The 57,671-nt window shown below is 33.0% G+C and carries 42 protein-coding genes (2 of these 42 running past the window's edge); 19 read left to right on the forward strand and 23 right to left on the reverse strand.

All coding sequences use genetic code 11. The features are described from left to right. Nucleotides 1-15 carry the final stretch of a Rossmann-fold NAD(P)-binding domain-containing protein gene (locus NH26_RS11720; RefSeq protein ID WP_044224164.1) on the forward strand. 639 nt of this gene lie to the left of the window's left edge, so the window shows 15 of its 654 coding nt (coding positions 640-654); its start codon lies off the left edge, out of view; it ends in the stop codon at nucleotides 13-15. 68 nt (nucleotides 16-83) lie between these two features. After that, the gene (locus NH26_RS11725) at nucleotides 84-2,543 is read left to right on the forward strand and encodes a DUF6089 family protein (RefSeq protein ID WP_044224163.1); all 2,460 of its coding nucleotides are present in this window, start codon (nucleotides 84-86) and stop codon (nucleotides 2,541-2,543) included. 160 nt (nucleotides 2,544-2,703) lie between these two features. Here the strand turns inward: NH26_RS11725 and NH26_RS11730 are convergent, their stop codons facing one another. From NH26_RS11730 to NH26_RS11760, 7 genes are all read right to left on the reverse strand, one after another. Beyond that, on the reverse strand, nucleotides 2,704-3,768 hold the full coding sequence (locus tag NH26_RS11730; RefSeq protein ID WP_071397149.1) for a PCMD domain-containing protein: 1,065 nt from the start codon (nucleotides 3,766-3,768) through the stop codon (nucleotides 2,704-2,706). A 4-nt stretch (nucleotides 3,769-3,772) separates the two neighbouring features. Continuing rightward, on the reverse strand, nucleotides 3,773-4,489 hold the full coding sequence (locus NH26_RS11735) for an outer membrane beta-barrel protein (protein ID WP_044224159.1): 717 nt from the start codon (nucleotides 4,487-4,489) through the stop codon (nucleotides 3,773-3,775). A 104-nt stretch (nucleotides 4,490-4,593) separates the two neighbouring features. Next, on the reverse strand, nucleotides 4,594-5,421 hold the full coding sequence (locus tag NH26_RS11740; protein WP_044224157.1) for a DUF6048 family protein: 828 nt from the start codon (nucleotides 5,419-5,421) through the stop codon (nucleotides 4,594-4,596). Beyond that, entirely contained in the window at nucleotides 5,402-6,370 is a 969-nt protein-coding gene (locus NH26_RS11745) for a hypothetical protein (protein ID WP_139263026.1), read from the reverse strand. The genes NH26_RS11740 and NH26_RS11745 overlap by 20 nt, the downstream gene beginning before the upstream one ends. Nucleotides 6,371-6,641: 271 nt before the next feature. Beyond that, nucleotides 6,642-7,820 (reverse strand): acetyl-CoA C-acyltransferase, encoded by a 1,179-nt coding sequence (locus tag NH26_RS11750; RefSeq protein WP_044224153.1) that lies wholly within the window; start codon nucleotides 7,818-7,820, stop codon nucleotides 6,642-6,644. Nucleotides 7,821-7,858: 38 nt separating this feature from the next. Further along, nucleotides 7,859-10,267 (reverse strand): 3-hydroxyacyl-CoA dehydrogenase/enoyl-CoA hydratase family protein, encoded by a 2,409-nt coding sequence (locus NH26_RS11755; RefSeq protein ID WP_044224150.1) that lies wholly within the window; start codon nucleotides 10,265-10,267, stop codon nucleotides 7,859-7,861. A 66-nt stretch (nucleotides 10,268-10,333) separates the two neighbouring features. Continuing rightward, nucleotides 10,334-10,852, reverse strand: a complete 519-nt coding sequence (locus NH26_RS11760) for a MarR family winged helix-turn-helix transcriptional regulator (RefSeq protein WP_044224148.1) — start codon at nucleotides 10,850-10,852, stop codon at nucleotides 10,334-10,336. Nucleotides 10,853-11,125: 273 nt separating this feature from the next. Between NH26_RS11760 and NH26_RS11765 the strand changes: the two genes are divergently transcribed. From NH26_RS11765 to obgE, 4 genes are all read left to right on the forward strand, one after another. Next, nucleotides 11,126-12,904, forward strand: a complete 1,779-nt coding sequence (locus NH26_RS11765) for an ABC transporter ATP-binding protein (protein WP_044224146.1) — start codon at nucleotides 11,126-11,128, stop codon at nucleotides 12,902-12,904. Nucleotides 12,905-13,019: 115 nt separating this feature from the next. Beyond that, nucleotides 13,020-13,556 (forward strand): RNA polymerase sigma factor, encoded by a 537-nt coding sequence (locus NH26_RS11770; RefSeq protein ID WP_242427323.1) that lies wholly within the window; start codon nucleotides 13,020-13,022, stop codon nucleotides 13,554-13,556. A gap of 192 nt (nucleotides 13,557-13,748) precedes the next feature. Beyond that, the gene (locus tag NH26_RS11775; RefSeq protein WP_044224144.1) at nucleotides 13,749-14,321 is read left to right on the forward strand and encodes an adenylate kinase; all 573 of its coding nucleotides are present in this window, start codon (nucleotides 13,749-13,751) and stop codon (nucleotides 14,319-14,321) included. 226 nt (nucleotides 14,322-14,547) lie between these two features. Then, entirely contained in the window at nucleotides 14,548-15,654 is a 1,107-nt protein-coding gene (obgE, locus tag NH26_RS11780; RefSeq protein ID WP_044224142.1) for a GTPase ObgE, read from the forward strand. Between the two features lie 175 nt (nucleotides 15,655-15,829). Here obgE and NH26_RS11785 read toward each other — a convergent pair whose 3' ends face one another. Together NH26_RS11785 and NH26_RS11790 are read right to left on the reverse strand one after the other, a co-directional pair. Continuing rightward, nucleotides 15,830-16,309: a Dps family protein gene (locus tag NH26_RS11785; RefSeq protein ID WP_044224140.1), complete on the reverse strand. Its 480-nt coding sequence runs from the start codon at nucleotides 16,307-16,309 to the stop codon at nucleotides 15,830-15,832. A gap of 187 nt (nucleotides 16,310-16,496) precedes the next feature. Further along, the gene (locus NH26_RS11790) at nucleotides 16,497-18,569 is read right to left on the reverse strand and encodes a S9 family peptidase (RefSeq protein ID WP_044224138.1); all 2,073 of its coding nucleotides are present in this window, start codon (nucleotides 18,567-18,569) and stop codon (nucleotides 16,497-16,499) included. Between the two features lie 285 nt (nucleotides 18,570-18,854). Here NH26_RS11790 and NH26_RS11795 point away from each other — a divergent pair, with 285 nt between their 5' ends. From NH26_RS11795 to NH26_RS11805, 3 genes are all read left to right on the forward strand, one after another. After that, the gene (locus NH26_RS11795) at nucleotides 18,855-19,265 is read left to right on the forward strand and encodes a hypothetical protein (RefSeq protein WP_044224136.1); all 411 of its coding nucleotides are present in this window, start codon (nucleotides 18,855-18,857) and stop codon (nucleotides 19,263-19,265) included. Nucleotides 19,266-19,388: 123 nt separating this feature from the next. Further along, nucleotides 19,389-20,708, forward strand: coding sequence for a DUF2851 family protein (locus tag NH26_RS11800; RefSeq protein ID WP_044224134.1), 1,320 nt, complete (start codon nucleotides 19,389-19,391; stop codon nucleotides 20,706-20,708). Nucleotides 20,709-20,808: 100 nt separating this feature from the next. After that, nucleotides 20,809-21,099: an ArsR/SmtB family transcription factor gene (locus NH26_RS11805; RefSeq protein ID WP_044224132.1), complete on the forward strand. Its 291-nt coding sequence runs from the start codon at nucleotides 20,809-20,811 to the stop codon at nucleotides 21,097-21,099. A 3-nt stretch (nucleotides 21,100-21,102) separates the two neighbouring features. Here the strand turns inward: NH26_RS11805 and NH26_RS11810 are convergent, their stop codons facing one another. Further along, complete coding sequence (locus NH26_RS11810; protein WP_071397151.1) at nucleotides 21,103-22,596, reverse strand: BamA/TamA family outer membrane protein; 1,494 nt, start codon at nucleotides 22,594-22,596, stop codon at nucleotides 21,103-21,105. Between the two features lie 219 nt (nucleotides 22,597-22,815). Between NH26_RS11810 and NH26_RS11815 the strand changes: the two genes are divergently transcribed. From NH26_RS11815 to NH26_RS11830, 4 genes are all read left to right on the forward strand, one after another. Further along, the gene (locus tag NH26_RS11815) at nucleotides 22,816-24,855 is read left to right on the forward strand and encodes a PP2C family protein-serine/threonine phosphatase (protein ID WP_084812151.1); all 2,040 of its coding nucleotides are present in this window, start codon (nucleotides 22,816-22,818) and stop codon (nucleotides 24,853-24,855) included. A 94-nt stretch (nucleotides 24,856-24,949) separates the two neighbouring features. Beyond that, nucleotides 24,950-25,510: a DUF4199 domain-containing protein gene (locus NH26_RS11820; protein ID WP_044224127.1), complete on the forward strand. Its 561-nt coding sequence runs from the start codon at nucleotides 24,950-24,952 to the stop codon at nucleotides 25,508-25,510. Nucleotides 25,511-25,513: 3 nt separating this feature from the next. After that, nucleotides 25,514-26,197: a YggS family pyridoxal phosphate-dependent enzyme gene (locus NH26_RS11825; protein ID WP_044224124.1), complete on the forward strand. Its 684-nt coding sequence runs from the start codon at nucleotides 25,514-25,516 to the stop codon at nucleotides 26,195-26,197. 43 nt (nucleotides 26,198-26,240) lie between these two features. Further along, nucleotides 26,241-26,951 carry a Bax inhibitor-1/YccA family protein gene (locus tag NH26_RS11830; RefSeq protein ID WP_044224122.1) on the forward strand — a complete coding sequence of 237 codons (711 nt, stop codon included), beginning with the start codon at nucleotides 26,241-26,243 and terminating at the stop codon, nucleotides 26,949-26,951. A gap of 65 nt (nucleotides 26,952-27,016) precedes the next feature. On the opposite strand, the gene NH26_RS11835 is transcribed toward NH26_RS11830, so the two are convergent. Both NH26_RS11835 and NH26_RS11840 read right to left on the reverse strand, forming a co-directional pair. Next, nucleotides 27,017-28,057, reverse strand: a complete 1,041-nt coding sequence (locus tag NH26_RS11835; protein WP_044224120.1) for a hypothetical protein — start codon at nucleotides 28,055-28,057, stop codon at nucleotides 27,017-27,019. Nucleotides 28,058-28,142: 85 nt separating this feature from the next. After that, on the reverse strand, nucleotides 28,143-28,589 hold the full coding sequence (locus tag NH26_RS11840; protein WP_044224118.1) for a hypothetical protein: 447 nt from the start codon (nucleotides 28,587-28,589) through the stop codon (nucleotides 28,143-28,145). Between the two features lie 355 nt (nucleotides 28,590-28,944). On the opposite strand from NH26_RS11840, the gene pxpA reads away from it, so the two are divergent. From pxpA to NH26_RS11855, 3 genes are read left to right on the forward strand one after another with little or no spacing between them, the layout of a single operon-like run. After that, entirely contained in the window at nucleotides 28,945-29,688 is a 744-nt protein-coding gene (pxpA, locus tag NH26_RS11845) for a 5-oxoprolinase subunit PxpA (RefSeq protein WP_044224293.1), read from the forward strand. 60 nt (nucleotides 29,689-29,748) lie between these two features. Continuing rightward, a complete protein-coding gene (gene pxpB, locus NH26_RS11850; RefSeq protein WP_044224116.1) occupies nucleotides 29,749-30,420 on the forward strand; it encodes a 5-oxoprolinase subunit PxpB in 672 nt (223 codons plus the stop codon). Further along, entirely contained in the window at nucleotides 30,417-31,280 is an 864-nt protein-coding gene (locus tag NH26_RS11855; protein ID WP_044224114.1) for a 5-oxoprolinase subunit C family protein, read from the forward strand. The genes pxpB and NH26_RS11855 overlap by 4 nt, the downstream gene beginning before the upstream one ends. A 112-nt stretch (nucleotides 31,281-31,392) precedes the next feature. On the opposite strand, the gene NH26_RS11860 is transcribed toward NH26_RS11855, so the two are convergent. From NH26_RS11860 to pruA, 8 genes are all read right to left on the reverse strand, one after another. Then, a complete protein-coding gene (locus NH26_RS11860; RefSeq protein ID WP_071397230.1) occupies nucleotides 31,393-33,957 on the reverse strand; it encodes a glycoside hydrolase 5 family protein in 2,565 nt (854 codons plus the stop codon). Continuing rightward, nucleotides 33,950-35,164, reverse strand: a complete 1,215-nt coding sequence (locus NH26_RS11865; RefSeq protein WP_052432043.1) for a glycoside hydrolase family 53 protein — start codon at nucleotides 35,162-35,164, stop codon at nucleotides 33,950-33,952. The genes NH26_RS11860 and NH26_RS11865 overlap by 8 nt, the downstream gene beginning before the upstream one ends. A 98-nt stretch (nucleotides 35,165-35,262) precedes the next feature. Next, entirely contained in the window at nucleotides 35,263-36,339 is a 1,077-nt protein-coding gene (locus tag NH26_RS11870) for a SusE domain-containing protein (RefSeq protein WP_084812152.1), read from the reverse strand. A gap of 10 nt (nucleotides 36,340-36,349) precedes the next feature. Then, complete coding sequence (locus tag NH26_RS11875; RefSeq protein WP_044224110.1) at nucleotides 36,350-37,888, reverse strand: RagB/SusD family nutrient uptake outer membrane protein; 1,539 nt, start codon at nucleotides 37,886-37,888, stop codon at nucleotides 36,350-36,352. 11 nt (nucleotides 37,889-37,899) lie between these two features. Beyond that, a complete protein-coding gene (locus tag NH26_RS11880) occupies nucleotides 37,900-40,905 on the reverse strand; it encodes a SusC/RagA family TonB-linked outer membrane protein (RefSeq protein ID WP_044224109.1) in 3,006 nt (1,001 codons plus the stop codon). Nucleotides 40,906-41,099: 194 nt separating this feature from the next. Continuing rightward, nucleotides 41,100-43,547, reverse strand: a complete 2,448-nt coding sequence (locus tag NH26_RS11885; protein WP_084812271.1) for a glycoside hydrolase family 2 TIM barrel-domain containing protein — start codon at nucleotides 43,545-43,547, stop codon at nucleotides 41,100-41,102. Between the two features lie 110 nt (nucleotides 43,548-43,657). Beyond that, a complete protein-coding gene (locus NH26_RS11890; RefSeq protein ID WP_084812153.1) occupies nucleotides 43,658-47,659 on the reverse strand; it encodes a hybrid sensor histidine kinase/response regulator transcription factor in 4,002 nt (1,333 codons plus the stop codon). Nucleotides 47,660-47,842: 183 nt separating this feature from the next. After that, nucleotides 47,843-49,477, reverse strand: coding sequence for an L-glutamate gamma-semialdehyde dehydrogenase (gene pruA / locus NH26_RS11895; protein ID WP_044224106.1), 1,635 nt, complete (start codon nucleotides 49,475-49,477; stop codon nucleotides 47,843-47,845). A gap of 534 nt (nucleotides 49,478-50,011) precedes the next feature. On the opposite strand from pruA, the gene uvrA reads away from it, so the two are divergent. Both uvrA and NH26_RS11905 read left to right on the forward strand, forming a co-directional pair. Further along, nucleotides 50,012-52,867 (forward strand): excinuclease ABC subunit UvrA, encoded by a 2,856-nt coding sequence (gene uvrA, locus NH26_RS11900; protein ID WP_084812154.1) that lies wholly within the window; start codon nucleotides 50,012-50,014, stop codon nucleotides 52,865-52,867. Nucleotides 52,868-53,120: 253 nt separating this feature from the next. Next, nucleotides 53,121-53,480, forward strand: a complete 360-nt coding sequence (locus NH26_RS11905; RefSeq protein WP_044224103.1) for a DUF5684 domain-containing protein — start codon at nucleotides 53,121-53,123, stop codon at nucleotides 53,478-53,480. A gap of 75 nt (nucleotides 53,481-53,555) precedes the next feature. Here NH26_RS11905 and NH26_RS11910 read toward each other — a convergent pair whose 3' ends face one another. Next, nucleotides 53,556-54,095, reverse strand: coding sequence for a hypothetical protein (locus tag NH26_RS11910; RefSeq protein WP_044224102.1), 540 nt, complete (start codon nucleotides 54,093-54,095; stop codon nucleotides 53,556-53,558). A 158-nt stretch (nucleotides 54,096-54,253) separates the two neighbouring features. Next, complete coding sequence (locus NH26_RS11915) at nucleotides 54,254-54,862, reverse strand: OmpH family outer membrane protein (RefSeq protein ID WP_071397152.1); 609 nt, start codon at nucleotides 54,860-54,862, stop codon at nucleotides 54,254-54,256. Between the two features lie 232 nt (nucleotides 54,863-55,094). Between NH26_RS11915 and NH26_RS11920 the strand changes: the two genes are divergently transcribed. Next, complete coding sequence (locus tag NH26_RS11920) at nucleotides 55,095-57,140, forward strand: BatA domain-containing protein (RefSeq protein WP_084812155.1); 2,046 nt, start codon at nucleotides 55,095-55,097, stop codon at nucleotides 57,138-57,140. Nucleotides 57,141-57,315: 175 nt separating this feature from the next. Here the strand turns inward: NH26_RS11920 and NH26_RS11925 are convergent, their stop codons facing one another. Continuing rightward, on the reverse strand, nucleotides 57,316-57,671 hold the end of the coding sequence (locus NH26_RS11925) for a GAF domain-containing protein (protein ID WP_052432042.1). It continues 2,038 nt past the right edge of the window; only the last 356 of its 2,394 coding nucleotides appear in the window; its start codon lies beyond the right edge, outside the window; its stop codon occupies nucleotides 57,316-57,318.

Raw genomic sequence — 57,671 nt, forward strand, 5'->3', positions numbered from 1 at the left:
ACAATTGGAGAATAGTTTTTGTACTCTCATCTAATACTTCGTATCAAACTTCTTTATTCTATTATCACTTGAGATAATTTTTTATGAACTATTACACTAAAAGTCTTCTACTATTATTCTTATTTCTCTTCGGATTTCATTTTTCTTCTTTTGCTCAGAAAAATGGAAATTTTGCTCCTTCAACAGACAAACATTGGGCCTTGACCTTTTTTGGAGGTTGGGGAAACTATTTTGGTGATTTAACACCTTCTCGATCTCCTTTTTCATCTCAATGGAATATGAAAGGTGGAAGTTTTGGTAGTGCTTTAGAAAAAAGATTATCACATAGATTTTCTGTAAGAGCTGAAGGTAGTTGGACAAGAATAAGTGGTGATGATGCACAAACAGCTTCTGTTGGTACTTTTGAATACAATAGAAACCTTCACTTTAGAAATGATATTTTTCAATTATCAGGATTAGTACAATTTGATATTCTACCTCATTCAGGTCACTTCTCCCAAAGAAGGTTAGTTACTCCTTATATTTTAACTGGAGCTACATTGATGTTTCATAATCCAGAAGGAATGACTACTGAACCTTATGGAAACACATGGGTACATTTAAGACCATTAGGTACAGAGGGGCAAGGAAAGGAAAATACGAGACCTAGATATAGTACAACTGCTTTGGCCATTCCTTTCGGTATAGGCGCCAACTTTAAGATTAACGAAAGATTAGACCTTGGTGTTGAATGGACGGCCAGATTTACTTCTACAGATTATTTAGATGATGTAAGTAGAGCTTATGTTGGAGATGCGCATTTTGGAAATAATAAAGTGGCCGCGGCAATGGCAGATCGCTCAAGAGAAAGTGTTGCAGTATTGACAGGTGAACCAAGACAAGTACCCGATCAAAGGTTTGGACCTGGAGATAAAAGAGGAAGTAATAGCTCTAATGATGGATTCAATACTGTTCATTTTAGATTAAGATATATTCTTTCTAAAAATAAAGCTCCAAAAGATCTTTCATGGTTACATAAAAGCAACGAAACATATGTTCCAATTACCTACAGATCCAACCAAAGAACAAATAACACAGCGTCTACTACTAATAATTCTACGTTTGCAAAGTATAAAGATCGATACAGTATTCAGAATTTAGCAATTAATACAGAAGGATCAGAAAAATCTCCTAACTTCTATTACGGGGGATTAATTTATACTACTGATAGAAATGATAGGAAACATTTCAATAAAAAAAATAGAAAGTCTTACTACAATCTTTATTATGCTCCTTTACACGATCTGTATAGAAATGAGCAAACAAGACCTGTAAATATTGACACTACTGTTCTAAACAAATTTCATCATCATTCTGCATTTCAAATTAACCAAGAGCAAGTGATTGCTACAATGTATTCTGCCGATTTACCGAATACAAAAGTGGCCCAACATAAATTATTCTTGATGGATATTTTAGGTGAAAATGTTTGGAAAGAAAATAAAGAACTTCCTTTTAACAATGAACATTATTCAATTTCTGAACCTAGTATAAGTAATGATGGTAAAGTACTTTACTTTGTATCAGATATGGATGGTGGTTATGGAGGAACCGATATTTATATCAGTTACCTTTTTAAAGGACAATGGACCTATCCTATTAATGCAGGACCAGTTATTAATTCTAAAGGTGATGAAGTAAGTCCTTTTATTCATAAAGACGGTACACTTTATTTTGCCTCTGATGGTCATAATGGTATGGGTGGTTTAGATCTTTATGAGTGTATAATGAAAGATGGACACCCATTTGATATAGCTAACTTAGGTGAACCAATCAATTCTAAGTATGATGACTACGGATTGATTTTAAACCCAGTAAAAAGAGTAGGATATTTCACTTCCAATAGAATTGGGGGTAAAGGTGGTAACGACATCTATCAATTAAATGTAAAAGAAATTAATGTTTCTAGGTTACTGACTGACGACCATAAAAACCTTTTTGTGGTTGAGGAAATGAAATTAAAAGGTAAAGTGATTTCTAAGGACACTAGATCTCCATTACCTAAAATCATGGTCAGTTTAAAGAATAAAGAAACCAATGCATTGGTTACAAAAAGGACTGATAATAATGGTAGCTTTGAATTTGATATTTCAAATGAATCTAATTATGAAATATTCCCATCTGCCTTTGGTTATAAACGTATGAAAGCAACTGATATCTCTACAGTGGGAATTTTTGGGGAAGAACATATCGAGAAAACATTAGTGATAGAACCTCTAGAAAAGAAGGTTAAACTATATGGTAAAGTTACCAATAAAGAAAGTGGCGAAGTTCTTAGAAATATAGAATTAGTATTTATCTCTCCTAACGAAGAAGAAAACATCTATATTAAATCTGATGGTGAAGGTAACTATAAGCTAGAGATCAATAAAAACAAACGTTACTACTTCTTTGTTGAAGAAGATGGCTTTGAGAAAAAGAATTATGCTATTCCTGATTTATCAAAGTTCAGAACTGTAAAGTCTATGAAGTATAATATAAAACTAGCTCCGAAAAGTAAATAAAAAAAGGTTGACTCATCGAATTATGAGTCAACCTTTTTTTCATTAACCTTTAAGTACTAAAAAACGATACATTAAAAACAATCGTTATTATGAAACATAAATAAATATAGACATTATAAAAAATAGATATTTTACTTAGTACTTATCTTCTCTATGAATCTTAATAATTCAATTTGAAATCTTTAATTTTTAAAATACTACCTACACCTCCACTTACTAAATCTGCTCCTTCAGCACTTGATGCAAAAACGATAATAATATGAGTAGGTCTAACATTTGTTTCAGAGTAATATCCTACCTCTGGTAATTCTTCTTTACTCGGTGATGGCTGCATGTAAGATTCAAAAGAATCACTTTGACCAAATACCAATGGAACAGTGATTTCAGTCCATTCACTCAGTTCATCTGAACTCCTAGGTAACCAAGCTGTTCCTAAACGATATCTCTTTCCATCTTCCCTCACCTGTAATAGAACATAAACATCTTTTTGATCCATGATAGTCTGCCCATCTTTTTGATAAGATTGTGGTAAATACTGTATTGATACCGAAAAACTCACTGGTTTACTCGTAAATGGATAGCCAAAATCAATTTGTACATCTGTGAAACCACTTCCCTGAATATTTCCAACAAATAGTGATCCTGCTGCAAGAATACCTTTAATCGGTTCTTTAGTCTCTAATTTAGCATATTCAGCATTTTCTGCACTTGGTAAAGGAATTAACGTTCTTGGGTAAGTTGGAATATTTACCTCTGCAGCTCCTTTATCACCTGATCGCCAAGGAGACGATTCTAAACTATTTCCTGGTAAAAAATAGCTGCTATTACCACTCTCCTCCTCAAACCAAGTAGTAAAATCAGAAAATGGCACTTGGTTTTCGGCTTCTTTAATAGCCACTTTCCAAACTGTTTGTTCACCATTCTCTGCGGTAACAACATAATTCACAGTATCTAAAAAATTTTGAGATTCTCCAACACCAGGCTTAATGGTAGCTAGATTAGATGTTACAATTTTAGTTGGGGCTAAACTTGTACGATCTACAATAGTATCTAAAGGAACCAAAATTAAACGATTCAAAGAATCAATCTCAGATGTTCCTGATTGTTGTTCCAACTCAAAAGTTACTATTTCACCATTAGAAGATAACCCAAAATAGTCCCAATCAATACAAGAGGTAAACACAATACTAAAAGTGATTACCATTAAATAGTTTATTTTTTTCATAAGTCTAGAAATAATAAGCCACAGCTAGTTTAATTTGAAGTAAGTTTACTTTAAAGTTTAGATCAAAATCGGTTCTATTTGATTCTTCAGTATAATTTTTAACTGATTGAGAATGATCCATTTCTAAACCTAAAAGACCAACAGATGCTTCAAAAGCAAAATTATCAACGATGAAAGCAGCTAAACCTGGTTGAATTCCAATACCTAAAGTAATTCTATCTGTTTTCACTTTATCGATATCATCATTAGCTTCTGTTTGTTTTAAACCTGTTCCGAACCCAACTTGTAATGATGTTTGGTTGAATATGCTAAACCTCCTATTTTTTGATAAAGGAATATAATTTCGAATAAAAGGTGCAATGTAAAAACCTTGACTTACAGACTTTAAATGTGTCCTTACATTATTAGAGGTATATATTTCATTTTTTTGTCTACGGTCGTATGAAAATTCTACACCCACCATAAAAAAGTCTCGAATAAAATATCCCCCTTGGGTACCTATTTCAAAACTCCCATTATCCTGTGCATGTAACTGTCTAATAAATTGATCTTCTTCTGAAGCATTACTAGATGATACTTGTACAGTTAATGAAGTATACCATTGTCCTTTTTGTTCATTACTATTAAAATCTAGTAACCTTGGGTCTGGACCTGAATTTTCTTGTGCGAATAAAAATCCTCCACACAGAAATAGCAAGATTGAAAAAATACTTTTTGTCATAAGAGATTGAAGAGTAAGTGTTATTTAATTGATTTTATCTATTAATAAAATAGATATCACCAATTAAGCAATTTCAGAGATATAATTAAAAATAGTAATAAAAACTATCTTCTTCTAGGGCGTTCCTGAGTATAAAGTGGTAATAATGGAATTCTATATAAAAGACGATAATGAAAATTTAATCTAGATCGATCATCTTTATTAAAATACCATCCTGGAATATCGTTTTTGGTAATTGCTGTTGCAGGAAAATCTTTTTTGATATTATAGGCAAAACCAAAATCAGCTGTTAAACCTTTCCACAAGGCTAATTTTAGACTAACTACAAATTCAAACCAATCAACATTTACATTTTTTTCTGATAAGCTTTTTAAAGTAGCACCCTCTCCCCAATAACCATTTCCAGTACTATAATAATCTGCCGATTGATCAAAAGTAGAGTTTGCATATTTTAAACCAATAGACAAGCCACTATCTACAGATGCTTTTCTCATCAAATTATATTCTAATCCAAAACGATAAAAACTTCCTGTAGATTGATAATTAAACACATTCGTTTCTACACTACTTCGTGTGCGATCCATGTATCCATATTCAGCTGTTACATACCATTGATTTCTAATCATGACATCACCATAAAAGGTGTAAGCAGTCATGTCTTTTTCTGATAATGAACTTACCAAAGGACGTAAATCTGTCCCAAATCGAATTCCTGACACGACGAAATAGCCAGATCCTTTTGGTTCTCCTTTTTTATTTAAAGGCCAAGGTTCTACCGCTGTTGTGTCTTGTTCAGCATCCAAAGAATCCGCCATTGTTTCACCTTGTTCTATATCATCGTCAAGTGTTTGAGCATCGACAACCAGACTACACAAAAAAAGTGATAACAAAAGACTGAAAATTATTTTATATCTAGTTATATAACTTAACATTAGGGAAATTCGGATTTGTGTTTACTGTTTTTCTATCCACGGACATTTTTTGAAAGATTGAATCTTTTGTGAAAATAAAATCGTCGCCCTCAATATTATTACTTACTAAAGTTACTGAACCTGTTCCATTTGTAAAAATACAACCTGTTTCATCATCACTTATAACCGTAGAATTATTAAAGCGTACCTTTAATTCCTGTGTTATTGTATTAGGATCTGAATCATCTTCTCCAATCCTAAATTCAAAAATTGTTTCCGTATTTGATTCTAATGGAAGATAAATAGTACTAAATTTATCAGCATCAGTATATATTGGATCAGCATCTTTACCTTTTACATGAATTGAGGTAAACTGAAGCTCTCTTGGATTATTTGTTTGAAGATCGTAGAAAGTAACAATTAAATTTCTACTAACAGTCTTAGTATTTGCATCACAAATATCAATTAAAAATTGAATATTTTCATTTGCTGTATCTGCAGACACAGTACTACTTATAACCACTACTGAATCAAAAAGAGCACCTGTCGCTCCAGAATATGAAGGCTGTCCAGCTGCATTTGGATCTCTAGAGACTCCTAATCCAGTAAATTGTTCAAAAGCACCACAATCAGGGCCATTGACTTTAACTGTAGTAGAATAATCTATATAAGTGGTATCTGTAAGACCTGAGGTAATAAAAGAAAAACCTGTCTGACGTTCCGTTACTTTTAAAGGCAATAAAATCTTACCATTTGACATGGGTGATAATTCAGCACCACCGATCCCATTAATTGACTCAAAATCAATATTAACAGCCGATGTAGGGTTATTTTTATCATAAAAAGCACCTAATGCATATGATGATGGATTAGAATAGGCATCACAATCTCTACAAGAAGGTGTCACTAAAAAAATAAATAGAGGTAGAAATGACCAAACGTACCTCCGCAAATTGTTTTTAAAGTTCATAGAACAAAGTTAATCGTCATTTTTCAATAAAAAAGCATTTATTGAGGTTAAGATCATGATTAATTTAAAAAGATAGAAACATTTAGACTGTCTCTATTATTCTTATGACACTTAAATACCTCTTTAAGCCACTTCATTTTTAATATACTCAAGAAAATAATTCGGGTAAACCCTTTGGAACTTTTTCTTTGAGCGATCTTTTAAATAAAAAAAAGAGCATCCTTAAGAATGCCCTTTTCACAACTTTCAAATTATATATTATGCGAGTATATTATTTCAATAATTCATAAATACCTGCAACACCTTGACCACCACCTACACAAGCAGTGACCATACCGTACTTCTGATTACGGCGTCGCATTTCGTTAAATAATTGAACTGAGAGTTTTGCACCTGTACAACCTAGTGGATGCCCTAATGCAATCGCTCCGCCGTTAACATTGATGATATTAGGATCAATATCAATATTTTTGATAACTGCTAAAGATTGAGCGGCAAATGCTTCATTCAATTCAACTTGATCGATATCAGACGCTTTTAAACCTGCTTGAGCCAATGCTCTTGGAATTGCTTCTACAGGTCCGATACCCATTATTCTAGGATCTACCCCTGCCGATGCATATGACACCATTCTGGCAATAGGCTCCAATTTTAATTCTTTTACTAAACGTTCAGACATCACCATAACAAAAGCGGCTCCGTCCGAAGTTTGTGAAGAATTACCAGCGGTTACTTGTCCTCCTTGCTTAAAAGCAGGCTTTAAACGACCTAAACCAGCTGCATCAGAAACTCGAGGTCCTTCATCTGTATCGACTACAAACTCTCTTGTTTTCTTACGATCACCTTCCAAATACGTTTCTTTAACAGTGATTGGAACAATCTCGTCTTTAAACTTTCCTTCTTTAATTGCAGACAATGCTTTTTCATGAGATTTCACTGCAAATTCATCCGCTTCGTCACGGTCAATTCCGTATTCTCTTGCTACCTCTTCTGCAGTTAAACCCATATTTAGGTAGTATTGAGGGGTCTCAGTAGCTATTTTATAATTTAAGCCTGTCTTGTATCCCATCATTGGAACCATAGACATAGACTCAGTACCACCTGCAATAATACAATCAGCCATACCTGCTCTAATTTTTGCAGCAGCCATTGAAATAGTTTCAACACCCGAACCACAATAACGGTTTACAGTTACACCCGGTACCTTTAAATTATCAGGAGCAAAAGCCAACAATGAAATCATTCTTGCCATTTGCATTCCTTGTTCTGCTTCTGGAATTGCACAACCAACAATAAGGTCGTCAATTCTTGTAGGATCCAAAGCCGGAACACTTTGGACTAGATGTTGGATAACATCTGCTGCTAAATCGTCAGGACGTGTGAATCGAAATCCCCCTTTTTTCGCCTTGCCGATCGCTGTTCTATAACCTGCTACGATATAAGCTTCCATTTTTCTCTAATTAATGATCTGTGGTTAATTTTTGATGATTAGTTTCTAAGTGGTTTACCTTTAAAGATGATACTTTGGATACGCTCCAATGTTTTCTTTTCTCCTGATAAACTTAAGAATGCCTCACGCTCTAAGTCCAATAAGTATTGTTCAGAAACGTAAGTTGGTGATGATAAATCGCCACCATTAATCACATAATTTAGCTTTCTAGCAATCTTTGCGTCATGCTCTGAAGCCCAATTTGCATACTCCATTCCGGCAATACCTGCCTCGAATAAAGCCATACCACCACGACCTTGAACTTTAATATCTCTACGCTGATTTTTCTCTGCGTATCCTAAAGCTGAAAGTTCTAAGACCCTCGTTTTAGCATCCGCAATCACACGTTTACGGTTTAAAGTTATTCTTGATGCCTCATTCATGAAGCCCATGTTTCGCATTTCTTCAGCAGAAGTAGCCACTTTTGCTGTTGCGATGTTCATAAATGCATCTTGTAAACGGTTGTACTCAGGATCTCCTGATTTTAATTGGTCTGAAACTCGAAGAGCCAACTCTTTAGTACCGCCACCTGCTGGAATTAAACCTACACCAACTTCTACTAGACCCATATAGGTTTCAGCATGTGCTTGAACTGCATCACAATGCATTGATAATTCACAACCACCACCTAAAGCTAATCCTGATGTTGCTGCCACTACCGGAACTGAAGAATATCGAGCACGCATCATTGTTTTCTGGAACTGAGCAATCATTAGATTGATTTCATCGTATTCCTGATCACATGCAAACATGAATAGCATTGCTAGATTTGCTCCTGCAGAGAAATTGGCAGATTCGTTACCAATTACAACGCCTTTATACCCTTTTTCTTCTGCAATAGAAATTGCCGTATTTACTCCTTCTAAGTTTTCTTGCCCTAAAGCATTCATCTTAGTGTGGAATTCAAGGTTCAATACGCCATCGCCAATATCAAATAATGTTGCTCCAGCATTACTCCAAACTACATTTTCTCCTCTCAATGTTTCTAACATTACAAGAGACTCTGTACCAGGAACAACTTTGTAAGATTTCGATGGAATATCATAATACCAGCTCTGACGACCTTCATTTTTATAGAAAGAAGTATGTCCTGCCTCAAGCATTTCGTACACCCAATCAGCTGGTTTTTCACCTGCTGCTTCCATCTTTTCAGCCGTTTCTTTTACTCCAAGTAAATCCCATGTTTCAAAAGGACCTAACTCCCAAGCAAAACCTGCTGCTACTGCTTCATCTATTCTAAATAATTCGTCAGCAATTTCTGGAATTCTGTTAGTACAGTATCTGAAGATATCGTAGAATGTTTTTCTATAAAAATCACCTGCTTTATCTTCAAAATTTAAAAGAACAGGAATACGTTCTCTTACATTTTCAAGATCTTTTACTGCTTCTAATGCTTTGAATTTAGCCTTTGATTTAGGGCCATACTCAAACGTTTCAAGGTTTAACTCAAGGATAACTTTTTTACCGTTATCATCTTTTGTCTTTTTGTAATAACCTTGTTTAGTTTTATCACCAAACCACTGACGATCGTTTAGTTCACTAACTATTTTAGGAAGTACAAATCGATCTTTTGATTCATCATTTGGTAAACCTGCAAAAAGGTTATTCGATACCTTAACGGTAGTATCTAGACCAACCACATCCATAGTTCTGAATGTTGCTGATTTTGCTCTACCGATAATTGGACCTGTAAGTTTATCTACTTCACCTACTTTTAAGCCCATGTCTTGAATTGTGTGCATTCCAGACATGATCGCATAAACACCAATACGGTTGGCAATAAATGCTGCTGTATCCTTACACAGTACTGTTTCTTTACCCAAGTGTACATCACCATAATTCATCAAGAAATCTACTACTTCTTGATCAGTTGATGGACCTGGAATAACTTCCAATAGTCTTAAATAACGGGGAGGGTTAAAGAAGTGTGTACCACAGAAGTTCTTGACAAAATCTTCACTTCTGCCTTCACACATAAATTTCATCGGAATACCCGATGTATTAGATGTGATAAGGGTGCCCGGCTTTCTATATTTTTCTACTTCCTCAAATACTTTTTTCTTAATATCTAAGTTTTCGACAACTACTTCAATAGTCCAATCGCACGAAGCAATTTTAGACATATCGTCTGTAAAGTTACCCGTAGAAATTAATTTTTCTACTCCTTTTTTGTATACAGGAGCCGGTTTAGATTTTAATGCTGTTTTTAGGGCATCGTTTACAATTTTGTTACGAAAAGCTTTACTTTCCATTGTAAGCCCTTTGGCTGCTTCAGCCTCTGATAATTCTCTAGGTACGATGTCTAAAAGCAAGACCTCGACACCTACATTCGCAAAGTGACATGCGATACGTGACCCCATAACACCGGAGCCAAGTACTGCTACTTTCCTGATAGTTCTTTTCTTCATCGGTTTACCGATTTGTGTTGTTTATTTATGGATATTCAAAATTGAATCGAGATAGATAGTTGCAGATTATTTGTTCAATTTGTCTTCAGTGATACCAAATTCTTTTAATCGATCACGAATTTCCTCAAACATCTGCCTTTTAGGGTCTTTAATTACATCATTGATTTGTTCCATCACATGAAAAAAAACGCCTAATTCATCGGGGGAAACTTTTTCTTCTACTCTTCTCTGAAAGACTTTCACCGTCTGTTTTGACATTTCCCTTTTGGCTTGTCCAAATTCCGTCAATTTGATAATCACTTTTCGTTTATCATGTTGATCAGGAATTCTAACAATCAAACCTTTTTCCTCAAAGCTTTTCAACATTCTAGTTAAACTCCTTGCCTCCATCCCCATTAAAGGAGCAATTTTAGTGGCAGGCGTACCATCAATAGGGTCTATATTTAATAGTACAAATCCAATTGAGTGGGAAATATCATACGGTTGACCTAAAAGATTGTACATCTTTGATATTCCTAACCATGTTGCTTTGATACTTAAGTCAATTGACTGCTTCTTTCTCTCAGATCTACGCAATCCCTCCATGCTTTCATTTTACTTTTGTGATGTATTATTTGGTGTGTGTGTTTTCAAATATAGAAATAAATGGTATGCAAGCATAACATTTTAGAAAGAAATATTAAAACTTATTTAGAAATAATGCTTCTTATATAATTTTTTGAGGATTTTAAGTTTAAATTTCCTTTATCGTGACATCACTTTAACATCAACTTTAAACTATTTGGTTACATTTGTGTTTCGATATTTTGTGTGAACAATAATCCCACTTATCTTTCAAAAAAGATTTCTTAAAGAAGCATGAAGGAACTCGCTTTCTTAAATAAATATATCATTCGATACGGTTTTAGGTTGACCTTAGGGATCATCTTTATGATTGTGTCTAACATTTTTGCTATTGCTCCTGCTCAAGTAGTAAGGTATGCTCTAGATTTAGTAATTGATACTTTCAAAACTCAAGAATTATTAAAAGGAACCGCTCAACACAGTGTTTTTATTGATGATTTCTTTCAAACAGTTTTGTTGTATGGAGGTCTAATTGTATTGATGGCTCTTTTAAGAGGTGTTTTTCTTTTCTTAGTTCGTCAGACCATCATTGTGATGTCTCGTTTGATTGAATATGATTTGAAAAATGATATTTTCGAGCATTATCAAAAATTGACTTTAAGCTTTTACCGTAGAAATAATACTGGTGACTTAATGGCTAGGATCTCTGAAGATGTTAGTAAAGTGAGAATGTATTTGGGACCTGCAATTATGTATTCAATAAACATGGTGATCTCATTTATATTAACCATTGGGATCATGTTGAGTATTAATCCGACCTTAACTTTTTGGGCATTATTCCCTCTTCCTTTGCTTTCAATCAGTATTTACTTTGTTAACAATATCATCAATAAAAAATCTGAACTTATTCAGCAGCAATTGTCTTCTATGTCTACGTTTGTTCAAGAAGCATTTTCTGGAATTAGAGTCATTAAAGCTTTTGTTAGAGAAAAAGAATCCTTATCTCAGTTTGATGAAAATGCTACTGAATATCAGAATAGACAGTTAGAATTGGCCAAGGTCAACTCTATGTTTTATCCATTAATGCTTTTCCTCATTGGCTTATCAACTATACTAACGGTTTATGTTGGTGGCATTGAAGTAGAAAAAGGAACTATTACGCCTGGTGTTATTGCAGAGTTCATTATGTATGTGACTTTACTAACATGGCCCGTTACTTCTTTAGGATGGGTAACTAGTATTGTACAAAGAGCTGCTGCTTCTCAAAAAAGAATTAATGAGTTTTTAAATGAAGCGCCAGATATTGTTTCGACATCAAATGATAAAATTAATATCGAAGGTAATTTAAGATTTGATAAAGTTTCTTTGGTGTATCCTGACTCTGGTATTAAAGCATTGAATGAACTATCATTTGAAATTGAATCTGGGAAAACTTTAGCGATTTTGGGAACTACTGGCTCTGGAAAAAGTACAGTTGCCAACCTAATTTCTCGATTATACGATCCTACATCTGGCCAAATACTTATTGACGGAAAAGATCTTAAAGAATACAATTTACATGATATTCGATCTCAAATAAACATGGCCCCTCAGGATGTATTCTTGTTCTCTAATACATTAAGAAATAACATTGCCTTTGCTAAAACTGATGCTTCTGAAGAAGAGATCATTCAAGCAACAAAAGACGCTGGCCTTTATGAGAACATTCAACAAATGGAATTAGGCTTAGATACTCTCGTAGGAGAAAGAGGTATAACATTATCCGGAGGGCAAAAACAAAGAACTACAATTGCGAGAGCTATCTTAGGAAATCCAAAAGTATTGGTACTAGATGATAGTTTATCAGCTGTTGATACTAAAACTGAAAACCTTATTTTAAATAACCTTCAGAGAGTGATGCGTAATAAAACATCAATTATAATCTCTCACAGAGTTTCTTCTGCAAAATTAGCGGATAAAATTCTTGTCTTACATGAGGGTAAAATAGTAGAACAAGGTACTCATGATGAGTTAATTGAGATAAAAGGGCATTACAATACTTTATTTGATCAACAATCAAAAGGAAACGAATAATAAGTATAATCCCATAAAATTTTATAATTTAGTTACTGAAAGCATCTTACATAATAGCTACAATAGCTTAATTTTTATATTTTAAGCAACTTCTCTATTCATTTTACAACTAAAAGTGACGTCTAAAAACATAAAAGATTCCAAACACCCCAAAATAAATGAGCAAGATCTAAAAATACTTTTTGATCAATATTTCGAAAGTATTAAAAACTTCATTTATTATAAATTAGGCGATATCGATGCAGCAGAAGATATCGCACAAGAAGCCTATATTAAATTTTGGGAAGCTAGAGAAAAAGTTATTAAAGATACCGCTAAAACCTATCTTTATACTATTGCCAATAACCTTGCTATGAATTACATCAAACACAATAAAGTGGTGTTACAATTCGAGCAAAAACAAAATAAAAAAGACGGAGAAACTGAAACCAATCCTGAGTTTAAAATGGAATTGAATGAGTTTCAACATACTCTAGAGAAAACGATAAATCAGATTCCTGAAAAAAGTAAAGAGGTCTTTCTAATGAACAGAATGGAAGGCTTAACATATGCTGAGATTAGTGATCGATTAGACGTTAGTGTCAAAGCAATAGAAAAAAGAATGAGTAAAGCTCTGAGCATTTTAAGGAACAACCTCAAAATCAATATTTAATTTTTATTTCAACCGATTTAAAAGCATTATTGATACTTATTTGATAAATATTCCTTTTTCCAAGACATCAATTTTAAATTACAAGGCGTTATCATACAATTAATTCGGTATTTTTTATACTTTTGCCGTTTAAGAGGGTATCTCTTAATTAAATCGTGAAGATAAATTAAATACAAAAATAAACTTTTCAACATGATCAATCTTGTATTATTTGGCCCTCCAGGTGCTGGTAAAGGTACTCAAAGTGACAAAATCAAAGCGAAGTACGAATTAACACACCTTTCTACAGGTGATTTACTTCGTGGAGAAATTGCTGCAGGCACTCCACTAGGGTTAAAAGCAAAAGAATTGATGGACCAAGGTCAATTAGTTCCTGATGAAGTGGTTATTGGTATGATCGACTCTAAGATCAAAGATCATAGATCTGGTAACGGATTTATCTTTGATGGTTTCCCTCGTACAGTAGCTCAAGCAGAAGCTTTAGACCAATTGATGGCAAGTAACGATATCTCTATTTCTGGTATGGTAGCTTTAGAGGTTGACGAGGAAGAGTTAACTAAACGTATTTTAAAGCGTGGTGAAACTTCTGGCCGTACTGACGACCAAAACGAAGACTTGATCCGTAACCGTGTTCAAGAATACAATAACAAAACTGCTCCTGTAGCTAATTTCTACGAAGGACAAGGAAAATTCAAATCAATTAATGGTGTAGGTACTATCGAAGAAATTTTCGAAAATGCTTGTACTGCAATTGAATCTCTATAATCTGAATTATAATTCAGTAGAAAAAAGCACATGATCTCTGTATCGTGTGCTTTTTTGTTTGTCTACCATTGTACTCAAATTAAAAGAATTTACCCTCTTACATCAAAAAGATGTTAATAATATATAGTTTAAAAAAATACATTCTCTAAATTTGCCGTTCGGCTGATTTTTAACCTAAACTTGTTAAACTTCAACTACTTATTTATCAAGCAATTAAGATATAGACATGGCATCATCCAATTTTATTGATTACGTAAAAATCTTTGTCCGCTCTGGAGCAGGAGGGGCAGGTGCAGTTTCTTTCCGTAGAGAAAAGCACGTTCCGAAAGGAGGTCCTGATGGCGGTGACGGTGGTCGTGGAGGTCATATCATCTTAAAAGCTGATAAACAACACTGGACGTTACTTCACTTAAAATATCGTAAACATATTCATGGTTTCAATGGAATCAGTGGTATGGGTACAGGTAAAAGTGGTGCAGATGGTGAAGATATTATTTTACCTGTTCCTCTTGGTACTATTGCCAAAGATGCAGAAACTGGTGAAAAAATATGCGAACTAACAGAACCTGGACAAGAAGTTATCTTGATGAAAGGTGGTAAAGGTGGTTTAGGGAACCGTAATTTTAAAACGGCTACCAATCAAACCCCTCGTTATGCTCAACCTGGAGAAGATTGTGAGGAGTCATGGGTAATTCTTGAACTTAAAGTATTAGCTGATGTTGGTTTGGTAGGTTTTCCTAATGCTGGTAAATCAACTTTGCTTTCAGTACTTTCGGCAGCGAAACCTGAAATTGCAGATTATCCATTTACCACTATGGTTCCAAATCTTGGAGTGATCCCTCACCATGGTAATAAGTCGTTTATTATGGCTGATATCCCAGGTATTATTGAAGGAGCAGCTGAAGGAAAAGGTTTAGGTATCCGATTCTTACGTCATATTGAAAGAAACTCTGTATTGCTATTTATGGTACCTGCAGATAGTGAAGACGTAGCCAAAGATTACCAAATTCTAGTTAACGAGTTGACCAAATACAACCCAGAACTTTTGGACAAAAACCGTCTATTAGCAATCACTAAAAGTGATATGTTAGATGATGAATTGGAAGAGTTAATCAAAGAAACTTTACCTCCTGATGTTCCTTATGTATTTATTTCATCTGTGATACAAAAAGGTATTCCTGAATTGAAAGATATGCTTTGGGAAGCTATCAATGAAGGTGTGGAAGAAGAAACAGAAGATTTTGTTGAAGAAGATTACGATAAACCTCTATCAGATTATAATCCATATCAAGATAATATTGATTTGGAAAATGAAGCTGGTGAAGAAGAATAATACCGTATTCTAATTAATATAAGGATAGTTTATATCCATAAAGAGCATTTATTTCAATAAGAGGTAAATGCTCTTTTTTGTATAAAAAAGAACCTCAACAATTTAATGTTGAGGCTCTTCTGATTGATAATTAGGTTGTAAAGTTTGAGATGAAAATTGACTAGCAAATTATACTTTAGTTTAACCAAGCATTCAACATCCATACGGTCTTCTCTTGTTCACTAATTAGTTCCGAAATTAGTGCAACAGTTCCCTCATCACTTGCGTCTCCTGCTTGTGCTATCACTTGTCTTTCAATTTTAAGTAAAATCGCTAAATTATTTCTCACTAATTCTACTGATGATTGATCGTCTACAATATTTTTTCCTTGCTTAATTTCTGATGCTTCTATATAATCAGAAAATGTATGCAATGGTTGTTCTCCTAAGGTTAATACTCTTTCAGCTATTTCGTCTACTCTATCATTAGCACCTGTATATAATTCTTCAAATTTTGCATGTAATTCAAAGAAATTATTTCCTTTAATGTTCCAATGTAAACCTCTTAAGTTTTGGTAGTACATCTGGAAGTTAGCTAATAATACATTTAATGATGAAGCCAATGATCTTGCTGTTGTAACTTCTATTCCTATTGCGTTAATATTTAAAGTTTCCATTTTGATATTTATTTATTGTTTTTGATTGATAACATTACAAAGGTGTAGATTATATTTAATAGATGGAAATTATAAATATTTATACTTATATAACTTTTAACTATAAACTGATATATACAGACGCAAAAAAGCCATATCAAACAAATGATATGGCTTTTATATTTCTATATCAATCAATTTTACTGATCTATAATTTTTGCATTTTATCTGGAGTGACTATAGCAAAGATAGTAGCATATTCAAAAGCAACTTCTTTAAATCTTTGAAAGCGACCTGAAGCACCACTATGTCCTGCTTCCATATTCGTTTTTAAGAAAATGTAATTATCACTTGTGTTTTGCACTCTTAACTTCGCGGCCCATTTTGTAGGTTCCCAATATTGTACTTGAGAATCATGTAACCCAGATGTAATCAAAATATGCGGATATTTTTTATCCTCAACTTGGTCATATGGCGAATAAGAAAGCATATAATCATAATATTCTTTATCATTAGGATTCCCCCATTCATCATATTCTCCAGTAGTTAGAGGTATTGATTCGTCCAACATTGTTGTCACTACATCTACAAAAGGAACATCTGCAATGACTAATTTATAAAGGTCTGGACGAGCATTCACTACGGCCCCCATCAATAACCCACCTGCAGAACCTCCATTAATGACAAACTTATCTGCTGATGTATATTTTTGATCTATCAAAAACTCTGAACAAGCTATAAAATCATCAAATGTATTTTTCTTTTTAAGAAGTTTACCGTCTTCATACCAAGCACGACCTAAATCTTCTCCTCCTCTAATATGAGCAATGGCATAGGCATATCCTCTTTCCATCAAACTAATTCTTGAAGGAGAAAACGCAACATCATAAGAGATTCCATAAGAACCATATCCGGTCATATATAAAGGTTGTTCTCCATTTAATTCGAAACCTTTTTTGTACACAACTGAAATAGGTACTTTCACACCATCTTTGGCTGTTGCATATAAACGCTTAGCTTCATAATCGTTAGAATCAAACTTTCCTACTACCTTTTGCTGTTTCAAAAGCTTCTTAGTACGATCTATCATATGATAATCGTATTCAGAATAAGGAGTAGTTAAAGAGTTGTATCCAAAACGAAGAATATCTGTATTAAAATCTGGATTAGCACTTGTCCATGCCGAATAAGTTTCCTCTCCAAAATCTAAATAATGTTCTGCACCGTCTTCCCACTTAATAATTCTGATATGAACCAATCCATCTCTTCTTTCTTCAACAGCATAAAAGTTTTTGAAAATGTCTAGCCCCTCAATCATCGTATCTGTACGATGAGCAATAACCTCTTCCCAGTTGTCTTTATTGGTAGTATCTGCAGATTCAGCCACCTTCATTAATCGGAAGTTTTTGGCTTCCCAGTTGGTCACAATATAAAAATGACCATTAAAGTGTGAAATACTGTACTCATGTTTACGTTCTCTTGGAATAAAAGCTTTAAACTCTCCTGTAGGATTGTCTGCCTTTAATATTCTAGTTTCAGTAGTTAAAGTAGAACCTGATTCAATCGCTAAATATTCTCTTGATTTTGTTCTTCTAACACCAATCCAAAACGTATCATCCGTTTCTTCATACACCTGAACATCTTCTGATTGAGGAGTTCCTAGTGTATGTCTCCAAACTTTATCAGGACGTAATGTTTCTTTATCTTGAGTAGTATAAAAAACAGTTTTTCCATCAGCTGCCCAAACAGCGTCTCCGCTAGTATCTTCTAATACATCTTCTAAGATTTCTTGGGTAGCAATATTTTTAAATCGAACCGTGTAGATTCTTCTACCTACAAGATCCTCTGAATAAGCCAATAAGTTTTGATCTTCGCCTACAGTCATCCCTCCTATTTTATAATAAGATTGATCTTTAGCGTGATCATTGGCGTTAAACATCACTTCTTCTTCTGCTTCCAAAGACCCTTTTTTTCTACAGTAAAGAGGATACTCACCACCTTCAATATATCTTACATAATAAAAGTAATCTCTTGCTTTATAAGGAACACTTTCATCTTTTTCTTGAATACGGCCTTTTAACTCTTCGAAAAGATCTTCTTCGAATTGTTTGTTTTCCGACATCACATCCTCTATGTATTTATTTTCCGCATTGAGATAATCAATCACTTCTTGATTTTCTCTATCACGCATCCAATAGTAAGGGTCTGTACGTTGGTCTCCGTGTTTTTCTAGCACTTTTGATTCACGTCGTGCAATAGGCGGTGTGATATTATTCTTCATTATTTTCTCAGTTAGAAAACAAAAATAAGCTTAATACTTGAATTCACTTCAAAAAAGAGGTACGAATTGAAACATATTTAGAAGAAAATTCGAAAGTGTTCACTTTTGAATAACAAAGTGTTCAACCCGTTGCATTGTGTTCGGTATCGAACGTGATTTTATGAATAACAACGTGATAAATTGTCTTAAAACAATGATTACCAATATGTTACAATTTATTGGCATCAAGTTGGAATAATAGTAAATGTGTCAAATTAATTTTTAAAACAAATACTAAATACAACTATGAAACATTTTATCATCTCTCTATCATTATTATTATCATTAGGATTTTCATCTTTCGCAAATACAAATGAATTAGAGGTTCCAACCGAAGCAAGTTCAGCCAAATTAGTTAATATGATTAATAACGCTGAAGCTTCAGATTATAAAACATACACTAAAGCAGCGATGTTCGCTATCAACTGGAATGCAGATTTAGCTCTTGCAAAAGAATGGATTGATCATGCATTATCAGTTAAAGAAAATAGTCAGACAGTAGAGGTGTTAGGTGATTATTATGTTAGAACTGGTCAAGTAGAAAAAGCTAAAGCAGCTTATTTTAAAGCTTTAGAATTAGGTTTATTCTCTGTAGACCAAGAAGATATTAATAGAATGCAAAGAAAAGTTCTTGTGTATGCAAGACCTCAAAAATAAAAATAATAGTAGTAGTTTATCACAATTGTAATTCGAAAAGCCAAGGGAAAAATTCTCTTGGCTTTTTTGTTGTCAGAAAATTCCTCACTAACTTCATAGAAATAACGATTCTAACTATTTCTCATGAACGAAGACTTTTTACACTTTGTATGGCAATACAAGTATTTTCAGCAATCTCATATTTTCACCACTCATCAAGAAAAAATTCAGGTTTTATTTCCTGGATATTACAATCATCATGCAGGCCCCGATTTTTTGGATGCTTCTGTTCTTATTAATGATATAGAATGGCATGGACATATAGAAATTCATCAAAAAGCCTCAGAATGGTATCAGCACCAACATCAAGATGATTTAAAATACGATAATGTTATTCTTCATGTGGTTTTAGATTTTGATATAGAAGTATATCATCAAGATAAAACGGCCATTCCCTGCTTAGAATTAAAAAATTTATTGATGACCGATGTTGTTCATAATTATAGAAAGTTACTGCAAACAAATCATTCTATTGCCTGTAAAGAACAAATACAATATGTTCCAAGGTTAAAAAGAATTCAGATGCTTGATCGGATTTTACTCGAAAGAGTACAAAGAAAGGCAAATCATATCCTTCAATTACTGGAAGAAAAAAAGCGAGATTGGGAAGAAACCACTTATACGTGTTTAGCCGAATACTTAGGCATGAAAGTGAACAATACCTCTTTAAAAAAATTAGCTGATAGTATCCCTGCCAAACTTCTTCGATTAAATGCACATTTACCCATCACGAATGAAGCCCTTTTATTTGGTGCTGCTGGCTTTCTCGATGACAATAAATTAGATGTATACGCTGAAAAATTAAAAAAAGAGTATCGATTTTTAAAACACAAATACAATATTAATAACAAAGGGATGAGTCTGCATGAATGGAATTTCTTAAGGCTTAGACCTGCCAACTTCCCTAGTCTTAGAATTGCTCAGCTTTCGGGTTTGATGACACAAATACCTCATCTATGCTCTGCTTTTTTACATATTCAAAATAAACAGGCTTTTTACCGTTTGATGGATGTTGCTCCCTCCTCCTATTGGTTGAATCATTATAAATTTGGTACTCCGACAAAAAAAGAACAACTAAAAAAATTGGGGACAAAAACTTTAGACTCCATCATCATCAATGTGATAGTACCCTTACAGTTTGCCTACGGTATAGATAAAGGAAATGAACATTTTAAAGAGAAAGCAATTGATTTACTTGAATCAATTCCTGCAGAAAATAATAAAATCACTAAAGCGTATACTGCTATTGGCTTAAATAATAGAACATCTCTTGATTCTCAGGCTTTTTTAGAACTTTACAATGGATATTGTCAGCCCAAAAAGTGTATGAATTGTTGTATTGGACATCACTTAATGAGTAAAAAAAGTACTCGATCATATATTGCAATTGAAAAACAATCATAATAAACTACTTTATCATATGATCATTTATTCATGAATGACTATATTTGTGTAATTACTCATCTGTTTTGTAGTGGTGAGTCACTTTTATCAGAATAGGATTATGGAATACGATAAGGCAGAAAAAGCGGCTTTTATTTTAAAAACAATTGCCCACCCAGTTCGATTAAGAATTTTGGAATTATTGGATTGTAACAATCGATTAAGTGTGAGCGAAATTTGTGAACGATTAAATTGCGAGCAATCACTCACGTCTCATCATTTATCTAATATGAAATTAAAAGGGATTTTATCTTCTCAGCGTGAGGGAAAGAATATTTTCTATTCTCTTAAAGAAAAAGCTGTAATGAATATCATGTCTTGCCTAGAAGAGTGTAAATGTAATATGGGTTAAGTGTTATAAGTCTACAGAATAGTAGAAATACAACCCTCCTCCATCTCCATGACGGTTAAATGAGTATTCAAATTTGAGTACTGAACTATAAAACGTTACGAAGTCAATACCAAATCCATAACCTAATAGTGGCGTATTTGTAAACTGAGCATTACTTGGGTCAACGCCGTTAAACCTAGCATAACCTGAATCTACATATCCTTTAATCAAAACATCTATAGGAACTCTTTTGATATGTTTTGAGCGTATGATATTTTGGAAACTCAAAGAAGTTGAAAATGCTCTTAAGCGAAGTTCATTTTTAAATACCCCTGCATTTTGTCCTTCAATTACATAATTATCGTAGCCTCTAACCAACATATTTCCATACCCTAATGCTCTCATTTGATTGTAAGGTACTTTTTCAGGGAAACCTAGTTTACCAGCAAAACCAATAGAATAATAAAAACGGTTGGCCTGATTGATATTCCAAAAACGCCATGTAGACCATTCTAAGTTTAAATTATTAAGATCACCAAAGACTCCAAGCCCTACCTTTTCTAAGCCAAATTGTAGGTAATACCCATTTAACGGATAACTGGTAATATCTCTTTTATCTCGAGTGTAGGTGTACTTCATAGAGAAATACCTTAACTCTGTTCTTCCGTCTAAAAAGAAATCTGGATTTAGTTGAGCAATAGTATCATTAACCATATCATAGGTAAACCCAAAGTTTAAATTATGATGATCATAAAATCCATATCTTTTTCCGAAGTTCACATTACCTGTCCATGACCTTCTTTGTACCTCAGTATCATTTTCATATTCTACAAACTTATTTTCTTCTGTTTTATAAGCAACAGTAGTTTCTTCTTTGTAGCTCGTTCTAAAGGAAAGACTGGTTTTTTGTTTTTTATCGATATATGGAAAAGAATATCCTAAAGTAAACTGTCTAGAAAAACCTAATTTAATTAGTAAGTGAAGTGTTTCATTTCTTCCTCTCATATTTTTCTGCTTAAAATCTAAACCATATTGGATTCTTCCTAGATCAGCATCTCTGTTATTCCACCATTCATTAAAACTTCTATCTGCTAATTCTATCAGTGGTACAGGCCAAGTATACCACCTTTCTACCATGATAAAATCAACATTTATGGTATCATCTCCTTGATCTGTAATTAATACATCTACAGACTCAAAAAGCTGTGTATTAAATACTTTATTTCTTTCCGAAGTGATATATTGTTTTATTCCTTTCTTTGGAACTAAAGATCCATCTCTAATATCTAACTCTCTAGTTATAATTTTAGGATGTGTTTTTTTGTTACCTATAAATGAAATGGCATTTATACGTACGTAGCCAACAGTATCTTTTTCATATTGATCTAATCCAGTCAGAAGCAAATCATTTTGTGCTATTGATGGAAAAGATAATAAAACTAAAAGACCAATAAATGATACAACTAACTTTAGTTTAAACTGATGGGATCTATATGTATTTTTAATTCTCTTTCTCACAAGGCTTGTTAAAAAAATCAAGCTTTTTTATGTTCAACTAAGATTGTTCCTTTATTTATAGAAAAGCACAATAAGTCGATTATATTTGTTAAATAAATGCTTTGTCAATGCAATATCGAATATACAATATATATTCTTTTATTTTCTTGATGAACCATTTGTTTGTATTAATAATTTAAAATTTAATTAATTATCAAAGGAAGCGTAAAAATAAACGAAATGTTCAGCTTTAGCAGCGTAAAAAGAATCAGTACCATTGCATGTATTGTCAGTTGGGTATTGCTTCTGATTATAGGTGTACAAGAACAATATCTAACGGATTATAATATCCCTCACGCTCCTTTTCCTTCTTTTGTAAAAGGGTTGATCCTTAATATTTGGATTATTACCACCTATTTTAATATTTGGATCTTTTTCCAACCAAAAGAACGGGACTTTCAAGGGCTACTATGGCAAATATTTGTCGTTGCTTTACTCTCAACCTTACTTTCTATGGGAGTAAATGTATTGCTTACTTGGTTGAGAGATGAATTAAAATATAACCTTCCCTTTTTATATGCTATCTTTTTCCATATTGAGTTTACCTTACTAATGACTTTGTTGATTAGTACTTTTGTAACTTGGAAAAAGCTTATTTTGTTTGAACAGACTCGGTTTACCCATTATTCATGGCTTTTATTCGAGATATTTTTAGGCATTACAATGATTGCCCATTTCTTTAGAATTGGTACTATTGATGTCTATTTCAAGATTCCTAGTATATTTCTTACTATATGGATCTTGATGATTTCGATAAATGTTCGATGGGTACCTCACTTAAACTTCCAACAAAAAATTCAAGGTATTTTTAAACTAGGCTTTATCATGTTAGCATTGAGCTATTTTGTAGCTAGTTTAAAATTCTACTTTTACGAGCAATCTTTAGTTTCTGATGAACTTATCAAAAACCTGTTTCCACTTACCTTATTAATATTTGTGTTTGTGTATGCTGCATCTTCAACACTTTTTATGTTGTTCAGTTTACCAACATCCAGTGTTTTTGAGAAAAAAGAGCAAGAGATTTCTAGCTTTAGAGACTTAAGTTTAGCGGTAAGAGATGGAAAAAAAGAATCGGATGTATACAGAGTTTTACTTAACAGTTCGCTTAAAAGTATACAAGCAGATGCCGGTTGGATTATGAGTAATGACTACGAAGTAAAAGTAGTTACTGGTATTACAGAAGAGGATGTAATGCAAGTTCTAAGTGATCTTAGAGATGCACCTTACAACGGTGGTGCTCCTTTAAAACTAAACTACCAACCCTATTTTAGAAAAGAGAATGCCAATAGAAATTACCGTTCTATTTTGGCTATACCAATTATAGTAGATCAACAAGTAAGAGATTCATTAATTTTGGTAAAGAAGTTACATAATTCTATTGATTCTGTCATGCAATCGACTGTCAATACCTATGTTGCTCAAGCAGGAATTGCTTTATTCAACCTTGATCTTCTTTCGAAAGCTGTAAAAAATGAGGTCTACAAAAACTCTATGCAAATTGCTAAACAAACACAAGAAGCATTAATGCCTAAGAGTTTAGAAATTAACGAAAACATCGAAAGCTATGTAACTTGGGAACCCGCAATTGTTGTAGGTGGTGATTATTATGATATGCACCGTATCAATGATCATGAAGTAAGTTTCATTATTGCAGATGTTTCTGGTAAAGGTCCTAAAGCAGCTTTTAATATGGCTCAAATGAAAGGGATCTATCAATCTTTAGCAAGAGAAGAAAATATAAAACCTGATGAGTTTTTCACAAAGGCTAACGCCGCTTTAACAGGTTGTATTCAAAGAGATACTTTTATTACAGCTACTTACCTACATATTAATACAGATGAGATGAAAATTGACTTTGCAAGAGCAGGTCATTGTCCTACGCTGTATTATGATACACAAAAACAAGAAGCTCAATTCTTAGAAAATAGAGGACTTGGTTTAGGTATCGTTAGAAACAACTCTTACAATAAGTTTATCCATAATCACGAGATTAAATACAATCCTAGCGACTTAATGATTCTCTATACTGATGGTATTACAGAAGCAAGAAGCAAGAATGGTGTCGATGAATATGGCTATGAGCATATGAAAAAAATTGTAGAAGAACATCATCAGTTACCTTTAAAAGAAATTGCCAATAAAATCTTAAACGATGTTTACGGATTTATGGGAAAACAAGCAATGGATGATGATTTCACTCTTTTATTGATCAGGTTATAATTCTCATTAAAAGATTCTCAATACATTTTATTATCCTTTTTATTGCCACACTTTTTAAAGTATGCTGTATTTTTGTGGCGATTAAATCATCATTATGAAAGAACAAACACAAACTGCAGATAAAACTGTAAAATTTATACGTCCTGAGTTATTTCAAGTAGGTGCAATATTTGGTGTTATCGCTGCATTAACCTGCTTTGCTTATACAATGTCGCTTTACGGATTAGGTCTTCATGCATTTGGTAAATGGAAATATCTATACTTTCCTATATATGGTATTTTCTTCGCAGGGTCTATGACCTACTTCAGATTAAAAGTAAACCAAGGCAGAATGTTAGCACCTCACGGTATTCTTATAGGAATGACCCTAAACCTTGTTGCTTCTACATTGTATGGTATTTTTCTACAACTTATTCTAAGCACTAAAGATATAGGTCAAAGTATGTTAGATAGACATGCTACAGAATTAAAGTTGATGATGATGCAAGGGAAAGAGCAAATTATTGAATCTATTGGTGAAGCTGAATTCAATAGTCAAATAGAAAAGCTAAATCATATTTCTGCAGACATTATGGCAGTAGATCAAGCAATTGGTATGCTTATGTTTGGGGTATTTGCATCCTTCTTATTTATGTTGATTACTAAAAGAAAATAGATCATGTCAATAGCTGAAAATATACATCTTTTTAATCAGAAGCTTAGTGGTACTGATTGCAAATTGGTTGCTGTTAGTAAGACAAAGCCTAATGAACTACTTCAAGAGGCTTATGATGCAGGACAGCGTATCTTAGGTGAAAATAAAGTGCAAGAACTTGTCGATAAAAGTGAAGCACTACCGAAAGATATTCAATGGCACATGATAGGTCACTTGCAAAGAAATAAGGTAAAATATATAGCCCCTTTTATCTCTTTGATTCATTCGATTGATAGTCCTCGTTTACTAAAAGAAGTTCAAAAAAGAGCTTTACAAAATGAGAGAACTATCGATGTTCTACTTCAAGTATTTATTGCTGAAGAAGAAACAAAATTTGGATTTGACAAAGAAGAATTAACTACTTTCTTATCATCTGATGAATTTAAAGAGATGAAAAATATAAGAGTAGTTGGTTTAATGGGAATGGCTACAAATACTCCTGATCAGAATCAAGTTAGAAAAGAGTTCGCTTCACTAAAATCACTTTCTGATGAACTAAAATCAGAATTCAATCATTTAGAGAATGTAGCCCTATCAGAAATTTCAATGGGAATGAGTGGCGACTATCAAATTGCTGTGGAAGAGGGAAGTACAATGGTAAGAGTGGGAAGTGCAATATTTGGTGCACGAAATTATAGTACTACGTAACCTTTAAATAATACAATCGTTTCTATTATAAACATTAAGAAAAATGAGAGAGACAAACTATCAAAATTACGGGTCACCTCGTTACTCAGATCAAGAGGTTGCAGGTGCACAAAGTTCATTTATGACCAAAGTATATGGTCGAATGAGTATTGGACTTATTATAACAGCTTTAACATCTATGTACATTGCTAACACCTATGAATATGTGCAAATGGTAGCTCAATTTAGATGGGGTTTAATCATAGCACAATTAGGTTTAGTATTTGTAATTAGTGGAGCTATAAATAAAATGTCTTCAGCAACAGCTACAGTTTTATTTATTTTATATTCAGCTTTAACTGGTGCTACTTTATCAAGTATATTTTATGTATACGACATTAATGCTATTGTTAGTACATTCTTTATTACATCAGGTACTTTTATAGGTATGAGTGTTTATGGTATGACCACTAAGAAAGACCTTAGTTCATGGGGTAGCCTTTTAATTATGGGGCTTTTTGGTGTTATCATCGCTTCTATCGTAAATATTTTTATTGGTAGTTCTGGGTTATACTGGATTATTTCAGTAGTTGGTGTATTAATCTTTGTTGGATTAATTGCTTATGACACTCAGAAATTAAAAGAAATGAGTTACGCAATGATGGATGGAGAATCAGCTAATAAAATGGCTATTCTCGGTGCATTAAGTTTGTACTTAGATTTCATCAACTTGTTCTTATACTTATTACGTTTCTTTGGTGGAGGTAGAAAATAAGTACTATTTTGATGACAAAAAAAGGATCAACATCTCAGGTGTTGATCCTTTTTTTGTCATTGATTTTACTGTAAAATCATTTTTTTTCTAATCGAATGTGCTCCATCATTTACACATACAATTAGAATTTTATTTTTAGGTACTTCGACTTTTTGATGTTGTTGAATTGTATTATTCACTATGAGCTTTCCTTGTTCGCTGTAAACAGCTAATACTACATTTTGATAATCGCCACTCACATAAATTTCACCATGACTAGATTGGATTTCTATATCTTGAGGTAGATTTGTAGCAATAGGTGTAAATACTTGGAAATCATTATTAAAATCTACCTGTTTAAGTCTGTAGAATTTATGCATTCTATTTTCATTCAAGATTAATTTATAATCATTTTTCACCTTGGAATTTCCTACACCCTTAACAGTCTTGTATTCATACCAATTAATTTTATCATCAGAGTATTCAACAGTAAAGTGATCATTATTAATTTCTGTAGCTGTCTCCCACTTTAACTGATTCTTTTTTTTATCATACTTTACATAAATCATCTTTACAGGCAAAGGTTCACTTGTAAATGATACTGCTTTTAACTCTCCATTATACACTAGTGCAGGAGTAAACTTAATTTTTTGTTTATCATAATTCTTTGGAAAAGAATAAGCAAAAGGTGAATTTTTCTTTTGATTTTGAACATTAAAATTAAATTCTATTCGACCGTTGTCAGGACTTATGATTGTTTGTGATACGGCTAACGAATCCGAAACACCATTAATATTAATTTTTTTAGCTGATAAATATAATTTCCCATCAATTCCTATAAAATTGTTACTACCGGCAAAATTTTGTCCTGTCAAACGTGCTCTACCGTGTATGACTAAATGCAAATTATGATTATTGATATCTCCTAGTTCAGCCACCGTGTTATTTTTCATGTATATATCGACACGACCTGTGGCTCCATCTAATTTTAATTTTACATTTTTAGAAAATGTATAACTACCTGTTTTGATATTTACAAAATCAAAATTATTACCAGCGAAAATTAAATTAGATAATAGAAGAAGTATTATTTGAAGTAAGTTCGAGATAGATTTATTGAAATTCATTTTTAGTACATTTATTTTGATTGAATATCAATTATATACGTAATAAATGAATGATCGATCACTTAATGGTGTTAACCATATCAAACTACATCTGTGCATGTAAACTTTTAATATTTGGATGAAGAGCAGGTTCAAAAACAGCTTTCAGTTGTCTATCTTCTGTAATGTATAAATGCATATTATTCAAGCTTGTTGTCCCTGGCTCCACTTCAAACTCATAAACAGAAGATTCTTTACCAATATCACCCACTTTTTGTTCTTGTAAATTCCATGAGAAATCTACTATTTCAGTATTCATTACTAAACGAACTGATACCAAACTGTCTCCTTGTCTAATCAAAGAAATATAATTATCTGTATCATCTGATATTGGTGTAAGCTCTCTATCTCCATCAAGTTGAAATTGATCTATTACATACTGACCTTGAACATTAGAAGCTATATCTGTAGATAAATTATTTTCAATGTTATCAGAACATCCAATAATAAAAAAGCTTAATGCAATAGACGTTATTAAAAAGTAGGGTTTCATGTAGATTACTTCGTTGGTGTACTATCAATACAATTTTTGAAATAAATTAATTCTTTGATATAAAAATTCAGCTTTTGTATTAATGTAAGAATTAGATAAAAATACAAAGCGAACACATCTATTAAAGATCAAATTATAGAAATATACATTCATTTATTTCCTTTTTATGATGTACTTTTCAATAGTATTAAAGAATAAAAAGCAAGATAAATGAGTATACCAACACTATTTATACATGGATTATCTATGAAGATAGATCGTGTATGAAAAGAATAATAATCTAGTTTCTATATCCCTTTAGATCAATTGAAGTGGTTTTTTATTTACTTTGCACCTATCAGCAACTATTACTCTATTGAAAAAAATCGATCTTAATGCAGATTTAGGAGAAGGATTTCCTTTTGATGAACAACTTCTTCAATACGTTTCTTCTTGCAATATTGCCTGTGGCGGCCATACAGGCGATGATCATAGTATGAAAACTACTTTGCTTTTGGCTAAAAAAAATGGTGTAAATATTGGTGCCCATCCTAGCTATCCTGATCGAGATAACTTTGGTCGAAAGGCAGTGGATATCAATGAAAGCGACTTACTTACTTCTCTTCTCAACCAAACCAATCATTTAATTAATTTAGCCAAAGAAGTGGAGGCAAATGTCAGCTATATTAAACCACATGGTGCTCTATATAACAAAGCAATGCAAGATAAACCTGCAGCTCAAATCATTCTTCGACTAATAGCACACTACAATGGTCAATTGGGTCTGATGGGAATGCCTAATAGCTTATTAGAAACAATGTGTAAGGATAAAGGTGTTACTTTTATCCGAGAAGGTTTTGCTGATAGACGATATACTAAAGAAGGTCTTTTAATACCTAGATCAAAAAATAATGCTGTTATTCATGATCAGAACGATGTTTGGCAACAAGTACATCAAATGGTGAATCATCAAAAAGTAGCTGATGAAAATGACGATTTAATCTCTATGGAGTTAGATAGTATTTGTTTTCATGGAGACACTCCAGAAGCATTACAGCAACTTCAATTGGTTTATCAAAAACTTTCCGAACAACACGTTTCTATTAAAGCATTTGATTAAAATCAATTTGACTTGATTGTATTTGATATTAGATACTTCATTTAGTTAATTTTGAATCTTATGGAAATTAAAAAATTTGGAGAAACAGCACTCATCATTCAATTTGAAAATGTCATTTCAGTTGATGTTCATCAAAAAGTAAAATCTTATTATTACTATTTATCGAATATCTCAATTCACGGAATACTTTCTGTAATTCCAGCATATACTTCTATCACAATTCAATTTGATGATACAATTATTGACTATTCTGAGTTAAAATTCATTGTATCAGACATCAATATTCAACATCCGAATAATCTACCAATACAGAGAATTGTAGAAATACCTGTTTGTTATGATGCCTCCTTAGGATTAGACCTTGCAGATGTAGAAAATCAATTAAAGCTTTCTGTAGATGAGATAATCAAACTTCATTCATCTAATTTATATACAGTGCATATGATTGGCTTCTCTCCGGGTTTTATGTATTTAGGTGGACTATCCCCTCAATTATATATTCCTAGAAAATCTACTCCACGATTAAAAATTCCGGCTGGAGCCGTTGGTTTAGCCGATCAACAAACGGGAATTTACCCACAGGCAACTCCGGGTGGTTGGCAAATTATTGGACAAACTCCTATCTCGATGTTCGACGTTAATCAACCTCCAAAAGTAAAAATGGGTGATAAAGTAAAATTTGAACCGATAGACTTATCCACATATCAACAATTAAATCAGAATAACCTATGAGTTTTGAAATAGTTGATGGCGGTTTTATCTCTACGGTCCAAGATAAAGGACGATGGGGAGTACAAGATCAAGGTATACCCGTAAGCGGATGTATGGATGTTGCTTCTGCGAATATGGCCAATGCTATACTTGGAAATGACCCTAGCTATCCCCTTTTAGAAATGTGTATGAAAGGAGTTACATTGATTGCTCATATTTCTTTTTCTGCTGCTTTTTATGGTGCTGATATGGAGATAAAAGTGAATAACGAACTCACTTCTCAAGGTAAAACTATTGCCTTAAACCCTGGAGATCAATTAAAAATTGGTTTCGCAAAAAAGGGCGTGTATGGCTATCTCGCTTTTAAAGGGGTACTTGATATTCCTAAGGTCTACAATAGTTCGTCTACTTATCTTCCTGCAAAATTTGGAGGTTATTTGGGAAGAAAACTACAAAAAGGGGATCGTATCACTTTACTTTGTCCCGAGCAGATTCCCACTAGACATAGTGTAATTAAAGCCCGAAATATATCATCAGAAAACCTTTTGGAATGTTTTGTTGGGCCTGAATGGAATTTGCTGACCGATCAACAAAAACAAAAAGTTATCAACAGTGAATTCACAATATCAAAAGATATCAACAGAATAGGTTATCGATTAGAAAGTGAGAAAATAGAATTGGGAAATCAGAAAGAAATTATCTCCTCAGGAATGGTCAAAGGCACCGTGCAGTTAACAAGCGGTGGCGATTTAATTATTATGATGGCCGATGCACCTACCACTGGTGGTTATCTAAGAATATTGAACCTTAACAGCAAAACCTGCGATAGTTTAGCACAGATGAATACTGGTGGAAAAGTAAGATTCAATATCATAAATTAAACTATTGTATAACTCCACGAGCGATAGCTTAATATCTTACGTTTTTCATTCTTCACTTTTCATTTTTAAATTAAAAAAAGCCTAGCCTTCCAAAGAAAGCTAGACCTTATTTCTAATTCACTTGAGACGACATCACCAGCTTATTCGTCAATTGAATAGATTCTATTTCAATTTGACAATGACTTTCAAGTGTTTTTATTTGAAGTGTTTCAATTTTACTCCAATCAATCTCTTCTTGGATTTCGGATGGTTCTAAATAATAAGGTAAAAACGATGGATAACCTCTCGGTAATATTATTACTTTAGTCGGTTTGAGATCTTTGATATCAATCAAATAATCTTCAGTTTCATGATCAATAGCTAAGGTTTTACCATAAGCCTTGCCATCAACATCAACGAAAGATAGCTCCATTTTTTGAGGTACTTCATTTAAAGATCTTGCTTTTATTCTGATTTTTTGATCTTTATTTAATACCAAAGTTGATGGTAATTTGTCACCTATAAAATGTCGAATTCCATAAGTAGGCTCATTCATTGCCTCATCTATGGGTACTTCTGCTAAATTAATTTGAAGAACATCTCTTGAAGTAAAGATACTTGGAGATAGTTTTACTCCTTTGTTCCAAGTTTTATTCAAGGAGACAAAGTCACTTTTAGGATCAAATAATACGATAGGCGTATTTTCTTTTACAATACGAGTAGAATATTTTTCTGATGATGTAAAGTCCCAATCACTTGGTTGGCCCTTCACTCCTTCAGGATATGTTATCATACCCTGAGAGGTATTTGCTATAATTGTATAGTTTAAATACCCTACATTCAATTGATCTGCTTTGATTTTCCCTTTATAGGTATAGGCATTTACATGATGAAGTTGACATTTTATAACTTTTCCATCATTATAACCTATTAATTGAAGCTCTTGAGGAAGCTGCTCATCTGTAAATTGTGCTGTAACATCTACATCTTGATGTTCACTTATTTGATGAATCGCCTTATGAATAACTAAAGGTTTTTCAATTGATTGATTTGGAGCTTTAAATTCACCTATAGTAATATTATGATATTTACTAGCTGATGTCCAATGATGATCTATACCATTTTTAGTTAAAATATAGGCACCAGGCTGAATATCAAAAGATCCCGTACTTGTTTGACCTAACAGTCGGTTATCTTTATTTACACCTTTTATCGAAAAATCATTTCCTAGTTGAGGAAGGTTGATTTTCATTTTCCATGTATTCCAAAGGATATCTGCCAATTGTTTGTTTAAACTGTTCTTTCCTAAAGGGTTTTTGGTAATCACAACATCAGGCATTACCTCTAAACGCCAAACTCCATCTTCTAATTGATCTAGAAAATATGCACCCGTTCCTTCATAATTTACTAAAGTGGAAGTACCAACACCTGCTATTTCTTTAAGTTTTGTTACTTCCTTTGGTTGGGATTGATGGGAGTTCGTGTAAAAGTACTTTGACTCATTATCAAAAATGACTACATCATTTTCATAATTTATTGAGGTACTTTTAAAAGTGGTATTATCTGGGAATCTACCATAATCTGCATATAAAGGTACTTCGTGGAATATTTCACTAGAAATTTTTAAACTTATGGCCTTGTTTGGAGTATAGGCCAAATTCATATAATGTGTATTGTATTCTGTGTTCTTATCAGCTAAAAAAGTTGGATCGTATGCAAATTGAGTGGCCCATTGAATCCCTGCCTTTCTAAAACTTCTAGACATTGCAGGATACATATAAGACTTCATTATATCGGCACAATCAAACTCATAGACTACTTTAGCCTTTTTTTGAAATATTTTATGATCAGAAAACGGAATTTTATAATCATCAACATTCACTAAAAAATTGCCTTTTAACTCCTCTCCTGACACTAAATTGGTTGGATACCATTGAAAAGTTCCTCCATCAATTCCTGCCTTGTAATAAGCATCTACTAATTGAATACTATGAGATACATTATAGAAGATAGGTTTTTGACAACCTGTTGATTTCATAGATTTCAACATCTTTTTTATGTATGCTGTTACCTGTTTAGGAGTTCCTGAATGGTGCGGTTCATTACTTATCTCAAAAGCAATAATATTGGGCTCGTCCTTATATGCTATCCCCGTGTACTTATTCTTATGATTAAGAAATTGATATAAATAATTTACTTGTGCTTGAATAGCATCTGGATTAGTCAAACAATTACTTTTGCCATATTTATGGGAGAACCCTGGTGAATAGGTATCTTTTTCAGGCCAACCGTTACCCCAAAATGCAATTGGAGTAATCAAACATTTAACCCCTCTTTTTTTCAATTCGGCAATCATGTAGTCGAATAAATCTAAGTGTTCATTGATCAATAAATTACCTAAAGAATCCGAAATTTCAGTATCCCATACATGAACTCTATACCCGTCAAACCCTAATCTAGCAAAATGATAGATATCCTCATCAATTGCGTCCTTAAGATCAATGTTCATCTTTTTTGCACTTCTATAAGCATGAGCAAATGGTCCAGTATAATTTACCCCAAAGCCTTTAATTTCTTCTTTATTTGGCCATCTCATTACCCCTTCCTTATCAACATATACATCTTGGTTTTTCTGTGCAAAAAGTGATGTTATTATTAAAAAAAAGATAAAGAAAGTAGATATTTTTTTCTTATTCATATTCATCAGTCATATAATCGAATGCTGAATTAGCATTGTGATTTTCATAATCAAAAAAGGCACAATTTTCCCATGAAGACCCTTCTCCCCAAAGTGTCTTAATTGGAACAGCCACCCATGATGGCTCCCAATAAACCACTCCAATAGCACCTGCATTCATCATTTTTTGAGTCAGATCATGTAAGAATTTATGTTGACCTTCTAAAGTAAAATCATAACCTGTTAATGACGTTTGACCTCCAAATAAATTGTTATAATCATCTCCTGCTTCCGTGGTCCAAGGGTAAGCAGTTTCGACAATTAGAATATCCTTATTGAATTTGTTCTTAATTGAAGCAATAGCTCCTTCAAGTCCATTAAAAGAAATACCATCGTGCCATAATGGATAGTAGGAAATACCTATGATATCACAATTAATAGCATCATCACCAGTTAATCCTTCATCAAACCACCACTCAACGTGACTAGGGTCTGCAATATGAATAATAGTTTTTGCTTTAATATCCGAAGTCTCATTCACTGCATGAACAGCTTCTATTCCTCTATTCAATAATTGTTTTTGTTCCGTCCAATTTCCATCAAATACACTTACATTAGGAAAGTTTTCTGATTGCCCTGTACTTAAAATTCCTTGATTGATTTCATTCCCAATCTGTACCATCTCGGGCATTAACCCTTTACTTTTTAAATCGACTAAAGTATTGTAAGTATAATTGTAAATAGAATCTGACAGTACTTCTAAAGAGGTAATCTCTTTCCAAGCTTCAGGAACATCCTGTTTTTCGGGATCTGCCCATGTATCAGAATAATGAAAGTCCAGGATAACTTCCATGTTGTTGGCTTTAGCTTCTGTTATTGTTTTTTCTACATCTGACAAATTTGAATATATCTCTCCATCAGGATACAATGTGTTATGCCATGAGGGGTTATGCCATAATCTTACTCTAACTAAGTTCGTTCCTTTTTCGGCAAATATTTCATATGGATTTTTGGATACTCCATCCAATTTAAAATCTCCTCCATGGGCTAATATTTGATTTACATAAGAAAGATCAGCTCCAAAATAAAAAGAATTTTCTGTTGGAGGAGTTACAGGATTATCCCCTTCTTCATCTGGAGTTTGAGGTCTAATTTTATCTTCGACTTTTAAACAGCTGATCATAAAAAACACAGCTGCAACCATTAAAATACTATTTTTTATATTCATATTTATGCACATTTTCAATGGGTGATTCTAATAATGTAAATTTATACATTTAGCATCACTAGGTCGTTACAAACAACGACCTAGTAAATTACCTATTCCTATTTGAGTTCAATTGACTGATTATAAAGGTCTACTGATACCTTAAATTCACCATCAGTACCCTCAAAACGAAGATTAGCATCTCCTTCTGTATCCCCAGAGAGGTCACCTGTAATGGTTCCTTCTCGGAAGAAATTATAATTATATTGTTTAGAAGACCAATTCCATTCTTCGGTAAAGAAACGGAAGATATTTCCATTCCAGAAGTTTGATGTAATTTCATATTTACCTCCACCAAGCCATGTCACTTTATCAAAAGACCAACCATTTTGATCTCCAACAAGATATAACTCAGGAGCTACTGCTTTCTGCATAGTGATGGTTTTCGATCTTAGAGAAACTGACATAAAGTAAATGCCGGACTCCCCTGTAAAACGGAAGTTATCATCGGCATCGGTAGCTGCATCTAATAATGGATCTACATCATTAAATGAACCATAACCCAATTGTTTACCTTCCCATGAAGCTTCCTCAAAAAATCGGAAATGACTACCATTATTAAAAGTCCCAATCACCTCATATTCTCCTATATCTAAAGTATGTAAAGCTAAAATATGATTCATGTTCCACCATTGATCATCCCCCATTATGTATAAAGGAGCTAATTTTAATGGTGCATAAATAGTGATTTTTGAAGTTATAGGTTCTGAATGAACTGCAGTAATATCTTCATGAAGATTGGCTTCTACTCTAAATGACACCTCTACTTCACTTCCTCCTTCAACACCTTTTTCCAATAGAAATTTATTTAAATCTCCTTTAGTAAAAGTAGTTTCCAAATTATAGGTATGATTCAAATTAATAGGATCAGAAAAATCATCAGCAGTAATATCTGCTTGTAATGTATAATTAGGAGCAGTTGCTACACCAAAATCTACAGGAGTCCAAAATAAGGAATCAAAATCTTCATCTTTTGTTTCCTCTGTAAATATATATTGGGTATCTATTTGCTGTATTTGATTGGGTGTTACTACCGCATCTTTATCAATTACAGCTTGATCTAATTCTTTTGTTTGACAGGAACAAATAGCCATTATTCCTAAAACGAAAGTGTATATTCTTATCAAATGTTTCATGAGTCTAGTATTAATAGCCAGGATTTTGTTTAAGATTTGGATTAGCAATTAATTGCTGTGCTGGAACAGGGTAAATATTTCGATAAGCAGCTGTAGAGCGCCCCTCGAATGATTTTCCTTTCCATGGCCAATTGTAAGGACCGTCTGTAAACTGACCAAAACGAATTAGGTCTGATCTACGATGACCTTCCCAAAATAATTCTCTTGCTCTTTCATCAAGAATAAATGGTAAGTCTAATGCTCCTGAAGATACTGTTGAAACATTGGCTCTTCTTCTTAATTGATTAACCATATCCAATGCTTGGTTTAATGAACCACCTTGTCCTCCTCTTAAAACTGCTTCAGCATACATTAGATAAGCATCAGCTAACCGAAACATTGGAAAATCTGTGTCTACCTGTTCAGCATGATTAGAATCCGAAATATCTCCATTTAATTTTCTGTTTCTAAATTTTGTTACAGCATATCCATCTGTAAATAAATTGATATCATTAATTTCTAAATTTTGACCATCTGTCCAAAATAAAGCTCTCACATCATTATCAAGATCAAACTTTTGAACCAAGGCTTTTGTAGTTCTTAGCCCTGCCCAAGCATTTTGAACTCCGAACATACCTTGTGCATCCATTGAACCTCCAATTTGAGACAATACCAAATACATTGTTCCACCAAAAGATTGTGTTTTAATACCATCGTAAATCATAGGAAAAATTATTTCTGGACTTGTATGGTTATCTGCCACAAAATTATTCATGTACTGATTTGGAATGTAATAACCATCATTGAAGACTTCCTGAAGTTCATTCAAACATTCTGTATATTTAGGTTCTCCAATATATACTTCAGCATTTAGGTAAATTTTAGCTAATAGCATAGCTGCGACTGCTTTATCTGCTCTTCCATATTCAAAGCGAGGTTCTCCCAAAAGACCTTTCACTTCTTGTAACTCAGACTCTATGTAACTAAACAAATCTTCTCTAGATATACGTTCTGGAAAAAATGCTCCAGGTAGGTTAGCTTCGGTGACAAATGGCATTGGACCAAATAAGTCCATGCCATGAGAATAAGCTAAAGCTCTAATTAACCTAGCTTCTGCTTCGAAACGTTTTACCTCTGGTTCATCACTTTTCTGAGTTGCTCTAATATATTCGTTTGCAATAGCAACAGTGTACATAATTCTAGAATGCATTGCTCCTAAAAATACATCTGTAGCCGACCAAGTATGCCAACAAAAGTCTTTTATGGTTTGATCATTCCAAGAAATCACCGCTTCATCAGTAGATAACTCTTGTAAGTTCCAATACAAACGGAGGTAATTATAAAAACCTTCATCTCCTTCAATATCAGGCATACCTCCTGGGCCTTGTTGTCCCGTAATCGCTATTGAAGCATAAATTTTTGCTAACCCCTCTTTATAATCTTTTACTGAATTATACACGTTATCACCATGACTTACATTGGGATCTATTGGAGATACATTTAAGTCATTTACACAAGAGGATAGGTAAAAAACACCTATTACTAAAATAAGTTTATATATCGATTTCATACCTTTTACATTTAGAAGTTTAAGTTTAAGCCAAACTGATAAATTCTAGGAATTGGATACACACTTCCATCTATACCGTTACCTACTTCTGGATCTACTCCTTCATAATTTGTAATCACAAAAGCATTATTAACTGTAAGACTAGCTCTTCCACTTAACTTGTTACTGAATAGTTTATCAAAAGTATATCCCATACTTATGTTATCCATTCTAAAGAATGAAGCATCTTGAACATAAATATCTGACCAATATTGAGGATTTATAAATCCAATATCCAATGCTTCTGGTCTAATGTTGGAGAAGTAGCCATTGGCTGTTTGATAATATAGACTACTTAATGAGTTAGAGGCTAACCCATTGTTATATACGTAATTCCCTAAGCTTAATCGTCCAGACATTGAGAAATCAAATTTCTTATAATTTAATCGAGTATTGATTCCGATTAATACATCTGGATTAGGGTTACCAAATCTGTATTTATTAAACTCATTACTAATCACTTCTCCATTTTCACCAGATTTATTTACATATAGACCTTCTATAGGTTGACCATTTGAATCATAAATTTGCTGATATACAAAGAAGGAATTAGGAGCATGTCCAACAGAATGAATCTGAATCAAATTACCTTGTCCACCTATTGCCCCTGTCGGAACTCCTAAAGAGTTTGGATCATTTACTTTATTCAGCTTTGTAATTTCTCTTTGATTATAAGTGATGTTACCACCTACAGACCAAGTAAAATCTTTTTTAGAAATTACTCTTCCCGTTAACGAGAATTCAATACCCCTAATCTCCATTGAACCAACATTAGTCACCAAATAATTAGAGAAATTAGAACCGTCCGCAATAGGAATTCTGTTTAATAAGTCGTTGGTTGTTCTAGAATATCCTTCCAATGAACCACTCAACTTATCATCCCAAAAACCAAAATCTAAGCCTATATTATAAGTAGTAGTTTCTTCCCATTTCAGGTTAGAATCATAAGCAGAAGGACGTAACGTATGATAGTAATTATCTCCAAATTGATAATATGCACCTTCAATACTTCTTCTGTAATTAGGAATTGCAGGATAATATGGATCTCCAACATTTAAACCTTGCTGACCAGTAATACCATACCCTAATCTAAGTTTTAAGTTACTTAATTGATCAGCGTTCGCTAAGAAACTTTCATTATGTAGGTTCCAAGCAAAAGCTAAAGATGGAAAAAGTCCCCATTGATTCCCTTTGGCAAATCGTGAAGACCCATCATTTCTTAACGTAGCAGTTAATACGTAACGTTTATCAAATGAATAAATCATACGACCATAAAATGAGATCAAGAAATTTTCATTAGCCCAATCATTATCATTGTACACTAAATTTTCATTATAGTTTCTACTATAATTATTTCCAACTCTAAGCCATCTTTGCCATGAGTAACCTCCAATTAGATCGATGCTATGTTTACCCAATGATTTTTTATAGTTCAAGAAAAATTCAAGAAGAGTAGATTCAGTATCTGTTGTATAATTTGATCGTGTACCTCCCTCATCTCCAGCTACATTATTACCCATAGTCCAAGATGCACCTGGAAGTACATTATTATGTCCAACAGTATTTGTTCTATCTATACCTAAATTTAGATTAGCGTGTAAATCTTCTAAAAAATGAAACTTATAATCTATTTGAGCGTTACCTACAAATCTATTTACTTTCGCTCTATTATCAGTTAAATCTAACATTGCCACAGGGTTTGAGACAAATGTATTAGGAGCTCCATTAGGATCTATACTACCATCTTCTAATACATCCTGTGTGTAAGCAAAGTATCCTCTATATTTATCGCTATTTGCATAAACAGGCTGAGTAGGATCAAATCTTATCGCATTATCAATGGCTGCAGTTTCTCCAAAGTTAGTATTCGCTGTAGTTCCTTTAGCATTAATATTTACAGATAAATGATCTTTCAAGAAAGTTGGATTCAAATTTAAAGATAATGTATGTCTATTGGAATTAGTCGTTTTCAGAATACCATTCTCATCGTTAAATCCATAAGAAACTCTGTAGGGTACATTCTTTAATTTTCCTGAGACGCTTAAGTTGGTAGTATATGATACTGCATTATTAAAGATTTCATCCTGCCAATTGGTATTCTCAGCACCTAATTTTCTGATGGCACGCTCATCTATACCACTAAAACCATTACTATGTAAATCTGTGATCAAATTTCTGTATTCATCTCCAGATAGAGTGTTGACAAATTTGGTAGGTGTACTTAAAGAGACAATGTTATCAAAATTGACTTTCATTTGACTTGAATTCGCCTTTTTAGTGGTAATTAAGATAACACCATTTGATGCTCTAGAACCATAAATAGCAGTTGCAGAGGCATCTTTTAATACAGAAAACGATTCAATGTCGTTCGGGTTTAAAGTACTTAATGGATTGGATAAACCAGCAACAGCTCCATCATCCACAGGGAAGCCATCAATAACGATTAATGGATCATTGGTCGCTCCACCTAAAGACGATCCTCCACGAATACGAATTGTTGATCCCGAGCCTGGTGCACCACCATTTCTAGTGATATTTACCCCTGCAATTTTACCTATTAGTAAATCTTGAGGATTTGTGGTTACCCCTTGTATAAACTCTTTTTCTCCTAGAGTAGATACAGATCCAGTTACATCTGATTTTTCAACTTCGCCGTAGCCAATAACCACTACTTCTTCCAAGGCCTTAAGATCTTCTTCCAATTGTACATTAAATTTTTTAGAAGTACCCACTTTTAGCTCTTGAGTAACATACCCTAAATAGGATATAATAATGGTCGATTCACTATTAGTTACTTGAAGTTGGAAATTTCCTTCGAAATTGGTGATTGTTCCGTTTGTTGTTCCCTTCTCTAAAATAGAAACTCCTGGAATTCCCATTTGCGTTTTATCTGTGATCGTGCCAGAGATAATAGATTGTGCATTGATTGAAAATTGTATTATAAATACACAACCAAGAAATAATAATAATCTTTTCATTTCATTGAATTCTCGTTGCAATAATATTATGCAACAAACTTAGGTTTAACAGTCATTTTTACACTTTCACTTTTGATGCAGAAAGTTGTAATTTTCGGACAATAGTCTCTTTAATGTTATAAAAAAGCGGTTTTTAGTTTAGTAAAGTATCATCAATACAACTTTATTCTCTGTATTGATGATACTTGTTTTTATTATTTATCAGTTAAGCTATTGTCTTTTTTTTGTATTGATTGAATCTTAATTGAACCTGATTTAACGCCCTTACCTTTAACTACTAATTCTGAAGTACCTTTTGATTTAGAGGATTGGACAATAGCCACCAATTTTCCATTAAAAGTTTTCATTGTTGGCTTATGAAACAGTTGTAATGAAGTTGCGTCACCATTACAGACTGCTTTAAATGTTGAATTCCCTTTTACTTCAAAATCCAATTGAATGTTTGCTGTTGGACAAGGATTGTCATTTTTATCAACTACTGTTACAGTTACAAAACTTAAATCTTCTCCATCTGCTTTGATAGTAGATCGATCTGCTTCTAATCGTAAATGATGAGGTTTCCCTGCAGTTTTTATCTCTTCTGTTACTACTATTTCATCATTGTCGTTGTAAGCTACTACTTTTACTACACCTGCTTCATATTTTGTATCCATCCATCTTAATCGATAGCGGTCTAAACGTTTGGTTTTATCTTTAATTCGAACACCTTGACTTACTCCATTAATAAATAATTCTGCTTTATTATAATTGGTATAAACATAGATTGGAGTAACTTTTCCTTCTCTTCCCTCCCAATTCCAATGAGGCAAAATGTGTAGCGTTTCCTCTTGTGTATTCCAACGACTTTTATAAAGATAGAATCTATCTTTTGGAATGCCTGCTAGATCACAAATACCGAAATATGAACTTCTAGAAGGCCACTCTTCATTATAAGGAGACGGTTCCCCTAAATAATCAAAACCTGTCCATACAAATTCACCTAAAACCCAATCAAAATCATCTTGTAAAATGAAATCATCTTCAGGTAAATTAGACCAAGGACAAGCCTCCATATCATATGATGAACTTTGAAAGTCGTCGTGTTTTTTGACTTTGTATTCTTTTACAGGAAAATGATAAACACCTCTAGAACTCACTGTAGAAGCTGTTTCTGAACCTAATACAAATCCTTGAGGGAATTTTTCATGTGCTTCTTCATATAATTGCGTTCTATAATTTAAACCCGGAACATCCATTATGGCACCAAACCCATTAGCCATAACTGCTTCTACTTGATCCATCCCTACAGTGACCGGTCTTGTTGGATCTTCTTTATGAAAAATATCTTGTAACCATTTGGCACGTTTCACCCCCTCATTACCCCATTGGTCAGGCACTTCATTTCCTGAGCTCCACATAATAATTGAAGGGTGGTTTTTTGTTGCTCTTACTAAGTGTTGAACATCAATTTCTGCCCATTCATCAAAAAAGCGATGATATCCATTGTCTACTTTCGCTTTTTTCCATTCATCAAAACTTTCAGCAACTACCATTAATCCTAATTCGTCGCAAAGTTCCAATTGTTCAATAGAAGGCATATTATGAGCAGTACGAATAGCATCTGCTCCCATCTCCTTCATCATCACTAATTGTCTTTTTAAAGCTGAACGATTAATTGCAGTCCCCAAAGGACCTAAATCATGATGAAGACAAACACCTTTAATTTTTCTTCTTACTCCATTCAATTCAAACCCTTTGTCGGAGGTAAAAGATATAGATCGAAAACCAAATTTTTCAATAATTTCATCCGTTTGATGCCCTTTTACAAAAGTAGTGGTCACCATTTGATATAAATTTGGGTGCTCAGGACTCCACAATTCTGGTCGTTCTACTGCCAAGGTATTTTCGTACTCCCCGTCAAAAGATTCTTTTGATATAGAAGATATAATAATCTTTCCATTTAGTGTCTTAATAGTTGTTTTTACTTCATCTACTTGACCAATAGTTTTTGTTTTTACGACTACTTTTGCTTTTACAGGAGAAACAATTGGAGTGGTAATCGTATTTCCCCATCGTTTTATTGAATTTTGTTGCTTAGTAATGAGTTTTACTTTCCTATAAATTCCCGCTCCAGGATACCATCTAGATGATTTTGGTTCATTATGTAAACGTACTGCAAGAGTGTTTTGACTTCCTTCTTTCAAATACTGAGTGATATCGAAATAAAAGTAACCATATCCATAAGGATGTTCTCCAATATAATGACCGTTGACATACACCTTAGCTTCAGACATTGCTCCATCAAAATGAATCAATACTTTTTCTTGATTAAGCCTCTTGGGTGTATCAAATTTTAAACGATACCAAGCGGTTCCCATATAAGGTAATGCTCCGGTTCTTCCCGATTTTTCAGTAGGCATTTTTTCACCATCCTGAAGGATAGCTACACGTTGAGCATCGTGTTTTTTATCAAATGGTCCTTTGATGGCCCAATCATGAGGAACTTTTACTTTCTCCCATTCCGAATCATTGAAGTCTACATTTTTAGCTGTTTCAAAATCTCCCTTACTGAATCGCCAATTTTCTTTTAATAATGTTTCTGTCATTTGTCCATAACTGATATTTACTACCAAAAAGACAAGGATAAAAGTAATTCTTTTCATCATTTCCATATGTTTTTTTTGATAATCAAATTTGATCAAATGTCTTATAAAATAGTAGCATTTATAAGACAAAAAATTGACATTTTGGAGTTTTTAATAACAAGAACTAATTAGTTATTAGGTTTCTGATATTTCTCCTGATATTTCTTTGGTGACATTTTAAACTCTGATTTAAACACCCTTGAAAAATAAGAAAGGCTTGAAAATCCAGTTTGATCAACAATATCTGTAATGTTTCCTTCTTTATTTTGTAATAAAATTGAGGCTTTTTTCAGACGGTACTTTTTGATAATGTCTTTAGGAGTTTGTTGGGTGATCCCTTTTAATTTACGAGTAAGATGCTTAGAACTTATAGACATTTCACCGGCAATCATTTCTACGGATAAGTCTTCATTACTTAAATTTGATTCAATAAAATCTATCACCCTATTAACAAAGGCTGTATCCTCATTATTCATTGGGTTAATGGCTTCTTTGTCTTCAATTAAATCATTTTTAGGTTGATTTAATGTTTTATTTTTGGCTATTAACTTAAATGCATAAGTGGTCAATTCTTCTATTTCCACAGGTTTGGTTAGATAAATATCAGCTCCAGCATTTAACCCTTCAATTTTTTGAGTAGTGAGTGATTTAGCGGTAAGTAATATGATCGGTATTTTCTCTGTTTTCAGGTTTTTCTTAATTTCCTCAGTAAAAGAAATGCCATCCATAACAGGCATCATCACATCAGAAATTATTAATTGAGGAACAATTCGAATGGCTTTTTGCAATGCATCTTGACCATTTTCTGCGATAATTAAATTGAATTTATCTTTTAAAGACATTCTTAATAAATCAACTATATCTTTATTGTCATCAACAATTAACACCAATGGTTTTTCATCATCTAATGTAAGTTTATAAGAAGCTACTTTTTGATCTAAATTGCCTCTAATAGGTGTTGAAATAAGGTCTACTTCATCTTGTACTATTTGTGCCAATGGTAAATGTTCCATTCCTAAAGGCAATTCGATGATAAATGTGGTACCCTTATTTTCATTGCTCTCCACACTTATTTGCCCATAATGTAATTCTATAAACTCAGCCACTAGAGCTAAACCAATACCTGTTCCTCCACGACTTTGATTTTTCGTTTGATAAAAACGTTCAAAAATATGTTTTTGGTCCTCTTTCGGAATACCGATTCCAGAATCTTGTATAATTATCTTGAGACCTTCAGTTTCTTTAAAAGTAGAAGTAGTTAAGTGTACCTTAATTTCACCTTTATCATCTGTGAATTTGAATGCGTTTGAGAGAAGATTAAATAAAATCGTCTCCATTTTTTCTTTATCCACCCAAAGTTCTAAAGTCTCAAAAGTTGCTGTGAAATTGTATTTAATATTTTTCTGAATCGCCTGATGAGAAAATAAGTGAACCACATTCTCACAAAAATCTTTTGCCTCAGTTTTAGAAAATTTTAAAGACAGCTTTTCATTTTGCATCTTATTGAAGTCTAATATCTGATTTACTAACTTCTTTAACCTATCTGCATTCTTTTCTGCAATTTCTAAAAGTGAGACACTATCTTTATCCAGTGCTACTTTGGATTTAATCTGTTGAAGAGGAGGTAGAATTAAACTAATTGGCGTTCTTAACTCATGGGAAATATTCGTAAAATAAGCTTCTTTAGTCCGATCTAATTCCTCTGCATGATCTGCTCGAATTTCTGAGATTTGTAGTTTATTTTTCAGCTTTAAACGATTAGAATAAATTCGGAACCCTAAATAAATTACTCCTAAAAATAACGTAATATACAAGGCTATAAATACATTTTGCAATAAGAAAGGGCGTTCAACAACAATCTCTAAAGGTGAAGATTCTGTTATTTTTTCTCCATAAGGGTTCACTAATTTTAATTCAAATACATAGTTTCCAGGAGATACATTAGAAAAAATTGCTTGATTCTCTCCTTTAGGAACTGTATGCCAATTTTCATCAAAGCCTTTTAACCTGTAAGTAAAAAGATTTTTTATTGAATGATTAAAATTGAGATCTGTAAAATTTATGGTAAAGAACCGTTCTTCGTATTTCAGCTTTATTGATTTAGTAAACGATAAATTATCTTGTAAAATAACTCTACCGTCAATCTCCTTCCTCGATTCTATTCTTTGATTATTAATTTTCAACCCTGTTAAGAATAAAGACGATTGGTTTTGATATTCTTTATATTCATCAGGTTCAAAAGTGATATATCCATTATTTCCTCCAAAATAAATTTTAGAATTATTTTTTGTTACACAACTAAAATTAAAGTTCCTTATAGGTAAATTGTATGACAATGGATAAGCAATAGAAATATTCTCTTCAGGATTATACTTGATAATAGACAGGTTTGTGATTGACCAAATATTCCCTTCTTCATCTTCTGTTATTGAAATGATATTATCATTTCGCTGCATTTTCAAAAGATGTTTTTTTATTTCCTTTGTAGAAACATCATATTGTAATAATCCATTTGAGGACCCTACCCATAAATAATTATTATTAGAATATAGGGTAAACACTTCCTGGTTTTCTATATGTTTATTTATGTCTATTAACTCTACTGTTGCTAACGTTTCCGAGTCTATTTCAAATAACTTATTATAAAATGCTGTAAAAATCTTATGGTCTACAATAACCATTTTTTCACTATCTATCTCTTTATTTTGTATCTGTTTAAACCGTTGATTATTCTTTAAACCCTTTAAGCCGTCTTCCAATTTAAATACTCCACCTTCCCAAGTATTTAACCATATAGCTCCATCTCCACCTTCGGATATTTTACCCACATAATTTGACAATAGTTCTGGGTGTGAATCTACAGTAACATGTATCATTTTTTGCTGATCTGGAACCCAAATACTTATTCCTCCCACAGTACCTATCCAAATATTCCCTTTACTATCTTCAAAAATTGAGTAAGTATTGTTCATTAAAATTTTTTGGGCCGGAGAGCTATTTGTTGTGAAATGAGTTTGTTTCTGTGTCTTTAAGTTTATTCTTATCACTCCATTTGAAGTAGCTAACCACAACTGGTTACGTTTATCAACTGTCATTGATTTCACCTGATAACCAGTTCTTTTATCACCTATCTCATAAGATAACTCAAATACTTTATACATAGATTTTCTATTGTTCAGAATAGAAATACCATTCAAAGTAGCCAACCACAATTCTTCATTATTCCCTTTATAAATAGAATTAATAATATTATTTGATAAACTATAGGGCTTCTGAGCATCATGGAAATAACTATTAGTAGTCTTTGTTTTTTTGTTATATAAATTCAATCCAAAATCAGTTCCTAAAAACAAGGTGGATGTATTATCTTGAAATATGTTTTTTATGACTTTATTGGATAGACTTTGATTAATATCGGGACACTTATCTATTTCAAATGTCTCTTTATTTACAGAAAACAAACCTACCTCAGTACCTATCCACATATTATTTGATGACCGATCAGGTTGAATTGATAAAATCAGCGTGTTTTTTGATTTATTTTTAAGCAATGGGATAGTTTTAAACTCAGATACACCCTTTTCCAGATAATTTAAACCGTCATTTGTACCTACCCATAAATTTCCTTTTTTATCGTTGTAAATAGATCTCACCATTTTATGTGATAAACTATTTTTATCATCAAAAACTTTTATTCCCTTTTCAGTATATTTAATAATACCCAAAGAAGTACCAACCCAAATAGTTTCATTTTCACCTTTTTCTAATGTTCTTATTTTAGCATAAGGTAATTCTATTCTTTCCACTTCTAAGGTTTGGATATCCACTCTATTTAATCCATTCCAACTACCAACCCATATATAATTATCTGTAGATAATACTTCTGTTAATTCATTATCAGATAAACTCTTTTTGTTATTATCCTTTTTAAAATACAAATATTCATTTCCATCATATCTAACCAAACCATTCCGTGTAGCAACCCATATAAAACCATATTTATCTTGAGTGATATCAGAAATAATATTCGATGGTAATCCATCACGCATAGACATGGTGGAAAAGTATAAGTCTTGCCCAAACGTAACTTGGCAATAGATCAAAAAATAGGTTAGTAATAAAAATTTCATCTCTAAGCACTTTATTTATCGCTTTAAAAATACATTCAAATTATTAATTATCATTTTTTTACTCTCTAATTAAAATAAAAAAAGCCTAGCCCTCTAAAGAAAGCTAGACTTTCATCTATAGTAAAGTTCCAAATAAACAAGAAATCGCTTTTCACTCTTCCCTATTCACTCTTCACTCAAACTTTATCCCATGAATGGGTACTTGTAATCTACTGGAGGAACAAATGTTTCTTTCATTGTTCTAGGAGTAGTCCAACGCATTAAGTTCAATGCAGAACCTGCTTTATCGTTAGTACCAGAAGCTCTAGAACCACCGAAAGGTTGCTGACCTACAACTGCACCTGTTGGCTTATCATTAATATAGAAGTTACCAGCAGCATTTTGTAGCTTTTTAGTAGCTAACTCAATCGCATAACGATCTTGAGCGAAAATAGCACCAGTTAAAGCATAAGTCGAAGTATTATCAACTAAATACATCGCCTCATCAAAATACTCAGCATCATATACATAGATAGTTACGATTGGGCCGAAGATTTCTTCTACCATAGATTCGTAATTAGGATCTTTTGTAACGATGATTGTTGGCTCTACGAAATAACCTTTCGATTTATCGTATCCACCACCAGCAATGATCTCACACATTTCTGATTCCTTCGCTCTATCAATGTAACCAGCACATTTATCAAATGATCTCTCATTGATCACTGCAGTGAAGAAGTTTTTGAAATCATGTGGAGTACCCATATGATTATTAATGATGTCATTCGCATCATCAATGATATATCCTTTTACCTCATCCCAAATGTTATTAGGAACATATACACGAGATGCTGCAGAACATTTCTGACCTTGGAATTCAAATGCACCACGAGTAATCGCAGTTGCTAATCCTTTAGGAGTAGCTGATTTGTGCGCCAAGATAAAATCTTTACCACCTGTTTCACCAACGATACGAGGGTAAGTATTATATTTTGCAATGTTATTACCGATAGTAGCCCAAAGATCTTGGAATACACCCGTAGAACCTGTAAAGTGAAGACCAGCAAACTCTTTATGGTTAAAGATGATCTCACCTGCATCAGGACCAGAAACATAAATTAAGTTGATAACACCGTCAGGTACACCAGCTTCTTTAAATACTTCCATCAATACATTTGCAGAATACACTTGATCATGTGACGGCTTCCAAACAATAGTGTTACCCATCATTGCTGGAGCTGTTGGCAAGTTACCTGCAATAGCAGTAAAGTTAAATGGAGTTAGTGCAAATACGAATCCTTCTAACGGACGGTATTCTAATCTATTCCACATACCTGGAGATGATTGTGGTTGATCCTGATAGATTTCAGTCATGAACTGAACATTGAATCTAAGGAAATCAATCAATTCACAAGCAGCATCAATTTCAGCTTGGAAAGCTGTTTTAGACTGACCAATGATCGTAGCCGCATTAATTTTTGCTCTGTAAGGACCTGCTAATAAATCAGCTGCCTTTAAGAAAATTGATGCTCTATGTTCCCAAGATAATTCTGCCCATGCTTCTCTTGCACCTAACGCAGCATTTATTGCTTGAGTTACATGGTCTTTATCACCTTTATGATACTCACCTACTACATTCTGATGATCGTGAGGAGATACACATGTACCTAAATTATCTGTTCTAACTTCTTCTGATCCAATGTACATTGGGATATCCACTTTTTGAGTAGACATCTCTTCAATTTTAGCTTGTAACTCTGCACGTTCAGGAGTTCCTGGTGCATAGCTTTTGATCGGTTCGTTGACAGCCTTAGGTACGCTGAAAAATCCTTTTGCCATGGTAATTATTTATATTGTGTAAATATGTGAATACTTGAATAGTATGTTGAAAAATCCTGGTTAGAGATTTCCCATTTTTATAGTGTTACAAATGTATGAATTTGATTAAGATAAACAAGTTTAAACGGTTCTAGGACTTATGTTTTTAATTATTTTAAAGTGTAACTATCCATAATTATCATAAATGATATTTTCTTACATAAAATAACAAATGATGGAACTTTAATAGAATTCATTTTATTCTACTTCGATTATATAAGAAACTTATGAAACAATTAAAGAGGGTTTTGATAAAGGGATCGATGAATATAAAATGAAAAAATAGGTAATAGGCAATCTATTATACTCGCTTTTGATTTGGATATTTATAGACTACTTTTCTTCAAAAAGATATATTAAAATTATCTCCTTCCTCACTTTTTAGGCCTGAATAATATTATTCCAAATCTCAATTCAATTACTTTCTTTTATTCTTAATTAAATTTCAACTATTTTTAAAGGTGAATTTGTTATTTCATCATCCCATCAATCACTTTGAAGAAACATTCAGAAGCATACATCGAGGAAGAAATCGCCATTTATGGTGCAAGAGAAAATAATCTTAAGAATTTTGATTTAAAATTTCCACGAAATAAACTGGTCGTTATTACTGGTGTTTCTGGAAGTGGAAAGTCGTCTTTGGCTTTCGATACCATTTATGCTGAAGGGCAAAGAAGGTATATGGAAAGCTTCTCTGCTTACGCTCGATCTTTTATCGGGAACATGGAACGTCCTGATGTTGATAAAATTGAAGGGTTAAGCCCTGTGATTTCTATCGAACAAAAGACTACATCAAGAAATCCTCGATCTACGGTGGGTACTACTACTGAGATTTATGATTTTCTGAGACTTCTTTATGCCAGAACAGGAGAGGCCTTTTCTTATGTAACTGGAGAAAAAATGATCAAACAATCAGAAGATCAAATAATAGATTTTCTGATGAGCCATTTTGATGATCAAAAAATGGTGATCCTTGCTCCTGTCATTAAAGGTCGTAAGGGTCATTACAGAGAACTTTTTGTTCAATTAAGAAAACAAGGTTACAGCAAGGTTAGAATAGATGGCGAAATCCAAGACTTGGTTCCAAAAATGCAAGTCGACAGATATAAGACCCATGATATTGAAGTGGTTATTGATAGAGTAAAAGTGATGGATAAAGATCGCTTTAGAATTGCTCAATCTATCAAAACAGCCATGAAAGAAGGTAAGGGCATTATTGTCTGCTTCTTCCCTGATGCTCCCAAAAAAGAACAGGTAAAATACTTCTCTAAGTTCTTGATGGATCCAAAATCAGGTATTTCTTATGATGAGCCTGCTCCAAATATGTTTTCTTTTAACTCTCCTTATGGCGCTTGTCAGACTTGTAATGGTTTGGGAGAAATTGAAGAAATCACCAAAAATGCAGTCATTCCAGATGACTCTAAAAGTATTTTTGGTGGCGGAATTGTACCTCTTGGAGAATATAGAGACATCTATATTTTTAAAATGATAGAGCAACATCTTAAACAAAGAGGTTTTGCTTTAACCACTCCAATCAAAGAGTTATCAGAAGAAGCTATAGAAGTTGTTCTGTATGGGTCTGATGAGGAAATCGAAGTACTAAACGCTAAAGATTCTAAATACGACAAGGCATGGATTACACAATTTGAGGGAGTTATTCCTTTCTTAAAGAGACATGCTAAAAGTAGTTCAGATAAAGTAAAAAACTGGGCAGAAGAATTCACTATCATCAAAAAATGTCCTACGTGTAATGGGCAAAGGTTGAAAAAAGAATCTCTTCACTTTAAAATTGCTAATAAAAATATCGCCGAATTGGCGGAAATGGATATAAAATCTTTTGGTGATTGGATCGCGAACGTTGACCCCGATTTAACTGAAAGACAAAAAACTATTGGTTCAGAAGTACTAAAAGAACTTAGAAAGAGAACTGGCTTTTTGATAGATGTAGGATTAGATTACCTCACTTTAAATAGATCTTTAAAAACACTTTCTGGTGGGGAAGCTCAACGTATTCGATTAGCTACTCAAATTGGAACACAGTTAGTAGGTGTGCTTTATATTCTTGATGAACCTAGTATTGGATTACATCAAAGAGATAATGTAAAACTGATTAAAGCACTTCAGGATTTAAGAGATTTAGGTAACTCTGTTATTGTGGTTGAACACGATAAAGACATGATGTTAGCCTCTGACTACATTCTTGATATTGGACCAAAAGCCGGCCTACATGGTGGTAATGTGGTTGCTGCTGGAGAACCTAAAGCATTCTTAAAACAACATACTACAACGGCAGATTATCTAAGTGAGAAAATTGCCATTGAGGTACCAAAAACCAGAAGAAAAGGAAGTGGAAAATCTATTGTTCTGAAAGGTGCCAATGGAAATAATTTAAGAAACGTATCGGCAGAATTTCCTTTAGGAAAAATGATATGTGTAACGGGTGTATCAGGTTCTGGTAAATCTACCTTAATTCATGATACCTTATATCCGATTCTAAATCAGAAAATATATAAGTCAAAGAAAAACCCTAAAGAATATGCTTCTATAGAAGGTTTGGAATTTGTAGACAAAGTCATTGAGGTCGATCAATCGCCTATTGGTAGAACTCCTCGTTCTAACCCTGCCACTTATACTGATATGTTCTCAGAGATCAGAACATTATTTACCAATTTACCTGAATCCAAAATTAGAGGATACAAACCAGGTAGATTTTCTTTCAATGTAAAAGGTGGTAGATGCGAAAACTGTCAAGGTGGTGGTAAAAAGCTAATCGAGATGGATTTTCTTCCAGACGTATATGTTGATTGTGAAGAATGTAAAGGCAAACGCTATAATAGAGAAACCTTAGAGATTCGTTATAAAGGCAAATCTATATCAGATATATTGAACATGACGGTACATCAAGCCGTTGAGTTTTTCGAGCCTTATCCTAAAATTCTTAGGAAATTAACCGCACTTAAAGAAGTAGGATTAGGCTATATCACTTTAGGGCAACATGCAACAACACTTTCTGGTGGAGAAGCTCAAAGGGTTAAGTTAGCTACAGAGCTTTCTAAGAAAGATACAGGAAAAACATTTTACATTCTTGATGAGCCTACCACAGGACTGCATTTTGAAGATATTCAGCATCTATTAAATGTATTGCATCAATTGGTAGATAAAGGAAATACTGTATTAGTTATCGAACATAACCTAGATGTTATAAAAGTATCCGATTACATTATTGATTTAGGTCCTGAAGGAGGAAAAGAAGGAGGAATAATCATCACAAAAGGAACTCCAGAGCAAGTTGCAAAAAGTAAGAAAAGCTATACGGCCAAATTTCTTAGAGATGAATTGAAAAATTCATAAGATAAATGAATGATTATTCGCTTTTATCAATAAAACGGCAAATATATTATTGAATTGTTGCATTATAAGGTCATTTATTTGTATTATCAAAATAACGGCCCTATATTTGTGCCACTAACCAATTCAATTATCATTTCATTCTTGAGAAAAAACTCAAGAGAAAAGCAGTTTGATACTAATATCAAACTGCTTTTTTATTATATTAAAATAATTTTTTAAAAAACTATTTTTCTAACTAAATCTCATTACTACTATGGACAATAACTCTTTAGGTCTCATTACATCAATTATCTATTTTGGTCTTATCATCTTGATGATTGTTGCTTATTGGAAACTGTTTGAAAAAGCAAACAAACCGGGATGGGCCAGTATTATTCCAATTTATAATGCCATTGTTCTATTAGAAATTGTAGGTAAGCCTTGGTGGTGGTTACTTCTCTTTTTAATTCCTGGAGTCAATATCATTCTCATGTTTTATGTCACACACTTATTTGCACAAAGTTATGGAAAGGATATCATCTACACCATTGGGTTAATTTTCCTACCATTTATTTTTGGTTTACTTATGGCGTTTGACAAAGACACAAAATATAGAGGTCCGGCTGGTGCTTAGATCTCAATATAAAAAAGCCAGTGAAATGTACATTCACTGGCTTTTTTATTACACTAAAGTATAACTACTGCTTACTTATAATTTCATATCCGTCTGATCAAACGGTATATTATTCAACATAACTTCTTTGTCTCCTTTTTTTAACCTAAGATCAGAAATCACATTATGAATAGAAGGATTACTCATTGCAAAAAGAATCATTGAAACTATATATACTCCAAATAGAATCGGTTCTAATGTAAGTCTATACAATATAACAACTACAATAGGTGAAATTGCCAAAGGAATAAACTTAATACATTGAGCTTTTAATAAGAGAGTCAATCGATAAGGCAATGACGGCTCTTTTCTGATTTCCTTAAGTTTATTATTATATATTCTGTACACTACAATGGCTACAATAGAAATTATGGCGGTAAGAATACTTATTACAATACTTCCTAAAGGCTCAATCACTGGATCAAGATCAATCATTTCTGATTTATTCTGAACGTACCACATGAGTGCAAAAGGTACCGAAAAACTTGCCAATCCGTAAAAACAAATCCTTAATTTATTGACCATATCAAAAGGCTCATTAAACCCTTCAAAAAAAGATGGTTTTTTATTGCTCATTATTATCTATATCTATCAAATTCTAATTAATGCGAAGTTACTACATCAAAAAGGAAATCAATCACATTTATGTCTTAAAAATTATCAAGCAATTACAAGACATAAAAAAATCCGCAATACTCTTAGCATTGCGGATTCTATATCTTAAAAGATAAAAATTACTTCTTACCTTTTTCTTCAGAAGATTGAGCACTTAACTCATCCTCATATATTTTATTCAAACCGTCAATTACATCTTGAGTGATATCTTCAACGTTTGGAGTAGACCAGATTACAGTTGATGTTACACCATCACTATATCCTAATACAATACTGTAGTTTTTATCAGCAGAATATTTATCTAAAAATTCTTTTACTCTTTTTCTAACTTCAGCTTGAATAGAAATTTCTTCAGCTTGTAAACCTTGAGCTTGAGATTGTTGAGCAGCTTGTAATTTTTGTTGCTTTAATCCCAATTCTTCTTGTTTTCTTTTGATCTCATTTTGAGACATCAAACCAGCTCTAGCTCTTTTTTCGAAATTAGCTGCTTCACCTTGTAATTTCACCATACGAGATTGCAATTGCTTTTGAGCTTTTTCCATTTTCTTTTGGAACTCTGCATATTGATCTTCACCAAACTTGTAGTAAGTAGACAAGCTATCGTTATTGATATAAGCAATTTTCATTGCAGGAGCTGCACTACCAGTAGAAGCCGTTTGTTGAGCTTGTGGTTGTTGACATGCAAACATTGTTGCTATGATGCCAACTGCTAATAATAATTTCTTCACAGTATGTATTATTTAAATAAATAAGATGCTTTTGATGATGAGTTAACCCGAGTAAATATTCCCTTCAAAAAGTCCTTAATGATCTACTCTTTTTGATTTTCACCGGTGCAAATATAGTTAATTCATTGAAAGTGTAAAAAGTCCTATTCTTTCATTGTATTTTAATAGGTACTTTTTAATAAAAATGATGAAATTAGTAGACTATTAAGCAGAGAAACCTCTAAATTACTCTATGAACTTCGTAAACCCTGCGTTTCTTTATGCACTCCCTCTAGTGATAGTGCCCCTTATTATACATTTGTTCAACTTTCAGCGATCGGCTGAAGTGAAATTTACAAATGTCGCTTTTTTACAAACTGTAAAAGAGATGTCCAATGCACAAGACCGATTAAAAAAAATATTGGTCATGATTGCCCGAATGCTATTTATTCTGATGGCTATTCTTGCTTTTGCTCGCCCCTATATTCCAAAAGAAAACGGATATGCACTACTTAAAAATGATAAAGGGAAAGTAAGTATATACATCGACAACTCTTATAGTATGCAAAGTGAACGCAATGCAAAAACACTTTTTGATGCTGCTAAAGATATTGGTCGAAACATTCCCAATGTTTTTCCTGTAGGATATAACTATCAAGTAATGGATAACCGGTTGACAGGTGCTTCTAGGTATTTCATGAATCACGATAGAGCTGAGGAGGAAGTAATTGGACTCAACTATTCTAATTTCACTAGAAGTATATCAGAACTTGATAATTTCTCTCAAGATGCCTTTCTAAGAGAAAAAATATTTGAAGGAAAACAAGTTTTCTGGATATCTGATTTTCAAAAATCGACCGTAGGTTTATTAGAAAATATAGCATTTGATTCTGCTACCAATTATCACTTGATTCCTTTGGCTGCAGATAAAATGGAAAATTTAAGAATAGACTCTGTTTGGTTAGATAAACCATTTATCAAACAAAAAGAAAACAACAAGCTCAACGTTAGAATATCCAACTTAGGAAATGCAGATGTTGAAGATAGAGAAGTTACTTTATTTGTAGATAAAGTACAGTCTTCAAACACTACCATCAACCTTGTTGCTGGAGATACTAAAACTGTTGAAATGGCATTCGCGATTAGTGACCCTGGAAATAAACAATGTAGAGTTAATATATCAGATTACCCTGTGGATTTCGATAATGATCATTACTTTATTCTTAATGTATCTCCAAAAATCAACATTGCTATCATTTCTGATAATCCAAAAAGTTACCTATCCACCGTTTATAAAAACGAAAGCTTTTTGAATGCGACAACTTTTAAGTCCAATTCCATCGATTATACTGCTACAAATGAAGCTGATTTATTAGTACTTGATCATGTAGACTATATCAATGAATCGCTTAATAATGTTATTGTCAATGCTATCAGAAATGGAACTAATATCGCGGTGTTCCCTTCAAAGGATCTTGACATCGACAGCTATTCTAATGCGTTTGGTACACTTATCAGTAAAAATACAATAGAAGAAAATGCGACAATGGTAGGTACGCAAGTTCCTCCATCTAAAGATCCATTTTTTGCGAATGTTTTTGAAAAAAGAGTCAAAAACATGAGTATGCCTGAAGGAAAGCCTCTTTATAAATGGCAAGGAAGAGGAGTTAGAACTTTATTAAGCTATAAGAACAGTCAAAGTTTCTTATCTATTCAGGAAAATGCCTTACAAAATAATTACTTTGCTTCTACTCCACTTTTGCCTAATTATAGCAACTTTGGCCGACATGCTTTGTTTGTTCCTGTAATGTATAGAATGGCGATTCTAAGTAAAACTCAATCGGATAAACTGTCATATAAGTTTGATGAAAAGAATCTTAGAGTAAGAATTGATGGGTTAGAAAAAGGCGTGATTTACAAATTAAGAAAAGGGGAAATAGAGATTATTCCTAGTCAAAAAGTAAATGCTGATGTCTTAACATTAAAACTACCTTCTGATGACATGGAAGCCGGGTCATATGAAATTATTAAAGATGGAGAAGATAAAGCTATTGGATATATTGCTTTCAATTATGCTAAGGGAGAATCTCAACTAGAAGCCTATTCTTCTTCTGAATTATCTCAAAAGCTTGAAACGTTCAAAAATGTTAGAGTATATGACAATCTAAAAGCGGATAGTTTCCAACAAGTTTTTAAAGAGAATAATATCGCTCAGCCTATCTGGAAATATTTCTTATATACTGCTTTACTATTTCTATTAATCGAAATGGCAATAATCAGATTTTGGAAAACAAAATAATCTTGTGATCTAAATAAGATAAAATGATAATAGTTCATTTCTAATTCTTTGGAGTTACTGTAATACACATAAAGCTCATTTGAGTAATGATAATTTTCAAAATTGAGCAAGAAAAAACTCCACTATTCATTTATAGAATAGTGGAGTTTTTTCTTATGCTTTCAATCAGTCTTCTTTAATCCTCACCTTCTTCCTCATCATCATTTGGAATCTGTGATTTATAATAAAGAATCTGTTCGTCTTTCATTGCTATTTCTTTCTGAAGAACTTTTCTCACATCCTCTAATTCTTTCTGCCTTCTTTCCATCTCTTCTTGAGTGGCTTGAAGTTCTTCTGTATTCTGAAGCATTTCTTCCTCACGTATTCTAAGTTCTTGCGTTAACTTTTGAGAATCTTCCAAAAGTTTAGCTGTTCTAGTATTATGTTTGGCAGATGTTATAGCAGACGCAATACTTTCTGATACCCTTTCTACAAATTCAATCATATAAGGTTCAACAGTATTAAACGATGCCAATTCTATTACTCCTAATG

It is taken from the genome of Flammeovirga pacifica (genome assembly GCF_000807855.2).
Classification (GTDB): domain Bacteria; phylum Bacteroidota; class Bacteroidia; order Cytophagales; family Flammeovirgaceae; genus Flammeovirga; species Flammeovirga pacifica.

What these genes read in the sequence shown, in the direction of transcription:
- NH26_RS11725 (WP_044224163.1), top strand. Translation starts at nt 84, where the DNA reads ATGAACTATTACACTAAAAGTCTTCTACTATTATTCTTATTTCTCTTC.
- NH26_RS11730 (WP_071397149.1), bottom strand. Translation starts at nt 3,768, where the DNA reads ATGAAAAAAATAAACTATTTAATGGTAATCACTTTTAGTATTGTGTTT.
- NH26_RS11735 (WP_044224159.1), bottom strand. Translation starts at nt 4,489, where the DNA reads ATGACAAAAAGTATTTTTTCAATCTTGCTATTTCTGTGTGGAGGATTT.
- NH26_RS11740 (WP_044224157.1), bottom strand. Translation starts at nt 5,421, where the DNA reads ATGTTAAGTTATATAACTAGATATAAAATAATTTTCAGTCTTTTGTTA.
- NH26_RS11745 (WP_139263026.1), bottom strand. Translation starts at nt 6,370, where the DNA reads ATGAACTTTAAAAACAATTTGCGGAGGTACGTTTGGTCATTTCTACCT.
- NH26_RS11750 (WP_044224153.1), bottom strand. Translation starts at nt 7,820, where the DNA reads ATGGAAGCTTATATCGTAGCAGGTTATAGAACAGCGATCGGCAAGGCG.
- NH26_RS11755 (WP_044224150.1), bottom strand. Translation starts at nt 10,267, where the DNA reads ATGAAGAAAAGAACTATCAGGAAAGTAGCAGTACTTGGCTCCGGTGTT.
- NH26_RS11760 (WP_044224148.1), bottom strand. Translation starts at nt 10,852, where the DNA reads ATGGAGGGATTGCGTAGATCTGAGAGAAAGAAGCAGTCAATTGACTTA.
- NH26_RS11765 (WP_044224146.1), top strand. Translation starts at nt 11,126, where the DNA reads ATGAAGGAACTCGCTTTCTTAAATAAATATATCATTCGATACGGTTTT.
- NH26_RS11775 (WP_044224144.1), top strand. Translation starts at nt 13,749, where the DNA reads ATGATCAATCTTGTATTATTTGGCCCTCCAGGTGCTGGTAAAGGTACT.
- obgE (WP_044224142.1), top strand. Translation starts at nt 14,548, where the DNA reads ATGGCATCATCCAATTTTATTGATTACGTAAAAATCTTTGTCCGCTCT.
- NH26_RS11785 (WP_044224140.1), bottom strand. Translation starts at nt 16,309, where the DNA reads ATGGAAACTTTAAATATTAACGCAATAGGAATAGAAGTTACAACAGCA.
- NH26_RS11790 (WP_044224138.1), bottom strand. Translation starts at nt 18,569, where the DNA reads ATGAAGAATAATATCACACCGCCTATTGCACGACGTGAATCAAAAGTG.
- NH26_RS11795 (WP_044224136.1), top strand. Translation starts at nt 18,855, where the DNA reads ATGAAACATTTTATCATCTCTCTATCATTATTATTATCATTAGGATTT.
- NH26_RS11800 (WP_044224134.1), top strand. Translation starts at nt 19,389, where the DNA reads ATGAACGAAGACTTTTTACACTTTGTATGGCAATACAAGTATTTTCAG.
- NH26_RS11805 (WP_044224132.1), top strand. Translation starts at nt 20,809, where the DNA reads ATGGAATACGATAAGGCAGAAAAAGCGGCTTTTATTTTAAAAACAATT.
- NH26_RS11815 (WP_084812151.1), top strand. Translation starts at nt 22,816, where the DNA reads ATGTTCAGCTTTAGCAGCGTAAAAAGAATCAGTACCATTGCATGTATT.
- NH26_RS11820 (WP_044224127.1), top strand. Translation starts at nt 24,950, where the DNA reads ATGAAAGAACAAACACAAACTGCAGATAAAACTGTAAAATTTATACGT.
- NH26_RS11825 (WP_044224124.1), top strand. Translation starts at nt 25,514, where the DNA reads ATGTCAATAGCTGAAAATATACATCTTTTTAATCAGAAGCTTAGTGGT.
- NH26_RS11830 (WP_044224122.1), top strand. Translation starts at nt 26,241, where the DNA reads ATGAGAGAGACAAACTATCAAAATTACGGGTCACCTCGTTACTCAGAT.
- NH26_RS11835 (WP_044224120.1), bottom strand. Translation starts at nt 28,057, where the DNA reads ATGAATTTCAATAAATCTATCTCGAACTTACTTCAAATAATACTTCTT.
- NH26_RS11840 (WP_044224118.1), bottom strand. Translation starts at nt 28,589, where the DNA reads ATGAAACCCTACTTTTTAATAACGTCTATTGCATTAAGCTTTTTTATT.
- pxpB (WP_044224116.1), top strand. Translation starts at nt 29,749, where the DNA reads ATGGAAATTAAAAAATTTGGAGAAACAGCACTCATCATTCAATTTGAA.
- NH26_RS11855 (WP_044224114.1), top strand. Translation starts at nt 30,417, where the DNA reads ATGAGTTTTGAAATAGTTGATGGCGGTTTTATCTCTACGGTCCAAGAT.
- NH26_RS11860 (WP_071397230.1), bottom strand. Translation starts at nt 33,957, where the DNA reads ATGAATAAGAAAAAAATATCTACTTTCTTTATCTTTTTTTTAATAATA.
- NH26_RS11865 (WP_052432043.1), bottom strand. Translation starts at nt 35,164, where the DNA reads ATGAATATAAAAAATAGTATTTTAATGGTTGCAGCTGTGTTTTTTATG.
- NH26_RS11870 (WP_084812152.1), bottom strand. Translation starts at nt 36,339, where the DNA reads ATGAAACATTTGATAAGAATATACACTTTCGTTTTAGGAATAATGGCT.
- NH26_RS11875 (WP_044224110.1), bottom strand. Translation starts at nt 37,888, where the DNA reads ATGAAATCGATATATAAACTTATTTTAGTAATAGGTGTTTTTTACCTA.
- NH26_RS11880 (WP_044224109.1), bottom strand. Translation starts at nt 40,905, where the DNA reads ATGAAAAGATTATTATTATTTCTTGGTTGTGTATTTATAATACAATTT.
- NH26_RS11885 (WP_084812271.1), bottom strand. Translation starts at nt 43,547, where the DNA reads ATGAAAAGAATTACTTTTATCCTTGTCTTTTTGGTAGTAAATATCAGT.
- NH26_RS11890 (WP_084812153.1), bottom strand. Translation starts at nt 47,659, where the DNA reads ATGAAATTTTTATTACTAACCTATTTTTTGATCTATTGCCAAGTTACG.
- pruA (WP_044224106.1), bottom strand. Translation starts at nt 49,477, where the DNA reads ATGGCAAAAGGATTTTTCAGCGTACCTAAGGCTGTCAACGAACCGATC.
- NH26_RS11905 (WP_044224103.1), top strand. Translation starts at nt 53,121, where the DNA reads ATGGACAATAACTCTTTAGGTCTCATTACATCAATTATCTATTTTGGT.
- NH26_RS11910 (WP_044224102.1), bottom strand. Translation starts at nt 54,095, where the DNA reads ATGAGCAATAAAAAACCATCTTTTTTTGAAGGGTTTAATGAGCCTTTT.
- NH26_RS11920 (WP_084812155.1), top strand. Translation starts at nt 55,095, where the DNA reads ATGAACTTCGTAAACCCTGCGTTTCTTTATGCACTCCCTCTAGTGATA.